Source organism: Marinitenerispora sediminis (assembly GCF_003336425.1).
GTDB classification, from domain to species: Bacteria; Actinomycetota; Actinomycetes; order Streptosporangiales; family Streptosporangiaceae; genus Marinitenerispora; species Marinitenerispora sediminis.
Genome location: NZ_QEIO01000022.1, coordinates 1 through 51,315, shown reverse-complemented (window position 1 = coordinate 51,315; position 51,315 = coordinate 1). Strand labels below are relative to the sequence as shown.

Annotated in this window: 41 protein-coding genes; 30 read left to right on the top strand and 11 right to left on the bottom strand. The window is 73.9% G+C overall.

Going from position 1 to position 51,315, the window contains the following annotated elements; translation table 11 throughout:
* Positions 1–273: 273 nt before the first annotated feature.
* On the bottom strand, positions 274–2,700 hold the full coding sequence (locus DEF28_RS06650; RefSeq protein ID WP_114396359.1) for a hypothetical protein: 2,427 nt from the start codon (positions 2,698–2,700) through the stop codon (positions 274–276).
* A gap of 279 nt (positions 2,701–2,979) precedes the next feature.
* On the opposite strand from DEF28_RS06650, the gene DEF28_RS27460 reads away from it, so the two are divergent.
* On the top strand, positions 2,980–3,129 hold the full coding sequence (locus DEF28_RS27460) for a hypothetical protein (RefSeq protein ID WP_158562769.1): 150 nt from the start codon (positions 2,980–2,982) through the stop codon (positions 3,127–3,129).
* Between the two features lie 22 nt (positions 3,130–3,151).
* Here the strand turns inward: DEF28_RS27460 and DEF28_RS06645 are convergent, their stop codons facing one another.
* The gene (locus DEF28_RS06645; protein WP_114396358.1) at positions 3,152–4,534 is read right to left on the bottom strand and encodes a 6-phospho-beta-glucosidase; all 1,383 of its coding nucleotides are present in this window, start codon (positions 4,532–4,534) and stop codon (positions 3,152–3,154) included.
* A 134-nt stretch (positions 4,535–4,668) separates the two neighbouring features.
* On the opposite strand from DEF28_RS06645, the gene DEF28_RS06640 reads away from it, so the two are divergent.
* On the top strand, positions 4,669–5,829 hold the full coding sequence (locus DEF28_RS06640; protein WP_114396357.1) for a carbohydrate kinase family protein: 1,161 nt from the start codon (positions 4,669–4,671) through the stop codon (positions 5,827–5,829).
* Positions 5,830–5,841: 12 nt separating this feature from the next.
* Here DEF28_RS06640 and DEF28_RS27980 read toward each other — a convergent pair whose 3' ends face one another.
* From DEF28_RS27980 to DEF28_RS06630, 3 genes are all read right to left on the bottom strand, one after another.
* Positions 5,842–5,994: a hypothetical protein gene (locus DEF28_RS27980; protein ID WP_181874207.1), complete on the bottom strand. Its 153-nt coding sequence runs from the start codon at positions 5,992–5,994 to the stop codon at positions 5,842–5,844.
* Between the two features lie 135 nt (positions 5,995–6,129).
* Positions 6,130–7,953 carry a BCCT family transporter gene (locus DEF28_RS06635; RefSeq protein ID WP_309485796.1) on the bottom strand — a complete coding sequence of 608 codons (1,824 nt, stop codon included), beginning with the start codon at positions 7,951–7,953 and terminating at the stop codon, positions 6,130–6,132.
* A gap of 641 nt (positions 7,954–8,594) precedes the next feature.
* The gene (locus DEF28_RS06630) at positions 8,595–9,443 is read right to left on the bottom strand and encodes an exonuclease domain-containing protein (RefSeq protein WP_114396356.1); all 849 of its coding nucleotides are present in this window, start codon (positions 9,441–9,443) and stop codon (positions 8,595–8,597) included.
* A 351-nt stretch (positions 9,444–9,794) separates the two neighbouring features.
* Here DEF28_RS06630 and DEF28_RS06625 point away from each other — a divergent pair, with 351 nt between their 5' ends.
* Together DEF28_RS06625 and DEF28_RS06620 are read left to right on the top strand one after the other, a co-directional pair.
* Positions 9,795–10,010: a hypothetical protein gene (locus tag DEF28_RS06625; protein ID WP_114396355.1), complete on the top strand. Its 216-nt coding sequence runs from the start codon at positions 9,795–9,797 to the stop codon at positions 10,008–10,010.
* Between the two features lie 167 nt (positions 10,011–10,177).
* Positions 10,178–10,585, top strand: coding sequence for a hypothetical protein (locus DEF28_RS06620; protein ID WP_114396354.1), 408 nt, complete (start codon positions 10,178–10,180; stop codon positions 10,583–10,585).
* Between the two features lie 28 nt (positions 10,586–10,613).
* On the opposite strand, the gene DEF28_RS06615 is transcribed toward DEF28_RS06620, so the two are convergent.
* The gene (locus tag DEF28_RS06615; RefSeq protein ID WP_233515131.1) at positions 10,614–11,174 is read right to left on the bottom strand and encodes a hypothetical protein; all 561 of its coding nucleotides are present in this window, start codon (positions 11,172–11,174) and stop codon (positions 10,614–10,616) included.
* A gap of 806 nt (positions 11,175–11,980) precedes the next feature.
* Here DEF28_RS06615 and DEF28_RS06610 point away from each other — a divergent pair.
* Both DEF28_RS06610 and DEF28_RS06605 read left to right on the top strand, forming a co-directional pair.
* Positions 11,981–12,643, top strand: a complete 663-nt coding sequence (locus tag DEF28_RS06610) for a hypothetical protein (RefSeq protein WP_114396353.1) — start codon at positions 11,981–11,983, stop codon at positions 12,641–12,643.
* Between the two features lie 432 nt (positions 12,644–13,075).
* Entirely contained in the window at positions 13,076–13,696 is a 621-nt protein-coding gene (locus tag DEF28_RS06605; protein WP_181874206.1) for an RNA polymerase sigma factor, read from the top strand.
* Positions 13,697–13,731: 35 nt separating this feature from the next.
* Here DEF28_RS06605 and DEF28_RS06600 read toward each other — a convergent pair whose 3' ends face one another.
* Both DEF28_RS06600 and DEF28_RS06595 read right to left on the bottom strand, forming a co-directional pair.
* Positions 13,732–15,342 (bottom strand): serine hydrolase domain-containing protein, encoded by a 1,611-nt coding sequence (locus DEF28_RS06600; protein WP_114396352.1) that lies wholly within the window; start codon positions 15,340–15,342, stop codon positions 13,732–13,734.
* Positions 15,343–15,560: 218 nt separating this feature from the next.
* Positions 15,561–16,079: an inorganic diphosphatase gene (locus tag DEF28_RS06595; RefSeq protein WP_114396351.1), complete on the bottom strand. Its 519-nt coding sequence runs from the start codon at positions 16,077–16,079 to the stop codon at positions 15,561–15,563.
* Between the two features lie 83 nt (positions 16,080–16,162).
* Here DEF28_RS06595 and dacB point away from each other — a divergent pair, with 83 nt between their 5' ends.
* Together dacB and DEF28_RS06585 are read left to right on the top strand one after the other, a co-directional pair.
* Complete coding sequence (gene dacB, locus DEF28_RS06590; protein ID WP_114396350.1) at positions 16,163–17,527, top strand: D-alanyl-D-alanine carboxypeptidase/D-alanyl-D-alanine endopeptidase; 1,365 nt, start codon at positions 16,163–16,165, stop codon at positions 17,525–17,527.
* 98 nt (positions 17,528–17,625) lie between these two features.
* On the top strand, positions 17,626–18,747 hold the full coding sequence (locus DEF28_RS06585; RefSeq protein ID WP_114396363.1) for a zinc-dependent metalloprotease: 1,122 nt from the start codon (positions 17,626–17,628) through the stop codon (positions 18,745–18,747).
* A gap of 37 nt (positions 18,748–18,784) precedes the next feature.
* Here DEF28_RS06585 and DEF28_RS06580 read toward each other — a convergent pair whose 3' ends face one another.
* On the bottom strand, positions 18,785–19,426 hold the full coding sequence (locus DEF28_RS06580; protein WP_114396349.1) for a DUF6221 family protein: 642 nt from the start codon (positions 19,424–19,426) through the stop codon (positions 18,785–18,787).
* A 168-nt stretch (positions 19,427–19,594) separates the two neighbouring features.
* Here DEF28_RS06580 and tilS point away from each other — a divergent pair, with 168 nt between their 5' ends.
* The 19 genes from tilS to DEF28_RS06485 all read left to right on the top strand — a co-directional run bounded on the left by tilS (position 19,595) and on the right by DEF28_RS06485 (position 42,526).
* Positions 19,595–20,566 (top strand): tRNA lysidine(34) synthetase TilS, encoded by a 972-nt coding sequence (gene tilS / locus DEF28_RS06575; protein ID WP_114396348.1) that lies wholly within the window; start codon positions 19,595–19,597, stop codon positions 20,564–20,566.
* 100 nt (positions 20,567–20,666) lie between these two features.
* A complete protein-coding gene (gene hpt, locus DEF28_RS06570; protein ID WP_114396347.1) occupies positions 20,667–21,221 on the top strand; it encodes a hypoxanthine phosphoribosyltransferase in 555 nt (184 codons plus the stop codon).
* 367 nt (positions 21,222–21,588) lie between these two features.
* Positions 21,589–23,658, top strand: a complete 2,070-nt coding sequence (gene ftsH / locus DEF28_RS06565; RefSeq protein WP_181874205.1) for an ATP-dependent zinc metalloprotease FtsH — start codon at positions 21,589–21,591, stop codon at positions 23,656–23,658.
* A complete protein-coding gene (folE, locus tag DEF28_RS06560) occupies positions 23,655–24,278 on the top strand; it encodes a GTP cyclohydrolase I FolE (protein ID WP_374058056.1) in 624 nt (207 codons plus the stop codon). The genes ftsH and folE overlap by 4 nt, the downstream gene beginning before the upstream one ends.
* A 147-nt stretch (positions 24,279–24,425) precedes the next feature.
* Complete coding sequence (gene folP, locus DEF28_RS06555) at positions 24,426–25,331, top strand: dihydropteroate synthase (protein WP_114396345.1); 906 nt, start codon at positions 24,426–24,428, stop codon at positions 25,329–25,331.
* Complete coding sequence (locus tag DEF28_RS06550; protein WP_114396344.1) at positions 25,328–25,765, top strand: nuclear transport factor 2 family protein; 438 nt, start codon at positions 25,328–25,330, stop codon at positions 25,763–25,765. Before folP ends, DEF28_RS06550 begins: the two co-directional genes overlap by 4 nt.
* 70 nt (positions 25,766–25,835) lie before the next feature.
* Positions 25,836–26,207: a dihydroneopterin aldolase gene (folB, locus tag DEF28_RS06545; protein ID WP_114396361.1), complete on the top strand. Its 372-nt coding sequence runs from the start codon at positions 25,836–25,838 to the stop codon at positions 26,205–26,207.
* The gene (gene folK / locus DEF28_RS06540) at positions 26,191–26,712 is read left to right on the top strand and encodes a 2-amino-4-hydroxy-6-hydroxymethyldihydropteridine diphosphokinase (RefSeq protein ID WP_114396343.1); all 522 of its coding nucleotides are present in this window, start codon (positions 26,191–26,193) and stop codon (positions 26,710–26,712) included. Before folB ends, folK begins: the two co-directional genes overlap by 17 nt.
* On the top strand, positions 26,713–27,210 hold the full coding sequence (locus DEF28_RS06535) for a DUF3180 domain-containing protein (protein WP_114396342.1): 498 nt from the start codon (positions 26,713–26,715) through the stop codon (positions 27,208–27,210).
* 279 nt (positions 27,211–27,489) lie between these two features.
* A complete protein-coding gene (locus DEF28_RS06530) occupies positions 27,490–27,981 on the top strand; it encodes a PH domain-containing protein (protein WP_114396341.1) in 492 nt (163 codons plus the stop codon).
* Positions 27,982–31,683: 3,702 nt separating this feature from the next.
* Positions 31,684–33,057 (top strand): PH domain-containing protein, encoded by a 1,374-nt coding sequence (locus DEF28_RS06525; protein ID WP_114433264.1) that lies wholly within the window; start codon positions 31,684–31,686, stop codon positions 33,055–33,057.
* Positions 33,058–33,564: 507 nt separating this feature from the next.
* Positions 33,565–33,828, top strand: coding sequence for a chaplin family protein (locus DEF28_RS06520; RefSeq protein ID WP_114396340.1), 264 nt, complete (start codon positions 33,565–33,567; stop codon positions 33,826–33,828).
* A gap of 248 nt (positions 33,829–34,076) precedes the next feature.
* Positions 34,077–34,970: a Rossmann-like and DUF2520 domain-containing protein gene (locus DEF28_RS06515; protein ID WP_114396339.1), complete on the top strand. Its 894-nt coding sequence runs from the start codon at positions 34,077–34,079 to the stop codon at positions 34,968–34,970.
* Between the two features lie 29 nt (positions 34,971–34,999).
* Positions 35,000–35,902, top strand: coding sequence for a pantoate--beta-alanine ligase (panC, locus tag DEF28_RS06510; protein ID WP_114396338.1), 903 nt, complete (start codon positions 35,000–35,002; stop codon positions 35,900–35,902).
* A 35-nt stretch (positions 35,903–35,937) separates the two neighbouring features.
* Positions 35,938–38,496 (top strand): L-aspartate oxidase, encoded by a 2,559-nt coding sequence (locus tag DEF28_RS06505; RefSeq protein WP_114396337.1) that lies wholly within the window; start codon positions 35,938–35,940, stop codon positions 38,494–38,496.
* 30 nt (positions 38,497–38,526) lie between these two features.
* A complete protein-coding gene (locus tag DEF28_RS06500; protein WP_114396336.1) occupies positions 38,527–39,309 on the top strand; it encodes a type III pantothenate kinase in 783 nt (260 codons plus the stop codon).
* Between the two features lie 134 nt (positions 39,310–39,443).
* Positions 39,444–40,940 carry a bifunctional lysylphosphatidylglycerol synthetase/lysine--tRNA ligase LysX gene (gene lysX / locus DEF28_RS06495; protein ID WP_181874204.1) on the top strand — a complete coding sequence of 499 codons (1,497 nt, stop codon included), beginning with the start codon at positions 39,444–39,446 and terminating at the stop codon, positions 40,938–40,940.
* A gap of 647 nt (positions 40,941–41,587) precedes the next feature.
* A complete protein-coding gene (locus DEF28_RS06490) occupies positions 41,588–41,893 on the top strand; it encodes a LuxR C-terminal-related transcriptional regulator (protein ID WP_114396334.1) in 306 nt (101 codons plus the stop codon).
* A 111-nt stretch (positions 41,894–42,004) separates the two neighbouring features.
* Entirely contained in the window at positions 42,005–42,526 is a 522-nt protein-coding gene (locus DEF28_RS06485; protein WP_114396333.1) for an amino-acid N-acetyltransferase, read from the top strand.
* Between the two features lie 16 nt (positions 42,527–42,542).
* Here the strand turns inward: DEF28_RS06485 and DEF28_RS06480 are convergent, their stop codons facing one another.
* Positions 42,543–45,833 carry a UvrD-helicase domain-containing protein gene (locus tag DEF28_RS06480; protein WP_114396332.1) on the bottom strand — a complete coding sequence of 1,097 codons (3,291 nt, stop codon included), beginning with the start codon at positions 45,831–45,833 and terminating at the stop codon, positions 42,543–42,545.
* 571 nt (positions 45,834–46,404) lie between these two features.
* On the opposite strand from DEF28_RS06480, the gene DEF28_RS06475 reads away from it, so the two are divergent.
* From DEF28_RS06475 to DEF28_RS06465, 3 genes are all read left to right on the top strand, one after another.
* A complete protein-coding gene (locus DEF28_RS06475; protein ID WP_114396331.1) occupies positions 46,405–46,680 on the top strand; it encodes a hypothetical protein in 276 nt (91 codons plus the stop codon).
* A gap of 219 nt (positions 46,681–46,899) precedes the next feature.
* Positions 46,900–47,235: a histone-like nucleoid-structuring protein Lsr2 gene (locus tag DEF28_RS06470; protein WP_114396330.1), complete on the top strand. Its 336-nt coding sequence runs from the start codon at positions 46,900–46,902 to the stop codon at positions 47,233–47,235.
* A 489-nt stretch (positions 47,236–47,724) separates the two neighbouring features.
* On the top strand, positions 47,725–50,232 hold the full coding sequence (locus tag DEF28_RS06465) for an ATP-dependent Clp protease ATP-binding subunit (RefSeq protein ID WP_114396329.1): 2,508 nt from the start codon (positions 47,725–47,727) through the stop codon (positions 50,230–50,232).
* Between the two features lie 76 nt (positions 50,233–50,308).
* Here DEF28_RS06465 and DEF28_RS06460 read toward each other — a convergent pair whose 3' ends face one another.
* Positions 50,309–51,184 (bottom strand): HhH-GPD family protein, encoded by an 876-nt coding sequence (locus tag DEF28_RS06460; RefSeq protein WP_114396328.1) that lies wholly within the window; start codon positions 51,182–51,184, stop codon positions 50,309–50,311.
* Positions 51,185–51,315 lie beyond the last annotated feature (131 nt).

The following is a 51,315-nucleotide window of genomic DNA, read 5'->3' as shown; positions in this document are numbered from 1 at the left end:
CTTCCGGCCCGTCCACCATGCCGGTGCCCTACCGCCGAGGTCGATTACCGCGCGGGTAAAGGCGCCCGGCTCCCGCCCCCGGCGGGCCCGGCGCCGACGTGGTGCCGGCGGCCGACCGTGCGCGTGCCGGTGGCGGCATGTGCGGCGTGCGGGTTTCCGCGGCGGGGTGGCGGGCGGGGGCGGCCCGCCGGAGGTGCCGCGGGTTTTCGCGGGGCCCGCGTCGCCGCGGGCGACCGGGTCGGCCGCCCGCGGCGTCTCCCGGCTTGCCGGCCGTCAGGCGGTGATCGCCGCGGCGGTGCGGAACAGCTCCGGGAGGGTGCCGGCGAACTCCGGGAACAGCCGGACCGCGACCGTCCAGGCCTCGGGGTCCGCGCCGAGGTGCGTGCGGGCCAGTCGGCGGGTCTCGGCGCCGAATCGCGCACGGAGGCGGGGACGGTCGTCGTTGCTGGTGGCCAGTTCGTTCAGGTACCCGAGGACGCGGCGCGGCTCCGGGCTGAGCTCCAGCACGTCCGCCGGTGTGATCAGGCCCTCGTCCAGGACCTTCGTGAGCCACCAGAGGCCGTGCTGGCCGCGGTAGTGGCGGGAGCCGGACGGCGGCGTGCGGAGCAGAGCCAGCTGCAGCGACCGCGGGCAGCCGGCCTCGTGCACGAGCTCCAGCAGCAGCGCCGACGGGAACGGGGCCGCGGTGTGGGCGCGCTCCAGCTCCGGCCAGGGCAGGGACCCGCCCTCGGACAGCAGCTTCTTCACCTGCTCCCCGGGCCGGGCGCCCTCGGCGAGCAGGGTGGCCGCCAGGCGTTCGGGCTGTTCCTCGGCTTCGAGGCGGCGGCGCAGCGTCGCCACGGGATCGGGGTCCTCCAGCGCCGCCGCGATCAGCCGCCGGGTCATGGCGGGGAAGCGCGGGTGCTCCGCGACATCGCGGACGGCCTCGGCGCCGTTGCGCTCACCCAGGGCGACGAGCAGCCGGAGCCGGCCGGCGAGCGTGTGCAGCCTGATCCGGTCGAGCAGGACGCGGGTCACACCGACGTCTCCCGACCCGATCCCCGCCGTCAACCAGTGCCGGTAGTGGCCGAGGTTGGTGCCGTCCAGTTCGCGCAGCAGCGGCTCGCCCACCGGCTCCCGCCCGCCGTCGCGGCGCTCGCCGGCGAGCATCCGGACGCGTTCGGCCTGTGGGATGGCGCAGTGCGCGAAGAGCGAGGCATTGACGTCTGGGTCGTCCAGGTCCAGCAGCCACGCGAGATCGCGTTCCGGCAGGGAGCTGGCGGCCGCGAAGGACGTCAGCGCCGGGGTGCCGTGCGCCGCGACCACCGCGTCGCGGACGCGTTCGGACGGCCGGCCGTAGACGAGCAGGTGCTGGACGGCGCGCGCGTCGAGGTGCGGGACCACCGCCAGCCGCGCCTCTTCCGAGGCGCACATGAGCAGGTCGAGGAACACCGCACGGGACTTCTCCGGCGGGGTGGCCGGAAAGGCCGCCTCCAGCGGGCGCGGCCAGCGGGTGCTGCGCCGCTTCGCCGTAGCCGCCTCGGAGACCAGCGCGGTGAACGGGCCGTCGAAGCGCGGCAGCCGCGCGTACAGGGTGAGCCACGCGCTCGGGTCCGCGCCGAGCGGGGCGAGGGCGTCCGCCACGGCCGTGCGGGTCGCCGCGTGGCCGTAGGGCAGCGCCGCCACGATGCGGTGGGCGGGCGCCACCTCGGCGAGCAGGCGCTCGGGCGACCACCAGCCCGAGGCGAGCGCCCGCTGGACGGGCTTCTCGAAGCCGAACCGGTCCGCGCGGGCGTCCTCACCGGAGAGGACCTCCATCGGCAGCCGGGCCGCCCGCTTGGCGGCCATCCGGGGAGCGCTGCGGAAGCCCGCCATCACGAATTCCTGCGGGCAGTCCGGCCACTCGCTGAGCGCGATGAACTGGGCGCCCTCGAACGGCCGCCGCTCGTGCTCCCGCCGGACGAGTTCCCAGTCCAGTGGGACGCAGGGGAGTCCGAGCCGCTGCGGGTTGCGCCGGACCCGCAGCAACGCGCCGACCGCCGCCACGTCGGTCCACTCGGCCCCGGGGCGCCGTGCGCGGAGGAAGGCGCCCGGATCCGGCGCCGCGGCCGCCGCGCGCAGGGTGTCCGCCAGGCCGGCGTGCGCCATCTCCGCGACCTGCTCCGCGAGGCGAGCGACCGCGTCGGCGCCGCCCCGGTCGGCGAGTACGGCGCACGCGTCCAGCAGCACGGGCAGGGGGAGGTCCGATCCGAGCTCCCGGACGGCGTGCGCGACGACTTCGGGGAACGGGCCGGCGAGGGCGGGGTGCAGGGTGTCCGCGTCCTTGGACCGCAGCAGGGCCGGGACCAGTCCGTCCTCGGTGTACCAGCCCGGGTCGCCGGGGTCGGCGGTGGCCAGTACGGCGGCGCGCAGCCCGGGGGCCACCTCGGCCCAGCGGTGGATGTTGTACAGGACGCGCCCGGCCTCGGGGTCGCCGAGCGCCGCGGCGTGCGCGTACAGGCGGCGGTCGAGCCCGCCGTCCCGTTCGGCGGGGGCGAGCACGGCCCGGACGAGGTCCGGCTGGGACTCGACGAGCGCCGCCGCCACCCGCTCCGGCAGCCCGTAGCGGCTGGCGACCGTGGTGGCGGCCTCCTCCGGCAGCCGTTTCAGCAGATCGGTTCCGACGGCGGGGTCCGCCAGGCGGAGGGCGGCGCGGAACACGGTAAAGCCGGTGGGGCGCACAGGGGGTCCTTCACTCGGGATACGGGGACGGGGACGGCTCCGAATCGTGCCACGCCGTACGGACGGTCGAGCGGCCGTCCCGCGCGGCCGCGAAGGCCGGGCCCCTCTTGGACGCGGTAGGGAGCCGTTCGGCCCCATCGCGTCGGCGATTCGCTGGAGAACGGTCCGCAGGGGCGGCCGGAACCTCACTCAACCCGCGGAGCGCGGTCGAACCGGCGTGCGGCGCGGACGGCGGCCGCTCCGCCCGCAGCGGCTCCGGGGGCGCCGTACCGGCCGGCCGTGTCGCCGGCCGCCGTGCAGCGGGTCCGGGAGCTCGCCGCGGTGGGACGGTACGCCGAGGCGGTCGAGACGGTGCGCGCCGAGACCGGACTGGACCCGTACGGCGCCGAGCGGCTGGTCGCCGACATCCGCGACGGGCGCTTCGCCTGAGAGACGGGGCGGCCCGGCGGGCTCACGGGCGGGGGAGTACCTCGCGCAGCTCCGGGAACGCCGCCAGGTAGCCGTCCAGCAGTGTCCGGGCGGTCGTGACCGAGTCGACCAGCGGGTGCAGGGCGAACGCGCGCAGCGCCGGTGTGCGCGAACCGCTCCGGACCGCCGCGAGCACCTCCCGCTCCACCGCCTTCACCGCCTGGACCAGCGCCGCCTGGTGGCCGGTCAGTGCTCCGACCGCCAGCGGGCGGGCGCCGCTGCCGTCGACCAGGCACGGCACCTCCACGACCGCGTCGTCGTCCAGACCGGCGATCGAGCCGCGGTTGCGCACGTTGACGATCAGCCGGGCGGGCTCGTCGCGCGCGACCGCCCGCATCACCGCGAGCGCCACCTGCTCGTAGCCGCCGCCGTCGAGGTCCTCCTCGGCGCGCTCGACCCCGCCGGCCGCCCGGCGGTTGTCGGCCATGTAGGTCTCCTCCCGCGCCAGGCGGGTGCGGTCCCACAGGTGGAAGGCGTCGGCGGGCCGCCCGGCCGCGTCGCGGTAGAACTCCCGCTGCTGGGCCGTGATCTGCTCGCCGCGGGTCGGGCCGCCGCCCGCCACCGTGTCGGTGATCGCGTCCCGGGCCTCCCGCGCCATGTAGTAGTAGTGCAGGTACTCGTTGGGCAGCGCCCCGAGCGCGCGCAGCCACGGCGCGCCGAACAGCCGCCCCTCCTCGAACGAGGCGAGCGCCGTGTCGTCCGCGAGCAGGTCGGGCAGCCGGTCCCGGCCGCCGGTGTGCAGCCCGCGCAGCCATCCCAGGTGGTTGAGGCCGGCGTAGTCGAAGCTCACCTCGCGCGGATCCAGCCCGAGCGCGCGCGCCGCCCGCCGCCCCAGACCCACGGGGGAGTCGCAGATGCCCACCACCCGGTCGCCGAGCACCGCCGACATCGCCTCGGTCACCAGGCCGGCCGGGTTGGTGAAGTTCACCACCCACGCCCCGGGTGCGCGCTCCGCCACCGTGCGCGCCACCCGCTCGACAACCGGGACCGTGCGCAGCCCGTAGCTGATGCCGCCCGCGCCCACCGTCTCCTGGCCGAGCACGCCGGCGGCGAGCGCGACCCGCTCATCGAGCACGCGTCCCGCCATGCCGCCGACGCGGATCGCGGAGAACACGATGTCGGCGCCGTCCAGCGCGGTGGCGAGGTCGGTCTCGGTGCGCACGGTCAGCTCCGGCTCGCCGTGGGCGGCGCGGTGCGCGTCGCGCTGGCGGTCCAGCACCGCGCCGATCGCCCGCAACCGCGCCGGGTCGCGGTCGAACAGCACGACCTCGGAGACCGGCGCGTCGCCGCGCACGGTGTCGGCCAGCAGCGCCCGGTGCACCAGTGGCACGCGGAAACCCCCGCCGCCGAGGATGATCAGCCGCACGTCGCGCTCCCCTTCCGCGGATCCGCCGGTCGGTCGTCCAGCGCGACCAACAGTAGTGTGCGAGACACCGCGTGCGAGCCCGCGTTTTGACTACTCTCACTCTTGTTCCATCTGAATCCGCGCAGGGAGCCGCCATGGCGAAGCAGGGGCGGGCGGCGGACGCCGCAGAGAACTCGAAGCCCGAGTACACCAAACTGGAGTCCACCCCGCTGGTCGGCGAGCCGCACGACGTGCTGGCCGGCGCGCGCGAGCCGGACAGCCCGGCCATCGATCTCGCGCTCAGCGGCACGGTGTTCTTCGACATCGTGCTGACCGGTCTGGCGGCGCCGCCCGCGAGCGGTACCGAGGTCGGCGCCGAGGGCATGGGCTCGTGCCCCGGCGGCGTGGCCAACCTCGCGGTGGCCGCCTCGCGGCTCGGCCTGCGCACCGCGGTCGCCGCGGCCTTCGGGGAGGACGTGTACGGCGACTTCTCCTGGGAGACGCTGTCCGGGCAGGAGACGGTGGACCTGTCGGCGTCGCGGCGGATCCCGAACTGGCACTCGCCGTTCACGGTGTCGCTGGCCTACCGCGGCGACCGCAGCATGGTCACCCACGAGCACCCCTCACCGGTCCCGCTGGAGCAGATGGCCCACGAGCTCCCGCAGGCCCGGGCCGTGTTCGTCAGCCTGAGCGCCGAGGACGGCGTCCCCGACTGGGCGCTGCGGCAGGCGGCCAACGGCGCGCGGATCTTCGCCGACGTGGGCTGGGACGACAGCCAGACGTGGTCCGGCTCGGTCCTGGAGCAGCTCCGGCACTGCCACGCCTTCGTGCCGAACGCCATCGAGGCCATGTCCTACACGCGGACCGGCAGCCCCGCCTCGGCGCTGGCCGCGCTCGCCGAGCACGTCCCGGTGGCGGTCGTGACCGACGGCCCGCGCGGTGCGCTGGCCGTCGACCAGACCACCGGCGAGTCCGCCGAGGTCGAGGGGCTGGTCCTGGACGCGGTGGACACCACGGGAGCCGGGGACGTGTTCGGGGCCTCGTTCATCGTCGGAACGCTGGCCGGCTGGCCGCTGGAGCAGCGGCTGCGCTTCGCCAACCTGTGCGCGGCGCTGTCCGTCCAGCACACCGGCGGCTCGCTGTCCGCTCCGGGCTGGGCCGACATCGCCGCGTGGTGGAGCCACCTGTACGTGCGCAACGGCGGGGGCGACCGGCAGCTCGCGAGCGACTACGCGTTCCTGTCCGACCTGGTCCCGCGCCCCTGGCTGCCCACGGACCAGCGCCGCGCCAGCGCGACCATCGGCCTGCGGCACTAGCCGCCGTCAGGCTCAGACCCCGCGCCGCCGCAGCCAGCCCCACGCGGCGGTGGCGAGGAAGAGCACCACGGCGATCACGAAGAGCCAGAACAGGCCCTTGACCGCCACGCCCACCACGGCGAGGACCACCCAGAGCAGGAGCAGGACGAGAATGAGCTGGAGCATGGCGACCTCCCCTTCGTCGTCTCCCCGGGCGCTACCCGCTCCGCCGCCGCTGTACCCGTCCGAGGCGTGAGACGCCGTCGGCCGGGCGGTGTCCCGCCCGGCCGACGGCGTACGGCTCCACCCCGTGCCGGGGGGCTATCCGGCGGACTTGCCAGTCCCGGAGGCGGGATCGGCGTCGCCGCCCCCGCGTTCGGTGACGGTGACGTTGACACCGCAGTCCTCGGCGGGCGAGATCTCGATCTGGAAGTCGCCGTCGTAGTCCTGGGCGCCGGCCACCACCGCGGCCGTCACCACCTCGTTGGCCTTGTGGGAGCGGACGATCAGCGGGTCGCGGCGCAGGTCCCGCACCAGGGCCACGCAGAGCAGGATCATGACGATCGTCCACGGCGCGGCCACCAGGATGGTGAGGTTCTGCAGGCCGTCGAGCGCGTTACCGTCCGTCCCGCCGACCATGAGCATGATCGCCGCGACCGCGGCGATGAGCACACCCCAGAACACCGTCATGAGCTTGCCCGGGTCGTTCGCGCCGCGCTGCGACAGCGTGCCCATGACGATGGAGGCGGAGTCCGCGCCGGTGATGAAGAAGACGGCGATCAGCACCGCCACCGCAACACTGACGACGGTCGCCCAGGGGAAGTTCTCCAGCAGGCTGAACAGCTGCGCCTCCTGGTTGGCCTCGCCGGCCAGGTCGACGCCCGAGGTCTGCAGGTCGATCGCGGTCCCCCCGAGGATCGCGAACCAGACCAGGCTGACCACCGACGGCACCAGGATGACGCCCGCCACGAACTGCCGGATGGTGCGGCCGCGGCTGATCTTGCCGATGAACAGGCCGACGAACGGCGTCCAGGAGATCCACCACGCCCAGTAGAAGACCGTCCAGCCCGACAGCCACTCGGCGGTGCCCGGACCGCCGGACGCCTCGCTGCGGGCGGCCATGGTGAAGAAGTCCTGGAGGTAGCCGCCCAGCATGTTCGGGATCATGTTGAGGATGTAGACGGTCGGCCCGACCACCAGCAGGAACAGCAGCAGCAGCGCGGCCATGCCCATGTTGGCGTTGGACAGCCACTGGATGCCCTTGTCGATCCCGGAGACGGCCGACAGCACGAAGCACAGGGCCAGCGCCGCGATGATGCCGATCAGCAGGCCGATGCCGATGGTGGCGACCCAGCCGAGCTGCTGGAACCCGCCGGCGATCTGCAGCGCGCCCAGGCCCAGGGAGCACGCGGAGCCGAACAGCGTCGCGAAGATGGCGAGCACGTCGATGAGCTTGCCGACCGGCCCGTTGGCGTGGCGCTCGCCGATGAGGGGGATGAACGCGGCGCTGATGAGCTGCCGCCGCCCGCGGCGGTACGTGCCGTAGGCGATCGCCAGGCCGACCACCGCGTAGATCGCCCACGGGTGCAGCGACCAGTGGAACATCGTGGTGGCCATGGCGGTGGTGGCGGTCTCCGCCGTGGTGCCGCCGGCGGTACCGGGCGGCGGCGTGACGAAGTGGGCCAGCGGTTCGCTCACCCCCCAGAACATCAGGCCGATGCCCATGCCGGTGGCGAACAGCATGGAGATCCAGGACAGCGTGTTGTACTGGGGCGGCTCGTCGTCGCGCCCGAGTGTGATACGGCCGTACTTGCTGAACGCCAGCCAGAGCGCGATGAGGACGAACGCGGAGGCGGAGAGCACGAAGCCCCAGCCCCCGTAGTGCATCAGGCCGGCGAGCAGCCGGTCGGCGATGGCGGCCAGGGAGTCCGGTGACACGGCTCCCCAGGCCACGAACGCGAGGGTCAGCGCGGCCGCGATCCCGAAGACGACCCAGTCGGTCCTCGGCGCGGTCGTGGAGGCGGTGATCTCGGGGGGTTCCCAGAGGAGGTCTTCGGTGGTGTAGGGCTCGGAGGGGACCGAGCCGCTGCTCTGCTCGTCCGCGGACCCCTCGGTCGCGCGGAGACTGTTGTGATCTATCGCCACGATGATCGGCGCTGCGTGGGCGCCGCCTCCTTCCAGGCCGACTTCTGTCAATGCCGCCCGCCGTGCTTCCCCGCGGCCGCGCGTGGGTGCAGCGTCCGTTGCGCGTGTACGGACAACGCGGTCCGTTGCGCGTACGGACGACGCGGTCCGTTGCGCGTACGGACGACGCGGTCCGCCGCGCGGGGGGCCGTGCGGCTCCGTCGCGTGTACGGATGGTGCGTCGTCCGCGGGGGTACGGAACACCGCGCCCGTCGCGGGGTGCGAAGGGCGCGGCGCCCCGCCCGGTCACAGGGGGCAGCGGACCGTCACGTGGACGGGGAGCACTGCCGGGCGGCGCCGGTGCTCAGAGCGGATCACGGGTCTGGGTGCGGCGCTCAGAACACACGCGGCGCTGTGTACCCCGTTAACGGCGATTCGAACAAAAAGTTGCGAAGTCGCAGGCCAGGCGGGCGCGCGGCGGCGCGGAAACGTGTTCCGCGGCACCGACGGGCGGACAAAACGGTCACCTCACGCTACCTGCATCCGTGCGGTGGATCGGTGGAGGGATGCTGGAGCGCGGCCCCGGAGCAGGTGGACGACAGCGTGGCGCCGGCGTCCGGAATCCGCGCCGGGCGGGGGTGGAGGCGCCGCGGGCGGGGGATTCAGACCGCGACGGCGGCCGGCCACGTGCCGTCGATCACCCTGCCGTGGCCCGGCCGGCGGCGGTCCAGCCACTCCTGGCGGCTGCGGGCGTATCCCGCCGCCCACTCGACCTGCCGCTCGTGCAGTGCCGGCAGCGCCAGTCCGGCCAGGTCGGGGTGGCGCGCGGCGATCTCCTGCGCCAGCGCGAGGCAGGCGGCCGCGTCGGCGACCGCGGTGTGCGCGTCGGTGAGGTCCACTCCGTAGTAGGCGCACATCGCGCCCAGGTTGCGCGGCCCCCGCCGGTAGGGGTCGATGCCGCGGTCGATCACGAGGGGGTCGATGATCGGCCGCGGGGCCGTCCCCAGGCGGTCGGTGAGCGACTTCATGTCCCGGCGGCGCAGCTCGTTGTCGAGGACCCCGAGGTCGAAGGGCGCGTTGAAGATCACCAGTCCGCGGTCGGCGAGCAGGTGGTCCACGAGCGCTCCGGCGATCTCCTCCAGGGCGTCCTCGGCCGGCACCCCCTCGGCGCGGGCCCGTTCGGTGGTGATGCCGTGGATCGCGACGGCGTCGGCCGGGATCTCCCGGTCGCCCGGGTCGACCAGCCAGGTGCGCGCGCCGCCGGCGGAGTCGACCAGCGCCGCGGACACGAGGAACGCCTCGCGGGGGTCGTTGGAGGAGGTCTCGCAGTCGTAGCCGGCGAGTCCCACCGTGTGCCACCCCAGGTGGTCGCCGCGCGGCGGGGGTGCGGGGCGGGGTTCGTGGTCGGAGCAGTAGGTCCGCCAGCGACCGTCCTCCTTGATGACGACGCCCGCCTCGGCCGCCACCTCGCCCCCGCAGGTGCGGCACGGCCCGGGATAACGGTTTCGCATGAACAGCCCCTGTCTTCTCGACGACCGTCATCGTAAGCGCGTTGTGTGACAGTGGCGGCGGGGCCGCGCCGGGCGAGGGCGTCCCGGTCGGGCCGGCGAGCGGCGTGCCGCGCGCGGGGCGGCGGCGTCCGCCGACGCTCTGCGCCGGGTGCCCGGGGCGCCGTCGCCGCACGTCGCGGGCGGTGCCAGCCGCCCCTCGCATCGGGGCTGGACCTCCCCTTCGGACATAGAGGGCCGCTGACAGGGGTACAGACGTGTAGCGCGCGAGCCAGCGCGTGACGGGCAGCACCGGACGCAGGACCGCGCACCCGCGGTCGTCGGCCGGACCGGAGCGGAGAGGAATCGGAGACCATGAGTCTGGACGAAGCAGCGCGCCAGCTGGAGGCCGCCATTCACGACGCGCGTGTGTCGTTCGACTGCATCGCCCTGGACGAGTTGGAACGGGCGCACACCAGCGTGATCACCGCGCGTGCCTCGGTGGACGCGGCGGAGAACGCCATCAGGGTCGCGCTGGAGAGCCGGGAGGACGCGCAGGAGCGCGGGGAGGCGGCACCGGATCGCCGCTGAGCCGCATGCCGGCGGGTCCGCGGCCGGGCGCGCGTGCCCGAGGTGAGCGGGCGGCGTCCCCGCCCGGCCGCGCGCACCGGCCGCCCTCCCGGAGGCCGCCCCATGATTGCCCAAAGGATCGCCCCCGGGTCTCGAACGCATGTTCTATGAGTCGGTATGCTGGCAGCATGTCCGACCAGCGGTTATCCCAGGATTGGCCGGCGAGCGTGCACCCGCCCGAGGCGGAGACCTTCGAGCAGACGGCCATCGTGTGGCTGTTCGACAACGTCCCCGCCGACTACCGGCTGCACGGCGTGCTGCGCCGGCACCCGGTCGCGCTGGCCCGCCTCGCCCGCCAGCACGTGGCCGCGTGCCTGGAGGGCGCCCGCCAGGGGTACCGCACCGCCCGGGTCGACCTGCGCGACTTCCTTCCGCCGCACGCTGTCGAGCAGGTGATGAACGCCTACCTGGCCGAGGGGCGGCGCATGGCGGCCACCCTGCGCTCGATCGAACTCGTCGACGACGCGCTGCGCGACACCGCGCTCCGGGCGGGCCGGGCCGAGGAGCGGGACGGCGCGTCGGCCGGGAGCGGCTGACCGCGGGCGCCTGCGGGCCGGTCCCTGGTCACCCGGTCACCCGGACCACGACGGCCGTGCGGGTGCCGGTGTTGACCAGCTGGTGCTCGCTGTTCGCGCCGAGCGCCCGGGCGCGGCCGCCGGCCAGCCGCCGCACGGCGAGCAGCGCCCCGTTCGGGGCGGTGGCCACCAGGTGCGCCCGGCCGTGCGCGAGGTAGAGCAGGTCCGCGCCCGGGCCCGCTGCCCGGCCTTCCGGGGCCGAGGCCAGCGACACGAACTCGTCGGGCTCCAGTGCGACCACCGTCACCCGCATGCGTCCGCTCGCCCCGCGGCGGACGGTGCGCGGCGCGAGCTGCCAGAACCCGTGCCGGCGCGGCCACAGGCTCGGCCGGGACAGCGCATGCGCGGCGCTTCGGGCCGCTGTCAGCAGCTGGCCCACGGTCGGCCGGGCCCGCCCGGCCAGATGGGCGTAGCCGGAGCGCTGCCCCGCCATCACGAGGTCGCCGATCTCGTCCAGCGCGGACGCCGCCGGCCGCGGCGGGGCTTCGGCGGTGTCGCGGGCGTGGACACGGGGCTGCGGGCGTGCGGGCGTGGAAATGTCAGAGGACACCGACGGAGATCCTTCGTGAAGGGCGGGCGCCGGCCCGAGGCGACGGGTTCGCGGCGGAAGACGGGATCGGCCGGTTCGAGGAGCGCGTGGACGGACGGCAGCGTCCACCCACGTCCACGAACGCGGTCTCGACCGGATGCCGCGGTGCGACGACGGCCCGGGCCCGGCGTCGTCCGTCACGGGGGACGGAGCATGCTGGGCCGGTCGCGGCTACGGACGACGGACGTCCGGCGCGGGAACGGGGCACACCGCGGCGCGTGGGCCCGGCACCGGGCGGACCGGTGGGGCGCTGGCTTCGGTCAGCGACAACACGAAGCGGGCGAACACGACACGCCGGCCACACGGCGGGCGGCCACGGAGGCCGTGCGAGCCATGAGCTGGACCAGGCGGGTGCGCGGGTGCATGCCCGTAAGAACACCAACCCGGGAATCCGATGTCAAGCCGTTCCCCGAGGTCGGCGTGTCGGCTCGGTCACGTCGGCCGGAGCGGTCCGGCGACGCGCCCGGGATCCCGCAGCGTGTCGGTTCCCTCCGGCCGGAACCCGCGATGTGCACCGCCCGATTTCCGGGGGAAAGACATTGCGATACCAGGGGTTTCGGTGATGGCATGGGGACCGGCGGAGGGCGCGCGCCTCGGGAGGGCGCCGAAACACGGCCGGTACCGTGGCGGAGTCGGCGGCCGGCCCGGGCCGTTGCGGCCGACCGCCGACCGGGCCGGGCGGGGGATTGCGGAGCGGGCCCTGGACGCCGGGGGCCGCGGGATGGCGCGCCGCCACCCGCCGCCGGCTGGGCGCTGGAGGTGACCACGTGGGGGATGGCGGGTCGATCCGCCCCGGACCGGCCGGGCGGTCCGGCGCTCTGCCCGACTCCGTCGCCGCTCGCTGGACGCGGGTCGCCGTGCGCGCGGCCATCGCCGTGGCCGCCGGGGTGATGGCGGCCGGCTTCCTGAACTGGCGCGCGGGCGCCCTGGTCACCGCGCTCGTGGGGCTCGGCTACCTGCTCCTGCACACCGGCCCGCGCGGCCGATCGCCGCACCGGCACGGCCGCTGGCTGCGTGTGCTCCGGCGGCACGGCTACCACCTGCTTCCCGACGGGACCACCCGGCATGTGGCCGTCGGACCCGGTGGTGTCTACCTGCTGGAGACCCGGTTCTGGCAGGACCCGCTGACCCTGGCCGACGCCGAGTGGCGGATCGGCGGCGTTCCGGCGAACCGGGTGGTCGACCGGCTGGTCCGCCGGGCCGCCCGGATCGCCGAGGCCCTCCGCTCCGCCGGGATGGCGGAGCAGGCGGTGGTCCCGGTCCTGATGGTGGCCGGCCGGCTGCCCGAGCCGGTGATGCGCTCCGGTGGCGCGGTGATCGCGGGGGTGGCGAGCGCGGTCGGCTACATCGCCACCCGGCCGCCGGTCGTCGAGCCGGGGGACGCGGCGGAGATCGCCGCGGCGCTGGAGCGGTCGGCCGCCCGCGGGTGAGGCGGCGGTACGCGGTCCGCAGACGGGGGCCGCGCGGCCAGCGCCGCGGCCACCGTCCGTCGCCGTGGCCGCCTCCCCGCCGACGGCCGCGGGGCAGGCGGCGGTCACCGGGCCGGCACGGACGGCGGCCGCCACGCGCTGCCCGGCGGCTCCAACGCGGCGTCCATCGCCAGGGGCGCCCCACGGACCGCGTTGCCGGCCGGCGTCGGCGGCGAACGTGCAGGTCGCCGTTGCGGTACGTCAGGAAACGCGGGTTCCAGTCGGCCGCATCCCGCCGCACGGCGCGTCGCGGAGCTCCGTGCCGTGGTGGCCGGGTAGGCGCTTTCCGTTCGGTCGGTATTGGCGATCCGCGCGGGAACGCCGGGACGCTGACGGGGATTTTTGGGGTAAAGCGATGGCTCTCGGCCCGGAGGAACCGTAGATTTTGTGATCATGACGGACCGGGATCTCGTCAGAGCACTCCGCTCCAGCCGCGTGCCGGCCGCCAGCTCCTGCGCGCAGCTCTACGACGCCTACGGGGCGGAGCTGTACCAGCGGTGCTGGCTCACGCTCCGTGACTGCGACGCCGCGCAGGCGGCGGTGCGGGACACGCTGATCGTGGCGCGGTCGCACGCCGACCAGCTCGTCGATCCCACCCGGCTGCGGGACTGGCTCTTGGCGATCGCGAGCGCCGAGTGCGAGCGGCACCGCGGCACCGTCGAGGCCGTGCGCGGACCAGGCGGCCGGCCGGCCGAGGACGCCGCCGACGCCGCCGACGCGGCGCACCCGCCGCCCGCGTCGCTGCGGCTGCGGGTGCTCAGCTGCGTCAGCTCGCCCGGTCTGGCGGGCTACCGGGCCCACGTGGCCGACCGGGCCGACCGGTTCGACCGGTACGGCTTCCCCGACCCGCGGGCCCGCACCCGGCACCGCCCCAGCTCCTACCTGCTGCCCGGCCTGCTGGTGACGGCCTGCGCGCTGCTCCTGCTGCTCCTCGTCCTCATGGAGTTCCTCGAGGTCGCGCCGGCCGCGCTGAGCGGATGGACCGCCGGAACCGGTACCTCGCGGGGCGGCTGACCCGGCGCCCGCGCGGTCGCCGGGTCAGCCGGCGCTCAGAAGTACGCCACGGAGAAGGACCAGACCATCAGCGCGGCCAGACCGGTGGAGCACATCGCGGACAGCGCGAAGAACGGCACCCGGATCCAGCGCACCCGGGCCCGCACCGCCGGGACGCGCGGCCAGTACCAGATCCCCACCGCGAGCGCGGCGACCACGAGCCCCAGGGCCAGCGCCCACACCGCGGTCGGGGTGTACACCCAGCTGCCCGTACGCAGCACGAGGAGCAGCACGGCGGTCGCGCCCAGCGGCATGGAGACGACGCGCAGCCGGTCGAGCGGCCGCTGCCCGACCAGCGTCCGGCGGCGCACCATCAGCGCCACCGCGAGCAGCGGCGGCAGCAGGGTCAGCGGGAGCGTGAGGGCCAGCGACATCGCCGGCGACGAGACCAGCCCGCCCTCCGCGACCGTGGGGACGTTCTCGGCGCCCATGAGCCGCGCGCCGATGAGGGAGACGTCCACCTGGAAGCTGTTGGACAGCGCGACCACCGCGCGGTCGTCCTGGACGGCGACGAACGCGGACGACCCGTAGGTGCCGCCGCTGTGCTGCACGAGCTCGACGCCGTCGCCGAACTCCGTCGTCATCCAGGCGAGGCCGAGCCGGGTCTCGGGCACGGGCCCCTCGTACGCCGGCCGCACGGCGGACATGCCCGGGGCGGTGCCGTCCATGACTCCGCGCGCGAGCCGGAGGAGGTCGGCCGACGTACTCCAGGTGCCGATGCCGGCGGGGGCGTAGGAGAGGGTGTGCCACGGTTCGACTCTGGCGCCCGCCTCCCAGTGCGGCAGCGCGGCGCCGGCCGGCGGCCCGTCGACGCCGGCGCCGATGATGACCGTGTCGGTCATCCCGAGGGGGTCCAGCACCCGCTCGCGTGCCAGTTCGGGGTAGGGGACCCCGGTCTCCCGGGCCAGCGCCTCGCCGAGCACCGCGAAACCGAAGTTCGAGTACCCCCACTGGCCGGGCGTCACCGGAACGGCGGCCGCGAGCGAGTCCTCCAGGGGCGGCTGCCACGCGTAGCCGTCGTTGAGGGTGAGGCTGCCCGAGACCGCGGCGGCCCACATCCCCTCCAGCGGCATGCGCGCCAGGCCCGAGTGGTGGCTGGCCAGCTCCTCCAGGGTGACGCCGGCGACGTCCGGGCTGGCGAAGTCGACGTCGGTGAAGATCTCGCCGAGGGTGCTGTCCAGCTCCACCTCGCCGTCCTCGGCGAGGTCGGCGAGCGTCATGGCGGTGACGACCTTGAACACCGACCCCGTCTCGAACGGGGTGTCGGCGGTGATCGGGGCGGTGCCGTCGGCGGTGCCGGCGGTGACCGCGGACGTCTCGTCGCCCTCGACGAGGGTCACGGCCAGCCCCTGGACCTGCGCCTCCCGGCCGCCCAGCGCCTCGGCCACCGCCTCCGCGAGCTCCGGGTCGCCCGACAGCTCGGCGGGGCCGGGTCCACCCACGGGCAGCAGGAGCTGGGCCGCCACCCCGGCGACCGCGCCGAGGGCGAGCGCGCCGCCCCACACCCGGCCCGGCGCGCGCGGCGGCCGCGACCGCGGGCCCGGCCCCGGCCTCGGATCGGTGTGCGGAGCGGTCGGCGGGAGGCCGGAGGTCTCGGGGGAGGTCATGCTCCCAGCGTGGCGGCGACCGCGGTGCCCCGGGCAGAGCGTGATGTCACCGCCCCGGCGTGCCGGATCACCGGATCCTCGGTGACATTTCCCCGCCGGGGGACATGACGGATGTCATCTCCGCGACCGCGCACCATCACGGCGCCGCCGAGGCAGCGCCGCGGTTCGCGGGACCGGCGTGGCGGGCGACGGCGTCCACACCGGTCCGGGGCCGCCGGCTAGTCGATCTTGATGTGCGTCGTGTCGCCGTGCGCACCGTGCTTCTGGGCGCGCTCGATCGAGGCCTTGATCTCCTGCTCGGCGTCGTGCCGGCCGACCCAGGTCGCGCCCTCGACGGACTTGCCGGGCTCCAGGTCCTTGTACACCGTGAAGAAGTGCTGGATCTCCAGGCGCTCGAACTCGTTCACGTGGTGAATGTCACGCAGGTGCTCCATGCGCGGGTCGGTCGACGGGACGCACAGCACCTTGTCGTCGCCGCCGGCCTCGTCGCGCATCCGGAACATGCCGATCGCGCGGCAGCGGATCAGGCAGCCGGGGAACGTAGAGTGCTTGAGCAGCACCAGCGCGTCCAGCGGGTCGCCGTCGTCGCCGAGCGTTCCTTCGATGAACCCGTAGTCGGCGGGGTAGCTCGTCGAGGTGAACAGCATCCGGTCCAGCCGGATCCGGCCGGTCTCGTGGTCCATCTCGTACTTGTTCCGCTCCCCCTTGGGGATCTCGACCGTAACGTCAAATTCCATGCTGTTTCTCGGCTTCCCTTACGACTAGTGTCGCTACGACGATTTCAGGATTTCGCGATGCCAGAGGAAGGCAGGTACCGGGGGTGCGGCACGATCGAGTCTGGGCTCTCCTCACCTTGGCCTCGCTCAACATATTCGTGCTCGTGGCCGGCGTGGTCGCCTGGGATGTGATCGCGTCCCGCCCTCCGGAGACCGTCGCCCACCCGGTCGCCCTCGCCCAGGAGGCTCCGGCACCGGCGGGGACGACCGCAAAGCCGGTCAATCCGGATCTGCTCGCGGACAAGCTCGATGATCGCATGTCGAACTCGGGGATCGACGACGGGCTCTCCGCCTTCGTCGTCGACGCTGAGACCGGGGATCCGCTGTTCGCCCGGGACGAAGGGGAGACGGCCGTACCCGCCTCCACCACCAAGGTGGTCACCGCCGTGGCCGCGCTGCAGGCGGTCGGCCCCGACGCGCGGATCCCGACCGACGTCGTCCAGGGCGCCGAACCCGGCCAGGTCATCCTGGTCGGCGGCGGCGACCCCACCCTCACCGAGGTCGTGCGCTCCGGTGAGTACCCGCGGCTGGCCACCCTGGAGGAACTGGCCGAGTCCACCGCCGGCGAGCTGCTCGCCGCCGGGATCGGTTCGGTGCGCCTGGGCTACGACGACTCCCGCTACAGCGGGCCGGACATGGCGCCCGGCTGGAAGCCGGGCTACGTGGACGAGGGCAGCGTCGCCACGGTGCACGCGCTGATGCTGGACGGCGGCCGGGTGTACCGCGAGGAGAACTACAGCGAGCGCGTGGGCGACCCGCCGCGTGCGGCGGCCGAGGCGTTCGCGCGGCAGCTGGAGGCCGCCGGGATCACGGTGGAGGGTGCGCCCGCGCCGGCCACCGCGGCCGCGGACGCCGCGCCGATCGCCACCGTCGAGTCGGCGCCCGTCTCCGCGCTGGTCGAGAAGATGATGCTGGAGAGCGACAACAACATCGCCGAGGCCCTCGCCCACCAGGTGGCCCGGGCCGAGGGCGGGGAGATGTCCTTCGCGGGCGGCGCGGCGGCCGTCATGAGCGTCATCTCGGACCTGGGTGTGCCCGACGTGCACGTCGAGGACGGCAGCGGGCTCTCGGTGAACAACCGGATCACCCCGAAGGCGCTCGTGGACCTGCTGCTGCTCGCCGCCGACGACGCGAACCCCGACCTGCACTACGTGGTGAGCGGCCTGCCCACGGCGCACTTCACCGGCACGCTCACCGACCGCTACACCGCCTACGAGGCGTCCGCCGCGGGCGCCGGCCTGATCCGGGCCAAGACCGGGACCCTGAACGGGGTCAGCACGCTCGCCGGGACGGCCTACGACGCCGACGGCCGGCTGCTGGTGTTCGCGTTCATGGCCAACAACCCGGCCGCCGAGGGGCGGATCCTGGACACCTTCGCCAGCGCGCTGGTGGAGTGCGGCTGCTCCTGAAGCCACCCGGCGTCCCTCGGGGGAACCCTGGGGAAACCCCGAATTCCCGGCCGAAACCGGTGTGGCCGGCGCCCAGCGGGTACGGTGAATTCGTGAGTCTGATCGACTGGGACGTAGCCGTCAACACCGGTGTCCGCCTCGTGCGGCCCGGTCCGCAGGTGGACCTGGCCGAAGCCCGGAAGGCCGTGGCGCAGCTGCGTGAGCTCTCCGTCACCGCGCAGAGCCATGTCCGCGACTTCACCGGCATGCACAGCCTGGAGCCGGCCGGCCCCGCGGTCATCGTCGACCGCCCCGGGTGGATCAAGGCCAACGTCGACGGCTTCCGCGTGGTGCTGGAGCCGCTGCTGGACCGCCTGGGCTCCGGCCGGCTGAGCGGTACCACCGCCGGGTCCATCACGACCGCCGTGGGGTCGCGGATCACCGGCGTCCAGCTCGGCGCCATCCTCGCCTACCTCGCCGGACGGGTCCTCGGCCAGTACGAGCTGTTCCTGCCGCCCGACCCGGACGGCCGCGGGCCCACCGGCCGGCTGACCCTGGTGGCGCCCAACATCGTGCACGCCGAGCGCGAGCTGAACGTCGACACCCGGGACTTCCGGATGTGGGTGTGCCTGCACGAGGAGACGCACCGCACCCAGTTCACCTCCACGCCCTGGCTGCGCGACTACGTGCAGGAGCAGATGCGGGAGTTCCTGCTCGCCTCCGACGTCGACGCCACGGTCTTCCTCGACCGGCTGCGCGCGGCCGGGGAGGCGGTCGCCGAGGCGGTCCGCGGCGGTGAGGCCAACCTGATCGACGCCTTCCAGACCCCGGTGCAGAGCGAGATCCTGGACCGCATCACGGCGGTCATGACGCTGGCCGAGGGGCACGGCGACTACGTGATGGACGCGGTCGGCCCCGAGGTGGTGCCCTCGGTCGCCGAGATCCGCCGCAAGTTCCAGCGGCGCCGCGAGGGCGGCAACCGGGTCGACAGGATCATCCGCCAGCTGCTCGGCCTCGACCTGAAGATGAAGCAGTACGAGGAGGGCGCGGCGTTCGTCCGCACCGTGGTGGACCAGGTCGGCATGGCCGACTTCAACCGGGTATGGGAGTCGCGCGAGACGCTGCCCACCATGCAGGAGGTCCGCAACCCGCAGGAGTGGATCGACCGGGTGGTGCGCGCCCCCGAACTCCCGAGGGCCGACTCCGACGACGTGCCGCCGCAGGCGCCGCCCGCCGAGTGACGGGCCGGCCCGCGCAGCGCGGTGCCCCGGTCGGGCGTCAGGGACGCCACTCCTCGCGGTAGTCGGGGTGGTCGGCATAGGGCGCCGCGAGGCAGCGCACCACGCGGTCCGCCCACTGCGCGCCCCTCTCGGCGATCACCGACATGACCGGGTCGGCCCGCAGCGAGGAGTCCTCACTCTCGCGCAGCAGGTCCACCGCGTGGTCCAGCATCCGGCGGCCGCTCTCGACCTCCGCGAGCGCGCGGCCCGGCGCGCGCCGGGCGATGTGCGCGGCCGCGCCGAACGTCACCGGGCCGGCGGCCAGGATCCAGTGCGGCGACCACCCCGAGTCCGCGCGGTGGGGGTACTCCTCGCGGCTGCGCAGGTGGAGCGGACCCTCCTCCGGGATCCTGGCGCGGACCCACTGCTCGCGTCCCCGGTACCGGGTCCAGTCCCGCCGCGGGGCCCTGCCGGGCGGATGGCCGGTCCGGCCCAGCGACCAGCTCTCGGGGTCCTCCAGCGGAAGCGGGGCCCCGGACGGCGCGACCCACTGCCAGCGCTCGCCGGGCAGCCGCGGCTCCATCTCCGGGAAGGCCGCCGGCCGGTACGCGTCGCTGACCGAGTGGGACGCGGCCCGTGCGACGTCCGCGTCCTCGTCCAGCCGCGCCCGGACGAACGCGGCGATCGCCATCGTGGTCATGGCGCCATCCTTCCCGAAGCGGCCGGCGGGCGGAACCGGCCGGCGCCGTCCCGGTCCGGGGCCGCGCGCCGGCGCCCGGGCGCCGCGACGGCGTAGGTTGGCCCCAGAGGCGCCGCCCCGGCGGCGCCTCTGGGGGCCGAGCGGACCACGACCAGCCAGGGGGAGCCGATGAGCGGTCCGGCACCGTCCGTCGCCGCCGTGCGGGTGGCGGTGCGCCGCGCGCTCGCGGGCACCGCGGCCGGCGACCTCGTCCTCGTCGCGTGCAGCGGCGGGGCGGACTCGCTCGCCCTCGCCGCGGCCGCCGCGTTCGTCGCGCCGCGCCTGGGCCTGCGCGCCGGCGCGGTCACCGTGGACCACGGCCTCCAGCCGGGATCGGCCGAGCGGGCCGCCGAGGTCGCCGGTGTGCTGCGCCGGCTCGCCCTGGACCCGGTCGACTCCGTCGCGGTGGCGGTGGGCACGGCCGGCGGACCCGAGGGCGCCGCCCGGGCCGCCCGCTACGCCGCGCTGGACTGGGTGGCCGACGAACGCGGCGCCGCCGCGGTGCTGCTCGGGCACACCCGCGACGACCAGGCCGAGACCGTGCTGCTCCGCCTGGCCCGCGGATCGGGAGCCCGCTCGCTGGCCGGCATGGCTCCGCGCGCCGGACGCTACCTGCGCCCGCTGCTCGACCTCGACCGGGCCACCGTGCACGCGGCGGCGGCCGAGATGGGGCTGAGCCCCTGGCAGGACCCGCACAACACCGACCCCGCCTACGCGCGCTCCCGGGTCCGCCATGACGCGCTGCCCGTCCTGGAGCGCGTGCTCGGCCCGGGGATCGCCGCGGCGCTCGCCCGCTCCGCCGGCCTGCTCCGCGACGACGCCGACGCGCTGGACGGCTGGGCGGACCAGGCCGCGGCGCAGGCCGGGCTCGCCCCCGGGGAACTCGACGTCGCGGTGCTCGCCGCCCTGCCGCGCGCCGTGCGCACCCGGGTGCTGCGCCGGGCCGCGCTCGCCGCCGGATGCCCGGCGGGTGCGCTGACCGCCGGCCACGTGGCCGAGCTCGACCGCCTCGTCAGCGACTGGCGCGGCCAGACGCACGTCGACCTGCCGGGCGGCCGGCGGGGCCGCCGGATGGGGGCGCGCGTGGTCCTGGGCGGCTGACTTCCGGCGGGCGCACGGCCGTCCCGCCGGGGGCGATTCATCCCCTTATCCTGGGGGACGTTCCGGCAACCGCCTAGCTGAGCAGCGAGGACACGTAAGCGTGGACGCGAAAGACATGGCCGACGGCCTGGAGAAGGTCCTGGTCACCGAAGAGCGGATCAAGGCCCGGCTCGAAGAGCTGGCAGCCGAGATCGACGCCGACTACGCCGGTAGGGACCTGCTGCTCGTCGGCGTCCTCAAGGGCGCGGTCATGGTCATGGCGGATCTGGCGCGGCGGCTGCACCACCCCTGCGAGATGGACTGGATGGCGGTCTCGTCGTACGGCGCCGGCACCACGTCCTCCGGTGTGGTCCGCATCCTCAAGGACCTGGACGCCGACATCAGCGGCCGCAACGTGCTCATCGTCGAGGACGTCATCGACTCCGGGCTGACCCTCTCGTGGCTGGTCGGCAACCTGCGCTCACGCGGGCCGGAGTCCGTGGAGATCTGCACCATGGTCCGCAAGCCGCTCGCGCTCGACATCGAGCTGGACGTCAAGTACGTCGGATTCGACCTGCCGAACGAGTTCATCGTCGGCTACGGTCTGGACTACGCGGAGAAGTACCGCAACCTGCCCTTCATCGGGACGCTGGCGCCGCACATGTACCAGCGCTGAGCCGCCGCCGTCCGCGACCGCCGGCCCGCCCCCGCCCCGGGGGACGGCCGTCCGCGTGAACGGGAACAATGGGGCCATCCGCGAGCGTTGCTGTCATGACGGACGCACCGTGGAGCGGGTGGCCCATCGGGTGAATGCGGTTGGCCACGGCTGGGGTGTACCGTCGGTTATCCCGGCATCATTGTAGGGAGCACATGTCCGATAGGTCCCGCTTCCGGCGGCCATAGGAGGCCCTCCGGTGGTAGGGCGATCGCCGGCGCGCCGCCCGCGCGCGGCGCCCCGCCCGCCGTCCGGGGTACGGCCCGTCTGTGGTTATCGGGGCAGGCCGCCTGGTCAGGAGGGACGGACCCAGCGGGGTTCCGTATAGATGAATCTGAAGCGTTTGTACCGTGGGCCATGGCTCTGGCTTCTGGCCATCGCCCTCATGATCATTGTTGTTACCCAATTCACGGGCTGGGGCTCCGGTGACGGCCATCAGAAGGTCGACACCTCGCGCGTCTTCGCCCTGATCCAGCAGGACCAGGTGCGCGATGCCCGGATCATCGACAAAGAGCAGCGCATCGAGCTGACCACGACGCAGGGTGACAGCTACGAAGCCTACTGGGTCGACGGTCAGGGGTACGAGCTCGCCCAGCAGCTCCAGGAGAAGCAGCAGGACGGCCACCTCGAAGCCTACGACGTCGAGGTTCCCCAGGACAGCGTGCTCGTGTCGCTGCTGTTCAGCTTCCTGCCGCTCATCATCATCATCGGCATCTTCCTGTTCATCATGAACCAGATGCAGGGCGGCGGCTCGCGGGTGATGAACTTCGGCAAGTCCAAGGCGAAGCTCATCACCAAGGACACCCCGAAGAGCACGTTCGCCGACGTCGCGGGCGCCGATGAGGCCATCGAGGAGCTGCAGGAGATCAAGGAGTTCCTGCAGAACCCGGCCAAGTTCCAGTCGATGGGGGCGAAGATCCCCAAGGGCGTGCTGCTCTACGGCCCGCCCGGCACCGGCAAGACGCTGCTGGCGCGCGCCGTCGCGGGCGAGGCCGGCGTGCCGTTCTACTCCATCTCCGGATCCGACTTCGTGGAGATGTTCGTCGGCGTCGGCGCCTCCCGGGTGCGCGACCTGTTCGAGCAGGCGAAGGCCAACGCCCCCGCCATCATCTTCATCGACGAGATCGACGCCGTGGGCCGGCACCGCGGCGCGGGGCTCGGCGGCGGCCACGACGAGCGCGAGCAGACGCTCAACCAGATGCTCGTCGAGATGGACGGCTTCGACGTCAAGGGCGGCGTCATCCTCATCGCCGCGACCAACCGGCCGGACATCCTCGACCCGGCGCTGCTGCGCCCGGGCCGCTTCGACCGCCAGATCGTCGTGGACCGCCCGGACCTGGAGGGCCGCAAGGGCATCCTGCGCGTGCACGCCAAGGGCAAGCCCATCGACCCCGGGGTCGACATGGACGTCATCGCCCGGCGGACGCCCGGCTTCACCGGCGCCGACCTCGCCAACGTCATCAACGAGGCCGCGCTGCTCACCGCCCGCGCGGGGGGCAACCAGATCGACATGCTCACGCTGGAGGAGGCCATCGACCGCGTCATGGCCGGCCCCGAGCGCAAGACCCGGGTCATGTCCGACGCCGAGAAGAAGATGATCGCCTACCACGAGGGCGGGCACGCGCTGGTGGCGCACGCGCTTCCCAACGCCGACCCCGTCCACAAGGTGACGATCCTGCCGCGCGGCCGGGCCCTGGGTTACACCATGACCCTGCCGATGGAGGACAAGTTCCTCTCCACGCGCTCGGAGATGATGGACCAGCTGGCGATGATGCTGGGCGGCCGCGCCGCCGAGGAGCTCGTGTTCCACGAGCCCACCACGGGCGCCGCCAACGACATCGAGAAGGCCACCTCCCTGGCCCGCAACATGGTCACCGAGTACGGCATGAGCGAGCGGCTGGGCGCCCGCAAGTTCGGCGACGGCAACACCGAGCCGTTCCTGGGCCGCGAGATGTCGCACAGCCGCGACTACTCCGAGGAGATCGCCTCCATCATCGACGAGGAGGTCCGCCGCCTCATCGAGTCCGCCCACGACGAGGCGTGGGAGGTCCTGGTGGAGTACCGCGAGGTGCTCGACAACCTGGTGCTGGGGCTCCTGGACAAGGAGACCCTCACCAAGGAGGAGGTCCTGGAGATCTTCGAGCCCATCGAGAAGCGGCCGTCCCGCGGCTCCTACAAGGGCTACGGGAAGCGCCAGCCGTCCTCCAAGCCCCCGGTCCAGACGCCGAAGGAGCTGGCGCTCCTCGGCCCGCAGGACGTCGAGGAGCTGGCGGGCGGCAACGGACGCTCGTCATGGCGGCCGGAATCGGCGGAGGACCGCACCGAGGGCGAGGCCCCGGGCCGGACCGGAGGCACCGACGCCTCCGGGGACGGTCCCGAACCCGAGGACAGAGGTTGACCGAGTACACCGAGGTGACCGGCGGGTTCCCGGGGGCGGAGCCCGCCGCCGGGACCGTCGATCACCTCCGGATCGAGAAGGCCGTGCGGGAGATCCTGATCGCCATCGGCGAGGACCCCGACCGCGACGGGCTCCGGGACACCCCGGCCCGGGTCGCCCGCGCCTACGCCGAGCAGTTCGCCGGGCTCAACCAGCGGCCCGAGGACGTCCTGACCACGGTGTTCGACGCCGGCCACGACGAGATCGTGCTGGTCAAGGACATCGAGCTCTACTCCACCTGCGAGCACCACCTCGTCCCCTTCTACGGGGTCGCGCACGTGGGCTACATCCCCAACTCCGACGGGCGGATCACCGGCCTGTCCAAGCTGGCCCGGCTGGTCGACGTCTTCGCCCGCCGGCCGCAGGTCCAGGAGCGGCTGACCACCCAGGTGGCCGACGCCGTGATGGACCTGCTGGAGCCGCGCGGCGTCATCGTCGTGATCGAGGCGGAGCACCTGTGCATGACGATGCGCGGCGTGCGCAAGCCCGGCGCGAAGACCGTGACCTCGGCGGTCCGCGGTGACTTCCGCAACCGCGACCGCACCCGGGCGGAGGCGATGAGCCTCATCCTGGGGCGGTGAGAGCGGCGCGACCGCCGCGGTGAGCGGACTTCGGCGCCCGGCCTCCGACGCGGAGGCCGGGCGCCGCCGCGTTCCGGGACGCCGGCGCGGTGGTCCGGCCCGGCCAGGGGGTGCTGCTCGGACGCGGGAAACCATAGGGTGGCGAATATGGCGTCGATGATGAAGCTTCCCGGACTGCCCGATCCCGGGCGGTGCCTGGTGATGGGGGTCGTCAACGTCACCCCGGACTCGTTCTCCGACGGTGGCCGTTGGTTCGACCCCGCGCGTGCGATCGAGCACGGGCTGCGCATGGCCGACGAGGGAGCCGACATCGTCGATGTCGGCGGTGAGTCCACCCGGCCCGGCGCGCAGCGTGTGTCCCTGGACGAGGAACTGCGCCGGGTGGGGCCGGTGGTGCGTGAGCTCGCCCGCCAGGGCGTGGCGGTGAGTGTCGACACGATGCGGGCCGAGGTGGCCGACTACGCGGTCGAGGCCGGGGCCCGCCTGGTCAACGACGTCAGCGGCGGCCTGGCCGACCCCGCCATGGCGCGGCTGGTGGCCAAGAGCGGTGTCGCCTACGTGTTGATGCACTGGCGTGGGCATAGTCATGACATGCAAAGACGCGCGGAGTACACCGATGTCGTCCAAGAGGTCCACGACGAGCTGCGGCGCCGCATGGCCGCGATGGTCGACGAGGGCGCCGACCCGAACCGGATCGTGCTCGACCCCGGTCTCGGGTTCGCCAAGCGCCCGGACGTCGGCCACAACTGGGCGCTGCTCGCCCACCTCGACCGGTTCCACGACCTGGGCCGCCCGATCCTGGTCGGGGGCTCCCGCAAGCGCTTCCTCGGCCGGCTGCTCAGCGACGCCGAGGGGGCGCCGCGCGACTTCACCGGGTGCGACGACGCCACGGTGGCGCTGACGGCGCTGGCGGCCGAGCGCGGGGCGTGGTGCGTACGGGTGCACGACGTCCGGCCCAACGCCGACGCCGTCCGGGTCGCCGCCGCGTGGCGCAGCGGCGGCGCCGTGCTGGACGAGGGCCGGGCCGACCCGATCGGCCGGAGCCGTCCGTGAAGTCGCGGCACGAGATCATGGAGCGCGTGGCCGAGGCCAACGCGGAGTTCTACCAGGCGATCGAGAACGGCGACATCGACCAGATGCGCCGGGTCTGGGCCGAGGAGGACCAGGCGCCCGACCTCGTGTGCGTGAACCCGGGCTGGCCGCTGCTGCGCGGGCGGGCGGAGATCCTGCGCGCGTGGTCGCTGGTCATGGCCAACGTCCCCTACATCCAGTACGTGCTGACCGAGACCCACATCGGCGTGAGCGGGGACGTCGCCATGGTCACCTGCGAGGAGAACGTGCTGACGGCCGAGGACGACAGCCCGGGGTTCGTGGCCGGGGGGCAGGTGGTCACCACCAACCTGTTCGTCCGCACGGAGGGCGGCTGGCGGCTGTGGTCGCACCACGCGTCGCCGGTCATGCTGGACGAGGACGGGAGCGAGGACTGAGGTGCCGGAGCACCCGCCGAGGCCGGCAGGAACACCGCAGGAGGACGCCGCGGCCCGACCGCCGCGGCCGCTGGACCGGATCGCCGTGCGCGGCCTGCGTGCCCGTGGGCATCATGGGGTATTTGACCATGAACGCCGCGATGGGCAGGATTTCGTGATCGACGTTGTCCTGGCCGTGGACACCCGCGCGGCCGCCCGTACCGACGACCTCACGCAGACCGTGCACTACGGGGAGATCAGCGACCGCCTGGTGGACGTGGTCCGCGGGGAGCCGCTGAACCTCATCGAGACGCTGGCCGAGCGGTTGGCGGCGGTTTGCCTGGCCGAGCCGCGGGTGGCGGAGGTGGAGGTGACCGTGCACAAACCCCAGGCCCCCATCCCGCACCCGTTCGACGACGTGACCGTCACGATCCAACGGAGACGACATGAACAGCTGGGATGACGCCCGCAGGGTCGTCCTCTCGCTCGGCAGCAACCTCGGTCAGCGAATGGACAACCTCCAGGGCGCGCTCGACGTCCTCTTCGACGCCCGCGGCCTGCGCTTCGTCGCCGCGTCCCCGGTGTACGAGACCGCCCCGGTGGGCGGCCCGGAGCAGGGCGCCTACCTCAACGCCATCGTGCTGGCCGACACCCTCCTCGGTCCGCGGACCCTCCTGGAGCGCGCGCAGAGCGTCGAAGAGGCCTTCGACCGAGTCCGGGACATCCACTGGGGGCCGAGGACGCTCGACGTGGACATCATCACCTACGGTGACGAGACCAGCGACGACCCCACGCTCACCCTGCCCCACCCCCGCGCGCACGAGCGCGCCTTCGTGCTGCGCCCCTGGGCCGACGTCGACCCCGAGGCGCGCCTCACCGGGCGCGGACCGGTGCTGGAACTGCTGCGGGCGGTGCGCGGCCAGGAAGTGCGCCGCCGGGACGACCTCGTGCTGCAGGTGCCTGACTAGATGGGCCAGGAACACCAGGACGACCCCCAGGGCCGGCTGCACCCCACCGGGTGGCGGCTGCCGCTGGGCCTCATCGTGGTCAGCGGCATGGTCGGCTTCCTCGTGGTGCGCCAGTTCTACGGCGCGCTTCCCGTGCTGCCGTGGACGGCCATCCCCACCCTGTCGCTGCTCGGAATCGGCGAGATCGTCACGGCGGTCCACATCCGGCGGCGGATCCGGCGGGTGCCGGGCACCGAACCCGTCGAACCCATCAGCGTGGCCCGGCTGGTCGCCCTCGCCAAGGCGAGCGCGGTCTTCGGATCACTGGTGATCGGCCTGTTCGGCGGCATGGCGCTGGCCCTCGTCGACCGCCTGAGCATGGCGGCACCCCGCGCCGACGCCGCCACGGCGGCGGGGACGGGACTCGCCGCGGTCCTGCTCCTGGCCGCCGCGCTGCTGCTGGAGAACGCCTGCCGCGTCCCCACGGACAAGGACCGCGACCGGCACGCGCCGGAGTGACCGGACCCGGCATCCGCCGGCGGCCCGCGCGCGGCGCCGGGGGCCGGTGTCCGGCCAGGCCGCGCGGGGGTGCGGAGCGTCGCCGTCCGGAATCCGGACGGCCGCCGGGCCGGCGACGCGACGGCCCGCCGTGTCGCTCCGCGCTCCGGAGCGCCTTCGGGATGATTGACTGGAATCGTGGAGTTTGCCACCTCGAACGAGTCGCACCAGGACCACGGGCCTGAGAACGGGGCCGGGACGGGGACCGATCCGGTCCCCCCGGAGCCGCCCGCCTCTGCGGTGGAGGCGGCCTTCGCCGCGCCGCCGGGCAGCTCATGGCAGCGGGTGTCGCCGGCCCTGACCCTGTACAACCGGCTGGTCATCACCGGGGCGCTGCTGCCGACTGCGGTCGTCGCGGGCGCCTTCGTCGGCATCTGGTCCGGGGTGCTCTGGGCCGTGGCCGCGGTCGTCCCGCTGGTGGCCGCCGGGGTCGCGGGATGGCTCCTGGCGCCGCGTGCGCGCGGTTCCTGGGGATACGCCGAAGGACGCACCGATTTCTACCTCACCTGCGGGGTCGTCATCCGGCAGCTGGTGGTCGTCCCCTACGGGCGCATGCAGCTGGTGGACGTCACCGCCAACCTGCTGGAGCAGGCGCTGGGGATCGCGACCGTCCGGCTGCGGACGGCGGCGACCACCGCCGACGCGCGGATCCCCGGTCTGCCCCTCGACGAGGCCACCCGGCTGCGCGACCGCCTGGCGGCCCGCAGCGAGACGTTCTCCACGGGACTGTGACGCGTGAGCGAACCGAACGAGAGCCCATCCACCCCGGGAACACCGTGGGACCCCGCGCGTCCGGCGCCGCCGGCCGGCCGGCCCGCGCGGCGGGCCGCGGAGGACACCGCGCCCGGCCAGCGGTCGCCGTCGGGCAGCGGCGGCTGGTTCGGCTGGCGCCGCCGCGCGGCACGGGCCGACGCCGAGCCCGCCGCGGAGGGGCGGCCGGACGCGACCGGGAAGGCAGCAGCCGAGCCCGGTGACAAGGACGCCGACCGCGCCGCCCACCGCGCTGACCACCCCGGCACCGAGGCGCCCGGCAGCCCGGACGGCGGGGGCACCGCCGCCCGGTCCGCCGCCGAGCGGCCCGCCGCCGAAGGGCTTGCCGCAGGCGGCCGGACGCCGACCGAGGGCCCGGACGAGGACGACTGGATCTTCGACGCCCCGGACACGGCTGCGCGGTCCCATGGGGTCTCGCTGCTGCGCGAGGTCACCGCGCCGACCGACCCGTACCGGGCCGAGGAGGTCGCGCCGCCGCCGATCGCGGGCTGGAGCTTCGCCGAGCTGCGCACGGCCGCCGCCGGCCCCGGGGCGGAGGGCGACGGACCCCGAGCGGAGCCGTCCGGAGCCGCGGCGGCCGGCGGCGACCCGGAGTCGGGGGACTCCGGCGCGACGCCGCAGGCCGACACCGGCGGCCCGGCCGCCCCGGCGGAGCCGCACGGTACTCCGCCGCCGGCTGCGGAACCCGCGGCCCCCGGCGCGACGCCGGAGGACCCGGAGGAGACCGAGCGGCCGGAGACCTCGTGCCCCGCCGGCGGGTCCGAAGTCCCGCCGGCCGGGCACGCTCCGGACGCCGGGAACCGGGACGGTGGCGCCCTCGGTCCCGACCCGGGCGGCACGCCGGCGCCGGGGCTGAGCGAGTCCGGCGGACCCGCCGCCCCCCGGGGCCCGGAGAGCAGCGGCCGCCCCGGTGGCACGCCCGTGGAAGCCGCCCCGGCGGCCGAGGCCCCGCACGAGCGGGCGGACACGGGTCCGGCGGCGCGAACCGGGGCGGAATGGGCAGCGGCGGACCCGTCCGCCGCGGACGTGCCGTCCGGCGTTGTCTGGAGCGCGGACCGGGACGCGGCTGAAGAGGGGGAAACGGGCGGGACCGCAGACACAGGCGCCCCGGACCGGGGCGGACGCCCGGCGGCTGGGTCCGCCGAGCCGCCGCCGACCGCGCGCCGCCCGTCCCGGGAGGACGCGGCCGGCAGCGCCGACGGCGACCTGCGGCTCGGCGCGTCCCCGGCCGGGGAGGCGGGCGAGAACGACCGGGCGGCCGCGGACTCCTCCCGCCGCCCGGGGCGCGAGCCCGTAGCCGGGCCGCCGGTGCTCCCCGAAGGCGGACGCCCGGTGGCCGGCGGCGAGGCGTCCGCGCCGACGCAAGGTAGGCAGGCTGCGGCGCCCCACGGCGCCGGGGAGGCACGGCCCGGGGCCGTTCCGGAGACGGGCGCCGCCGAAGCCGGTGGCGAGCGGGCACCCGCGCCGCCGGACGGGGAGTCCGTGCCGGAGCCGCCCGGGGACCCGGGCGGCTCCGGTGCCGCGGTGGCGCGGGAGGATGCGGCGGAGGCGGAGCGGAGGACCGCGGCTGCGGACGGTCTGGACGAGGACGGTCCCGGTGCTGCCGCGCTGGACAGCGGTGGCCGCGGGGCGGAGGCCGAGGGCGGGTCCGTGCCGCCGCGTGGCGGGGTGCCTTCGGAGGGCGGCCTCGGAGCGGAGGAGCCCGCGGTGCGGCCGTCGGCGGCCGAGGGGCCGCAGGCCGTGGACCGGGAAACGGGCCCTGCCGCGGCGGCCGGGGGCAGGGCGGCGGTACACAGGCAGTCGGGGCGTGCGGCGGCGGACGGTCCCGGTGCTGCCGCACCGAAGAGCGGCCGCGGCCGGGTGGAGCCCGACAGCGCGTCTGGGGCTGCGGCGGACGCGGAGCAGGCGGCTGCGGCGGCAGGCGGTCAGCCGTCGGGCGCGGTGCCGCGTGTGGATGAGGACGGTCCCGGTGCTGCCGCGCTGGACAGCGGTGGCCGCGGGGCGGAGGCTGACGGCGCGTCTGGTGCCGCGGTGGCGCGGGAGGATGCGGCGGACGCGGAGCAGGCGGCTGCGGCGGCAGGCGGTCGGCCGCCGGGCGCGGTGCCGCGTGTGGATGAGGACGGTCCCGGTGCTGCCGAGCTGGACAGCGGTCGCCGCGGGGCGAAGGCCGACGACGGGTCCGTGCCGCCGCCTGGCGAGGTGCCTTCGGAGAGGGGCCTCGGCGGGGAGGAGCCTGCCGAGGAAGCGACGGTGGTACGCGGCCAGTCGGGGCGTGCGGCGGCGGACGGTCCCCGTGAGGAGGGCTGGTCGGCCGCCTCGGTGGCCGGGACCGGCGACCCGGGTGGCTCGGCCGGGACGCCCCGGGGGCGGTCCGGTGAGGGTGCGCCGCCGTCCGGAGGGGACACGGAACCGGAGGCGCACGGGCGCTCGCAGGAACGCCCGGGCGGCCTTGCCGGCGACGAGGCCGGGGGAGCCGCCGAGGGGGCCGCTCCGAGCGAACGCGCCGACGGGCGGCGGCCCGTGTTCGCGCCGCCCGAGCCGGGGATCCCGTGGCGGGGGCGGGACGCCGACGGCGGTGGGGACGCGGCCCGGCCTCCGGTGGCGGAGCCGCGGTACGCGGCCGGCGCCGGACCGCGCGGGCGCGGGGCCGCCTGGACGTTGGAGACGCCCGCCGCCCACGGGGACGGCGCGGGGCATCCGCCCGGCGGCGATCCGGGGACGCCGGTGGCGGAAGGACGCACCGACCACGCGGCCGGACCGGCATCCGGGGCCGCCGGGGGCGGCGCCCGCCGTCCGCGGGCCGGCACGCCCTGGCCGGTGACGCCGCTGTGGCCCTACCTCGACCCCGACGAGGACCCGGCCGCCCACCAGCAGGCGCGGCGCGCGGAGGGGACCGAGGAGGCGCCGGCCGACCGCTCCAGGCCGCGTTTCGCGCCCGCCGACGCGGCGCGGCCGCCGCACGCGCCGCCGCCATCGGCGCACCCCGTGGCCGCCGAGCCGCCGCTGCCGCCCGCCCCGCCCGGCGGGCCGGAGATGACGGCCGGCCACCCGTCCATGCGGCCGGGGACGGCGGCCGGGGCGCCTCCCGGCCGCCGAGGGGCCATGCCGCCCGGCGGTGTGCCGGCCGACCCGGCCCGGACCGCGGGTCCGTGGGCGCGCCCGCCGGCCCCGCCGTCCGGAGGTGCGCCGCAGGCCACCGGCGCGTACGCAGCTCCCGATCCCGGCCGGCGGGCCTCCCGCCCCCCGGCGATGCCGGTCTACCGCACGCCGCCCGAGGCCCAGGAGCCCTCCGGCGCCGCACCCGGCCGACCGCAGGCAGCCCCGGAGGCCTCCGGGGCCTTCCCCGCCGAGGTCCCGGGCGCTGCCGGGCCCGCGGGCCCGGCAGCGCCCGGGACCGGGCCCGCGTCCGGCGCGGACCCCGCGGGCCCGCAGCCGCCGTCCGCTCCGCCGGCCCCGCCGGCGCCGGCTCCCGCCGCGCATCCGCCGCACGCCCCCGCGGCGCCTGTCCGCGGCTCCTACGGACCTCCGGCGCCCGGCCACGGTCGGCCGCCGTACGGACCCGCGGTCCCCGGCCACGGGCAGCCGACGTATCCGGGGCCGGCGGCCACGGGGGCGTTCGGCCACCCGCCGCACCCTGGCGCGCACCACACGCAGCCCGGCAGCGTGCGGTTCCTGCCGCCCGCCGCGGCGGGGCCGCACGCTCCCGGCTGGCCGCCGGGCGCGACGGCCGCGCGCGCGGCACGGCCGGTCCGGCCCGAGCCCGACGTCACCACGGGGCTGCACCGGCCGCACTGGCTGACCGTCCCGCTGCAGGCGGCGGTCGTGGCGCTGGTCTTCCTGGCGATGCCGGGTGTGGTGCTGCTGAACTTCGGCGGGCTGTGGGTCCTATTCCTCACGCTGTCGGTCGGGTTCGCCGCCGGCGCCTACGCCCTGCTGTCATGGTGGAACACCACCTTCGGACTGCACGGCGACCACCTCGTCGTGCACACCGGCCTGGTCCGCCGGCAGTCCCGGGAGATCCCGCTGAGCCGGCTGCAGGCGGTGGACGTGGTGCGCCCGCTGCTGATACAGGTGCTGGGGCTCGCGGAGCTGCGCGTCGAACTGGCCGGGGGCGACCAGAGCGAGATCCGGCTGCGCTACCTCGGCCGGCGCTCCGCCGACCGGCTGCGGGCCAGCCTGCTCGCGCACGCGGCGGGGCTGTCCGGCCGGACGCCCGAGGCCCCGGAGTGGCCGTTCTACCGGCTCAGGTTCGGCCTGCTGCTGGGGGCGCTGGCGTTCCGGATCCCGGTGCTGGCGGCCTTCGTGCTGTTCCTGCTGCTGACAGTGGCCGGCTTCGCCTTCGTCGAGGCCGGCGTGCTCGGCGGTATGGTTCCGCTGCTCCTCGGCCTGATGCGCGGCTTCCTCGGGCCGCTGCTGCGCTACACCGACTTCTACGCCTCCCTCTCGCCGGACGGCCTCCGGCTGCGCTACGGGGTCTTCCAGGCCCGTATGCAGACGGTGCCGCCCGGCCGGGTGCAGGCGGTGCGGATCGTCGAGCCGCTGCTGTGGCGCTCGCTCGGGGTGGTCCGGGTGGAGGCCAACGTGGCGGGATACGTTGGGGAGCGCCAGATGGACTCCTCCACCCTGCTGCCGGTGGTGCCGCGCCGGCTCGCGTTCGCGCTGGTGGACGAGCTCTTCCCGGGGACGGACGCCGCCCGGGTGGCCCTGCATCCGGCCCGGCGCGGGCTGTCGCGCAACGACGCGCTGGGGGTGGACGACAGCGTGGTGGTGACCCGGAGCGGGCTGTTCTGCAGCGTCATCGACATCGTGCCGCACGCCCGCACGCAGACGGTACGGCTGGCCGCCGGGCCGATCGCCCGGCGCCGCGGTGTCGCGGCGGTCGAGGTGGACACGCCGCCCGGGCCGGTGCGGGCCCGTGCCGCCGGCCGCGACCTCGCGGAGGCGCGGCGGGTGGTGGACGGCCTCGTGGAGCGCGGTCACCAGAGCCGGTCCTCGACCGCGGGGCCGGAGCGGTGGGCGACCAGGAGCGCACCGTAGGACCCAGCGGGTGCCGGGCCCGGGAACCCGCCGGCCGCGGGCGGCCCGGACCGGTCGGCCGCGCCGCGCTCCGGCGCCGCGCGCCCGTTGCCGTGAGTCCCGCCTGTGGATGGCACGCTGGCGGTGAGCGGCCGTTCCGGAGCGCCGAAACCTCCCGCACGGCGGGGACCCCGGTCGCCGCTATCCACCGATGCGTCCGCAGCCGGGGAGGAAACGCGCGTGTCGCCCGGGACCGGGTGACTCGCGGTGCACTGCGAACAGTGTGACGTGTGCCACCTGATGGGGTCTGTGGGAGAGAGTGTTCGCACCGGCAAGTCGGACATGGAGGGTCACTCTGGGCTGTTATGTGACTGCGTAGAGTCAAACTCTTTCGTAAAATCGCCCCCAAGAGCCGTTGATGTGTGGCTGAATGGGTATCGAACACGGCGCGTGTTCGCAGCGCCACAGAACGTCAACAGGGTGATCGGACGGTGTATGCCTGTCCGGTCGCCCGAGAGGGGAAACGCAGTGCTGAAGAAGACCTTCGCCGCCAGCGCCATCGTCGCCGCCGCCTCCGGTGTCATCCTCGCGGGTACGCCCGCGTTCGCCGACGACTGGAACACCTCCGGCAACGGCAGCATCCTCGGCGGCAACCAGGTCGGCGTCGACGTCGACGTGCCGATCAACGTCTGCGGCAACGCCATCGCGGTCCTCGGCAACGCGGGCGCCAACTGCGAGGACTCCAACGCGATCGCGGCCGAGGTCGACGACAACCACGTCTGGAAGTGGTAGCGGGCAGCTCGGCGTCCGGCTGAGGTAGCCCCGTCGGCGCCGTCCCCCACCGGGGGGCGGCGCCGACGCCGTGTTTCGGCCACCCACGTGACCGGGCGGCCGACCGGCCTTCCGGCGCCGCCGCGTCCCCCGGGTGCGCCGGCCGCCGCGCCGGGGGAGGATCGACCAGAGGCCGGAGTCGCGCCGACGGCCGCCGAGTAGGCTGGGCGCACGACGTCCGGTACCCGACGTGGACTGGAACGAGGAACATGGATCTGGCGGAAGCTACTCGACAGCGGCCCGCCCGCCTCGCGGTGGGCGTCATCGGCCCCGGCCGGGTCGGATCGGTACTCGGAGCCGCCCTGGAGCGGGCCGGGCACACCGTGGTCGCCGCCTCGGCGGTCTCCGAGGCATCCCGTGCCCGGGTCGCCGAGCGGCTGCCCAACGCGCGGGTCCGGGAGCCGGCCGGCGTGGTGGCCGCCGCGGACCTCGTCCTGCTGACCGTCCCCGACGACGCCCTGCGGCCGCTCGTGCACGGGCTCGTCGAGACCGGGACCGACGTGCGCGGCAAGCTGCTGGTGCACGCGAGCGGCCGCCACGGCTACCGCGTGCTGGACCCGGCCACCTCCGCCGGGGCGCTGCCGCTCGCCCTCCACCCCGTCATGGCCTTCACCGGCCGCTCCGAGGACGCCAACCGGCTGTCCGCCTGCTCGTTCGGCGTGTCGGCTCCGGATCCGCTGCGGCCCATCGCCGAGGCCCTGGTGGTGGAGATGGGCGCCGAGCCGGTCTGGATCGAGGAGGACCGCCGGGCGCTGTACCACGCCGCGCTGTCCGGCGGGGCGAACCACCTGGTGACCCTGGTGGCCGAGAGCGCGGCCCTGCTCGGCGCCGCCGGAGTGGACGATCCGGCCCGCGTGCTCGGCCCGCTGCTCAGCGCCTCCCTGGACAACGCCCTCCGGTTCGGCATCGACGGGCTGAGCGGCCCGGTGCTGCGCGGTGACGCCGGCACCGTGGCGGAGCACATCGCCGAACTGCGCGACCACGCGCCCGAGAGCGTCGCGAGCTACGTGGCGCTGGCCCGGCTCACCGCCGACCGCGCGCTCGCCGCCGGGCTGCTCCGGCCGCAGGACGCGGAACGGCTCCTGGACGTCCTCCAGGCCTGACCCCACCCCGACCGCCATCGGAGGCAGGTATGAGCGAACCGACCACATCCGACCCCGCCCCGGCCCCCGGTGCCGCGGGCGCGGGCCCCCTCGTCGTGCGCACCGCCGAGGAGCTCGCCCGCGCGCGGGCCGCCCTGGGAACCCGCCGCACCGCCCTGGTGCCGACGATGGGCGCCCTGCACAGCGGGCACCGCAGGCTGGTCGCCACCGCCCGTGAGCACGCGGACGCCGTCGTCGTCAGCATCTTCGTCAACCCGCTGCAGTTCGGCCCGAACGAGGACTTCGACCGCTACCCGCGGCCGCTGGAGGCCGACCTCGCGGTCTGCGCCGAGGCCGGTGTGGACGTGGTGTTCGCCCCCACCGTCGAGGTGATGTACCCGGGACCGCAGATCGTCACGGTGCGCCCGGGCGCGATGGGGGAGGTGCTGGAGGGGGAGTTCCGGCCCGGATTCTTCGAGGGCGTGCTCACCGTCGTCAGCAAGCTGTTCAACCTCGTCCGGCCGGACGTCGCGGTGTTCGGGCAGAAGGACGCCCAGCAGCTCGCGGTGGTGCGCCGGATGGTGCGCGACCTGTGCATGCCGGTCCACGTCGTGGGGGCGGCCACGGTCCGCGACCCCGACGGGCTGGCCACGTCCAGCCGCAACGTCTACCTCAGCGCCGAGGAGCGCCGCAGCGCGCTCGCGCTGTCCCGGGCGCTGCTGGCGGGGGCGGACGCGGCGGTCACCGGCGCGGTCGGCATCCTCAGCGCCGCCCGCGAGGTGCTGGACGAGGCCGCGACCGCCGACCCGCCGGTGGCGGTCGACTACCTCTCGCTGGTGAACCCGGTGACGTTCACCGAGGTCTCCGGGGACTTCCGGGGCGACGCGGTGCTTGTGGTGGCCGCCTGGGTGGGCGAGACCAGGCTGATTGATAACGTGCCGCTCACGTTGTAAATCGCCACAATCCACCGAAAAAGGGAGAACGCGCGGTGAGTCAGAGCACTTCGGCATTACCCCGGCGGCTGACCGCTCCCGATCCCGGGTGGACGATCGAGACCGACGTCGTCATCGTCGGCTCTGGGATCGCCGGACTCAGCACCGCGCTCCGGTACGTCGAGTCCGGCGCGCGCGGCCGGGTGGTGCTCGTCACGAAGGACGTGCTGTCCAGCGGGTCCACCAGGTGGGCGCAGGGCGGGATCGCCGCCGCGGTCGACCCCGCCGACACCCCCGTCGCGCACATGGTCGACACCGTGCTGGCCGGAGCCGGCCTGTGCGACCCGCACGCCGTGCGGGGGCTGGTCACCGAGGGGCCGGACGCGCTGCGCTGGCTGGTCGGCGTCGGGACCGCGTTCGACCGCACCCCCGAGGGCGGACTGGCGCTGACCCGGGAGGGCGGCCACCGCGCCTCCCGGATCGCGCACGCCGGCGGGGACGCCACCGGCGCCGAGATCGAGCGCGCGCTGATCGCCGCCGTCCGCGCCGAACCCCGCATCGAGGTCATCGAGCACGCGCTGACGCTCGACGCGCTCCTGGGCACCGAGGACGACCAGACCGTCGTGCGCGGCGTGACGCTGCACGTCATGGGCGAGGGCCAGCGCGACGGCGTCGGGGCGGTGCGGGCCGGAGCCGTCGTGCTCGCCACCGGCGGGCTCGGCCAGGTGTTCGCCGCCACCACCAACCCGGCCGTGTCCACGGGCGACGGCCTCGCGCTCGCGCTGCGCGCCGGCGCCGAGGTGCAGGACCTGGAGTTCGTGCAGTTCCACCCGACCGTGCTGTGGCTCGGGGCGCAGGCGCGCGGCCAGCAGCCCCTCATCTCCGAGGCGGTGCGCGGCGAGGGCGCCTTCCTCGTCGACGCCGCCGGCGAGCGCTTCATGGCCGGCGAGCACGAGCTGGCCGACCTCGCCCCCCGCGACGTGGTGGCCAACACGATCGCCCGCACCATGGCGCGCACCGGCACCGACCACGTCCACCTCGACGCCCGCCACTTCGGCGCCGCCATGTGGCAGCGCCGCTTCCCCACCATCCTCGCCAGCTGCCGCGCGCACGGCATCGATCCGGTCACCGACCTGATCCCGGTCGCCCCGGCGGCGCACTACGCCTCCGGCGGGGTCCGTACCGGGCCGGACGGCCGGACCAGCCTGCGCGGGCTGTACGCCGTGGGCGAGGTCGCGTGCACGGGTGTGCACGGCGCCAACCGGCTGGCCTCCAACTCGCTGCTGGAGGCGGTCGTCTACGGCCACCGGATCGCCGACGCCCTCGCCGCCTCGGACGCCGCGGCTCCCGCGCGCCCCGCCTCGGTCGGCGCATCGGCCGAGCGTCCCGCGGGACTGGCGCATCCGGCGGCCGTGCCCGAGCTGCGTGCCGCGATGTCCCGCCACGTCGGAGTGCTCCGCGACGCCGCGGGCCTGGCCGCGGCCCGGGACCTGCTGGCCGGACTCACGGCGGCCGGTCCCGGGGAACCCGGGGTCGAGGCGTGGGAGGCCACCAACCTGCTGACGGTCGCGCGGGCGCTGGTGGCGGCGGCCGAGGAGCGGGAGGAGAGCCGCGGCGCGCACCGCCGCGCCGACTTCCCCGAGCCCGACCCGCTGTTCCGGCACCCGATCCTCGTGCGGCTGCGCGACGGCGAGGTGCGGACCGCCCGCAGCGCCATCGACCGCTCCCCGTACGCCGAGCTGGAGGCGGAGCTGCGCGGTGTCGGCGGCGAGCCCCGGCAGCACGTCGCCCTGGTCCGCCGGGCCCTGGAGGAGGACCTGTTCGGCGCCGACCCGGTGGACGTGACCACCGCGGCCACCATCCCGGCGACGCAGACCAGCACCGCCGACGTCGTGGCGCGGCGGCCGGGCGTGGTCGCCGGTCTCGCCCTCGCCGAACTGGTGTTCTGGGAGGTGGCCGAGGGCGTCGTGGCCACCGAGCGGCGGGTGCGCGACGGCGACCGGGTCGAGCCGGGCGACGTGCTCATGACGGTGACCGGGCGGACCCGGGACCTGCTCACCGCCGAGCGCACAGCGCTGAACCTGCTGACCCACCTCTCCGGGATCGCCACGCACACCCGCCGGTGGGTCGACGCGGTCGCCGGGACCGCCGCCCGGATCCGGGACAGCCGCAAGACGCATCCGGGGCTGCGGACCCTGGAGAAGTACGCGGTCCGGTGCGGCGGCGGGGTGAACCACCGGACCGGGCTCAGCGACGCGGCCCTGATCAAGGACAACCACGTGGTCGCGGCCGGCGGGGTCGCCGAGGCGGTGCGCCTGGTGCGGCGCGCCTACCCGGGCCTGCCGCTGGAGGTGGAGGTCGACCGGATCGACCAGATCGAACCGGCCCTGAAGGCGGGTGCGGAGGAGCTGCTCCTCGACAACTTCGACGTCGCGGGGCTGCGGGAGGCGGTGCGGCTGGTAGCCGGGCGGGCCAGGCTGGAATCCAGCGGCGGACTGACTCTTTCCGTCGCCGCCGACGTGGCGGCCACCGGTGTGGACTATCTTGCCGTTGGCGCCCTGACCCATTCCAGTCCCGCCCTGGACATCGCGCTCGATCTGCGGGACACGACCTGACCGACCGCCCCGACATGGATAAGGCACCAGATGCTGCTCGCGCTCGACGTCGGCAACTCCCACACAGTGTTCGGCATCTTCCAGGGGGACGAGCTGCGGGAGCAGTGGCGGGTCGCCACGGAGTCCCGCCGGACCGCCGACGAGTGGGCCGTGGTGCTGCAGGGGCTGCTGAGCGGTAGCGACCTGCTCGGCCACCGCGACATCGACGGCATCGCGATGTGCTGCACGGTCCCCAACGTCCAGCACGAGATGCGGGTGATGTTCCGCCGGCACTTCCGCGAAGTGCCGGCGGTGATCGTGGAACCGGGCGTGAAGACCGGCGTGCCGATCCGGATGGACAACCCCAAGGAGGTCGGCAGCGACCGCATCGTCAACGCTCTGGCCGCCGTGCAGCTGTACGGCGGCCCGTGCGTGGTCGTGGACTTCGGGACCGCCACCACCTTCGACGCGGTCAGCCGCAGGGGCGAGTACGTGGGCGGCGCCATCGCGCCGGGGATCGACATCTCCGTCGAGGCGCTCTCCCGCCGCGGCGCGCAGCTGCACATGGTCGAGATCTTCCGCCCCCGGTCCATCATCGCCAAGAACACCACGGAGGCGCTGCGCTCGGGCATCGTCTACGGTTTCGCGGGCCAGGTCGACGGGATCGTGGACCGCATGGCGCAGGAGCTCACCGACAACGTGGACGAGGTCACCGTGGTCGCCACCGGCGGCCTCGCTCCGACGGTCATCGACGAGTGCGAGACCGTGGACGTGCACGAGCCGTCGCTGACGCTGGTCGGGCTGCGGATGGTCTTCGAGCGCAACGTCGGATGAGCGGCGCCGCCCGGCGGTCCGCCGCCGGACCGGCGGGCGGCGTTCGGGCGGCATTCGGGCGGCGTTGCCATGGTGTGACCGCCCTTCCGGAATGGAATGCGCGGCAGGTGGGTACCGCAGATAGGATCGGGCGCGTGAGTGACGTGCTGGACGATGCCTACGACGACCTGCCGGAGCAGATGCGGGTCCGCCGCGAGAAGCTGGACCGCCTGCGGGAGGGCGGGGTGGACCCCTACCCCGTCAACTTCCCCCGGACGACCCTCATCTCGGCGGTCCGTGCCGAACACGGCGACCTCGGCCCGGACGAGAGCACCGGCAAGCGCGTCGGGATCACCGGCCGGGTCATGCTCTACCGCACCGGCGGCAAACTGTGCTTCGCCACCATCCGCGACGTCTCGGGCGACCTCCAGGTGATGCTCTCGCTGGACAAGCTCGGCGCGGAGTCGCTGGCGGCCTGGAAGAGCGACATCGATCTGGGCGACCACGTCGGGGTCGAGGGCGAGGTCATCACCTCGCGCCGCGGCGAGCTGTCCATCATGGTGGAGGCGTGGCGGCTGACCGCCAAGTGCCTGCGCCCGCTGCCGGAGAAGCACAAGGGCCTCACCGACCCCGAGGCGCGGGTCCGGCAGCGCTACGTCGACCTGATCGTGAACCCGGACGCGCGCGACATGGTGCGCCGGCGTGCCGTCGCGGTGCGCGCGCTGCGGGACGGTCTGCAGGAGCGCGGCTTCGTCGAGGTCGAGACCCCGATGCTGCAGCAGGTGCACGGCGGAGCCACCGCGCGGCCGTTCACCACGCACATCAACGCCTACGACCTCGACCTCTACCTGCGCATCGCTCCGGAGCTCTACCTCAAGCGCCTCGTGGTCGGCGGCATCGAGCGGGTCTTCGAGATCAACCGCAACTTCCGCAACGAGGGCGCGGACTCCACGCACAACCCCGAGTTCACGATGCTGGAGTTCTACCAGGCCTACGCCGACTACAACACGGCGGCCGACGTCACCCGCGAGCTGATCCAGGAGGCGGCGCGCGCCGTGTTCGGCGACACCGTGGTCCGGCGGGACGGCGAGGAGTACGACCTGGGCGGCGAGTGGCCGCAGGTCACCCTCTACGGTGCGGTCTCCGCGGCGCTGGGTGAGGAGGTCACCCCGCGCACACCGGTCGAGGACCTCCGCAAGCTGGCCGACGCGCGCGAGGTCGAGTGGAACCCGGCGTGGGGGCCGGGCAAGCTGGTCGAGCACCTCTTCGAGGAGTTGGTCGAGCACACCCTCATCCAGCCGACGTTCGTGCGCGACTTCCCGCTGGAGACCAGCCCGCTGACCCGGCAGCACCGCGAGGACCCGCTGCTCACCGAGAAGTGGGACCTCATCGGCTTCGGCATGGAGATGGGGACCGGGTACTCCGAGCTCGTCGACCCGGTGGAGCAGCGCCGGCGGCTGACCGAGCAGTCCCTGCTCGCGGCGGGCGGCGACCCCGAGGCCATGCAGCTGGACGAGGATTTCCTGCGGGCGCTCGAATACGCCATGCCGCCGTCCGGTGGCGTGGGAATGGGCATTGACCGGCTTCTGATGGCGTTCACCGGAAAGAACATCCGCGAAACCATTCTGTTCCCGCTCGTGAAGCCCAGCTAATGCGCTCCCGGCCGCCCTCTCCCAGCTGGGAGGGGGCGGTCCAAGATCATCCAAATTGTGGCTGAGGCCACGTTTCAGTGCTGGCCGACCGCGGCCAATGTCGAATCTCCTGGCCAATGGCACTGTCCGGAACGCCAGTTTGAGAATACTGTTTGAATCGCGGTGACCTGCCGGCCGGGCGCCGCCACGTAGATTATCTACGCAGGTCAGCGGACCTGTGAAGGGTTCTGCCACCTGCGCGTTGTAACAGAAAACGATCGTTCGACTACTTTCTGTCAATGAATGGACCTTGACGCTGCGTGCCCGTCCGCTTAGCGTTTCGAAGCGAGCGGAGAATTCCGCATGTTTGCCGCAGAGGATCTATATGACGGTGAGTGAGGATGGCTGAGAACGGCTCCGTCGGTTTCGTCCATCCTTTGCCGAGTGCGCCCCCGTGCGATCTGTCCGTCCCAGGTCGCTGTCACTGGGGCGCCGAATCCCTGTCGAGCCTTGATTCACGTTTCCGTGCCAGGGAAACGCGAGTCGTCGGCCTGGGGTTCGGCCCCCCGCCCCGGCGCGTTCGCCATGAGGCCCCCACCTCCACTCGCCCGAGGTCCCCGCGGCGACGAGTCGATGTTCCGCACTCACCACGGATGAGGGAGGACGGAGTGGAACAGGCCACACTCGTACGTCACGCGGTCAAGGAGCCCACGGTCTCGCCGATGCGGGAGGCCCTGGTCGCCGTCCCCGCGCCGACCCGGGAGCCCCTGCCGGTCATCGGTCCGGACCTGACCGAGGACGAGATCCAGCTGCTGGCGGAGGTCGCCACCGGCGTCACCACCGACGTCGCGGCCCGCCGGCTCGAACTCAGCGCCCGGACGCTTCGGCGCAGGCTGCGTTCGATCTGCGACCGTCTCGGCGTCAACACGCCGATCGAAGCGGTGGTGTGGGCGGCCCGGCGCCAGCTGATCTGATCCGGCCGCGCGGCAGCCGACAGGGCGTACCGGTCCGGCCCCCTCCGGGAGGGAACCAGGGGACGACCGGCACGCCCGCGGCAATTCACGGCGGGGTAGTCTAGGTCGGCTATGTCCGTCACGCAGGTCAGCGTCCGCCGAGCGCGGACACGCGACGTCGCTCACATCCGCCGACTCATCGACACCTTCAGCGGGGAGCGGCGCGTGCTCTCCAAGAGCACGGTGAACCTCTACGAGGACGTCCAGGAGTTCTGGGTCGCCGAGGCCGACGACGGGGGCCAGCCCGCCGTCGTCGGCTGCGGCGCCCTGCACGTCCTGTGGGAGGACCTCGCCGAGGTCCGCACCGTCGCGGTGGACCCGGCCCTCCAGGGGCAGGGTGTCGGGCACCGCCTGGTCGCCGAGCTGCTCGCCACCGCCCGCGACCTCGGTGTCCGGCGGGTCTTCTGCCTCACCTTCGAGACCGCGTTCTTCGGCCGGCACGGGTTCCAGCCGATCCAGGGCACCCCGGTGTCCCAGCGGGTCTACGAGGAGCTGCTGCGCTCCTACGACGAGGGCGTCGCGGAGTTCCTCGGCCTGGAGCGGGTGAAGCCCAACACGCTGGGCAACACCCGGATGCTGCTCCACCTGGACTGAGGGCCGCGGCGCCCCGTCACAGCAGCCGCAGCTGGCGGTCCCTCGGACGCCTGCGCGCCGCCGACTCCTCGTCGACGGGCATGGTCAGGCCCGCGTCGATCGCGGCCAGGAAGGGCGAGGGCCGCATCTCCTCCTCGGTGCCGCGCCGGGTCCGCCGCCGCGCCCGCGACAGGTAGAGGCGGTGCTGGGCGCGGGTCACGCCCACGAAGAACAGCCGCCGCTCCTCGTCCTCGTCGTCGCGCCGCGCACCGGGGAAGTCGTCGCGCCGCGCACCGGGGAAGCGGAACGGCAGCAACCCGTCCTCGCACCCCAGCAGGAACACCACCGGGTACTCCAGTCCCTTGGCCGCGTGCAGCGTGAGGAGGGCCACCCGGTCCGCCCGCGGATCCAGGGCGTCCACCTCGGCGCCCAGCGCCAGCGCCGAGAGGAACTCCGGCAGGTCCGCGCCGCACCGGGCCGCCAGCGGGAGCACGAGTTCGCCGGCGCCGCGCAGGTCGGTGACCAGCTCCGGGTCGCCGGCGTGCCGTTCGGCGAGCAGCGCGACCGCCGCGCGGACCCGCTCCGCGACCGGCCCCTCGGGGTGGTGCGCCAGCTCGTCGGCCACCAGCCGCACCCCCGGGCGGTTCAGCAGCCGGTCGTGTGAGCGCTTCTGGAACGGCACCCCGGCGGTGTTGAACGCGCTGACGACCGCCGCGCTCTGCGCGTCCGTGCGGTAGAGGACGCAGATGTCGCCGAAGGAGAGGCCGTCGTGCGCCTCACCGCTGGCCCGTCCGCTGTCGAGCGAGTGCCACGAGGTGCCGCCGAGCAGCCGGTCGATCGCGCGGGCCACGAACGAGGCCTCGGCCCGCTCGTCGGCGGCCGCGTGCACCCCGATCCGCGGCGGGTCGGTGAAGTCGCCCACCGCGCGCAGCGCCCGGCCGGGCACCAGCGAACTCGGTGCGATGGCCTGGACGGCGGCCGACACGATCGTGGCGTTCGAGCGGTAGTTGCGGGTCAGCCGCACCGTCTCGGCCGCGGGGAAGTCCTCGGTGAAGCGGAGGAAGAACCCGACATCGGCGCCGCGGAAGCCGTAGATCGCCTGGTCGGGGTCGCCGATCGCGGTGATATTGCCGTCCGCGGCCGTGAGCAGCCGCAGCAGGGTGTACTGCGTCTCGTCGACGTCCTGGTACTCGTCCACGCTGATCCACGGCCACCGCTCACGGTAGCCGCGCGCGAGGTCGGGGTCGGCGCCGAGCAGCCGGACGGGCAGCGCCAGCAGGTCGCCGAAGTCGACCAGGTCATGGTCGCGCAGCCGCTTCTCGAAGTCGCGGAGCGCGGTGTCCTCGGCCGCCGCGGCCCCGGCGTCGCGCCGGGCCAGCAGCCGGCGCGCCTCGGAGTCGGAGCCCGCCACCTCCAGGGCGATCTCCGCGCGGCGGGCCTCGTCGGCGATCCGGAAGTGCTCGGTCAGCCCCACCCGCCCGTGCTGCTCCCGGAGGATGCGCGCGCCGAGGCCGTGGAAGGTGGTGACCGTCATCCGCCCGGCGCGCTCGCCCAGCAGCGCACTCAGCCGCTCCGACAGCTCCTCGGCGGCCCGCCGGGTGAACGTGATGGCGAGGCAGTCCTCGGGGGGAACGCCGCGCTCGGCGACGAGGTGGGCGATGCGGTGCGTCACGGTGCGGGTCTTGCCGGTGCCCGGCCCGGCGACGATGAGCAGCGGGCCGCCCGGGCGCTCCGCCGCCGCCCGCTGGTCGGGGTCGAGGCCGTCCAGCAGGCCCTGGGGGCGCCGCAGGTCGCCGCCGTCCGGAGCGGACGGGAAGAGCGTCGGGTCCGCGGTGCCGCCCTCGGCCGGCTCGGCGGGGGCGCGGCCGTCCGCGCCGCCGGCGGGCCCGGGCTCCGGGACGGGGTCGAAGAGGCCGGGGGCCGCGGTGCCCTCCCCGGCGGACGCGCCGTCGGCGTCGCCCGCGGAACGCCGCCGGCCGGTGCCCGGAGGCGTGCCGGGGGCGGGCCGCGCCGAACCGCGGGTCCGGGGCGCGGGCGCGCTTTCCGGGTGGTCGAAGAGGGTGAGCCCTCGTCCGGAGGACAGCTCGCCGGGCTCGAACATCCGGATGGTGCCGTATTCGCCGTCGTACCCGGCTTCGCGGATCACGGCGCCCCGGCGCAGCCGCGAGATCGCCTCGCCGAGCCGTTCGCCGCCGATTCTCGTCACCTCGTCCAGCGGAGTGGTGGCGAGGATGTCGAGTTCCGAACCCAGGGCGGCGACGACGCGAGCGACCTCGCCCTGGACGCGCTTGCTCTTGGGCCCGACTCTGAGGATCTCCCCGACGATTTCCGGCAGCGGCACCAGATTGGTGAAATCGGCGGCGCCCGGAACACGGTAGCCCTCCGCCCGGTCCGCGAGTTCGTGCACGCGGTGGAAAACGCCGACGGTCAGCGGCCTACCGCACACCGGGCAGCGGCCGCCGTGCTCCCGGGTCGTCTCCGGCTCGAATCGGACGTCGCACTTGCGGTGCCCGTCGAGGTGGTATTTGCCCTCCTCCGGGAAGAACTCTACCGATCCCCGGAATCCCTCGCCGGTCTCCAGCGCCCGCCGGATCGCGTAGTAGTCCAGGTCGGTGTCGAAGCGGGTCGCCTCGCGGGCCAGCATGGGCGGTGAGTGGGCGTCGGAATTGCTGACGAGGGTGTAGGAATCCAGCGACGACACCATCCAGTTCATCGCCGGATCGCTGGACAGGCCCGTCTCGACCGCGAAGACGTGGCCGGCGAGGTCGGCGTAGCAGTCGGCGATGGCGTCGAAGCCGGATTTCGACCCCAGCGCCGAGAACCACGGCGTCCACACGTGGGCCGGGACCAGATAGGAGCCCGGGTCGCTGGCGAGCGTGATCTCCAGCAGGTCGCGTGAATCCAGCCCGAGGATGGGCCGGCCGTCCGAGGCGAGATTCCCGATCTTCGCCAAATCAGCGGTGATGGCTTCGGCCGCCGCCATCGTGGGAGCGTACAGCAAATGGTGCACCTTTCGGGTGCGCTCCGCCCGCTTGTAGATGGTGGAGATCTCCACGGAGAGCATGAACCGCGGAAGTTTCCGACAGATCGGGGGCAGCGTCCGCGCGATCCGGGCCTCGATATCCGGCCGCAGGCGGAACAGGCCCGGCTCGGCGGGAACCAGAAGGTCCCGCAGCTCCTCGCGCCACGCGGGGTGAGTGAAATCACCCGTGCCCACCACCGAGATGCCCTTGCGGGCCGCCCACCAGGCGAGATGCTCCAGGTCGCAATCCTTGCTGCAAGCCCGTGAGTACTTGGAGTGAATATGTAGATCAGCGTGGAAGACCACGACGAGGACCCTCCCAATGCCCACAGTGACGGGCTTGTCGGCACTTGCGCCGCGCTTACGCGGGGGTGCTTGACTCTTCACCGTTACGATGCCACGATCCCACAACTCCCAGCCCGCTTAGCCGCTAATGCCCGCAAGGTGCGCCGATCCGGTATAGGGGCCGGCAATCTGTGCGCGTCGACCAAGAAGTCGAGGGATCTTTGTTCAGCCCGGACGTAGCGCCGGCGGCCCGGATCCAGTTCGATATTCTCGCACCGCCGTGACGTGCGGCGCCGTCGCGTTTGCGGCCCACGAGGTCCGCAGCCGCCGTTTTCGCCGGCGTGGCGCCCCGTTTAAGGTCGGACCGCCCGCCTGTGAGTCGCGCGGATCCCTTATGGGGCAGGCCATAGCGTGATGGCGCTAAAGCTTGCCCCGGGTGGCGGTCGGGAACACGATCCGGTGGTGTCTATGATGGCGGAGATGCGTTATACGGGCTGGTGCCGGACCCTACGGAGCGTGAGCGTAAGCTGATCTGGTCCCTGACCGGGGTAATTACTGGATAAAGTCACAACAAGGAAGGGGTTTGCGTTCGATGTGGGACGTTTTGTCGGCGCTGATCCCCCCAGCTGTTGTCGCGACGGCCTTCTGCACGTTCATCTACAAGCTGCTCCGCAAGGAGATGGCTCCGAGAACGTCGGACGGGCGGCTGGTCAGCGAAGCTGACACCGCGTCGAGTAGCAGTGCCACCGGAGCCGAATCGGCGACCGCGGCGCACGCCGACGACGTTACGGCGGACGGCGGGGCAAAGACCGCGCCGGGTACTTCCTCCGAAGTCCCCGGCGACGGGGCGGGCTCGGGCGGCCGCTAACCGGCCGCGTTAGGGAATGGGGCACGCCCTCCTCGGCTTATCGGCCGCCGGCCCGCGTCGCGCGGGCCGGCGGGCCCTGTATGGCCGCATCTTTTCGACGCTCCCGGAGTGGGGATAGCAGAGACGATTTTTGCCGCGCCGAGAATTGTCTTTCCCGTTCTCCGAGGTATAGCTTTATATTCAGGTGCTAGCGCACTGCTCTGCGAAAGGTCTGTATCCATGGCACAAAAGGTTCAGGTGCTTCTCGTCGATGACCTCGACGGTGGCGAGGCGGAGGAGACGGTCTCGTTCGCGGTCGACGGCGCCACCTACGAGATCGACCTCAGTGAGAAGAACGCGTCCAAGCTGCGCGACGCGCTCGCGCCCTACGTCGACGCCGCCCGCAAGGCGCCGGCGAAGGGCGGCCGCGGCGGTCGCCGCCAGCAGCGCAACGCGCCCAGCCGCGAGCGCAGCGCGGAGATCCGCGCGTGGGCCAAGGCGGCCGGCAAGCAGGTGAACGAGCGGGGCCGCATCCCGGCCTCCATCGTCGCCGAGTACGAGGCCGCGCAGCGCTAGTCGCCGCCGGCCCCGCGGGCGCTTCCGGGCCGACCCGGACGGCTCCCCCCGTCTCCCTCCCGCGGTCCGCGAGGACGCGGCCGCGGGCGTCCGCGGCGGGCGGCGGGGACACGCGGCGGCCACCGGGTCCCCGGTGGCCGGGCGGGCGTGTTCGCTTAGAGCAAATCGCACCACGAACAGGCAACCACGGCCCGTGTCCCCTCCTCACCGGGGGCGCGGGCCGTTCGCTTGCGGCGTACTTGGAACACCGAAGGCCCGATTGGTAGTTGGATGAGGGTGAACGCCCTATCGTCGGGGAAAGTCTCTTGCACAGCTTGTGGGAAGACGGGCTGTGTGGGATGTGTTTGTCGGGTCGGCCGAACGCGGACGGCTTGGTGGACGGGTGCGGGAGCGCCTCCGGGGAGACTTTCTCCTCTGGGGCCGATATGCGGAAAAGTGAGGGTCGGAACTTCCGTCCCTGCCTGACCGCTCTGTGAGGAGCGACGAGACATGTTCGAGAGGTTTACCGACCGCGCACGGCGCGTGGTGGTCCTGGCCCAGGAAGAGGCCAGGATGCTCAACCACAACTACATCGGTACGGAGCACATCCTGCTCGGCCTCATCCACGAGGGCGAGGGCGTCGCTGCGAAGGCACTGGAGAGCCTGGGCATCAGCCTCGAAGCGGTCCGGCAGCAGGTGGAGGAGATCATCGGCCAGGGCCAGCAGGCCCCCTCCGGCCACATCCCCTTCACCCCGCGCGCGAAGAAGGTCCTCGAGCTGTCCCTGCGCGAGGCGCTGCAGCTGGGCCACAACTACATCGGTACGGAGCACATCCTGCTCGGCCTCATCCGCGAGGGCGAGGGGGTGGCCGCCCAGGTGCTGGTGAAGCTGGGCGCCGACCTCAACCGCGTGCGCCAGCAGGTCATCCAGCTGCTGCACGGCTACCAGGGCAAGGAGCCCCAGGCCACCGGCGCGTCCTCGGAGTCGACGCCGTCCACCTCCCTGGTGCTCGACCAGTTCGGCCGCAACCTGACCCAGGCCGCGCGGGAGAGCAAGCTCGACCCGGTCATCGGCCGGGACAAGGAGATCGAGCGCGTCATGCAGGTGCTGTCGCGCCGGACCAAGAACAACCCCGTGCTGATCGGTGAGCCGGGCGTCGGCAAGACCGCCGTGGTGGAGGGGCTGGCCCAGAAGATCGTCAAGGGGGAGATCCCCGAGACGCTCAAGGACAAGCAGCTCTACACCCTGGACCTCGGCGCACTGGTCGCGGGCAGCCGCTACCGCGGTGACTTCGAGGAGCGCCTGAAGAAGGTCCTCAAGGAGATCCGCACCCGCGGCGACATCATCCTGTTCATCGACGAGCTGCACACGCTGGTCGGCGCGGGCGCGGCCGAGGGCGCGATCGACGCGGCCTCGATCCTCAAGCCGATGCTGGCCCGCGGTGAGCTGCAGACCATCGGCGCCACCACGCTGGACGAGTACCGCAAGTACCTGGAGAAGGACGCCGCGCTGGAGCGCCGGTTCCAGCCGATCCAGGTGGACGAGCCGACCATCTCGCACACCATCGAGATCCTGAAGGGCCTGCGGGACCGCTACGAGGCGCACCACCGCGTGTCCATCACCGACAGCGCGCTCGTGGCCGCCGCGCAGCTGGCCGACCGCTACATCAGCGACCGCTTCCTGCCGGACAAGGCCATCGACCTCATCGACGAGGCCGGCTCCCGCATGCGGATCCGCCGCATGACCGCGCCGCCCGACCTGCGCGAGTACGACGAGAAGATCGCGCAGGTGCGCCGCGACAAGGAGTCCGCGATCGACGCGCAGGACTTCGAGAAGGCCGCGTCGCTGCGCGACGACGAGAAGCAGCTGCTCGCCAAGAAGGCCCAGCGCGAGAAGGAGTGGAAGGCCGGCGACATGGACGTCGTCGCCGAGGTCAACGAGGAGCTCATCGCCGAGGTCCTCGCCACGGCCACCGGCATCCCGGTCTTCAAGCTCACCGAGGAGGAGAGCTCCCGGCTGCTGCGCATGGAGGACGAGCTGCACAAGCGGGTCATCGGCCAGGAGGACGCCATCAAGGCGCTCTCCCAGGCGATCCGGCGCACCCGCGCCGGCCTGAAGGACCCCAAGCGCCCCGGCGGGTCGTTCATCTTCGCCGGACCCTCCGGCGTCGGCAAGACGGAGCTGTCCAAGACGCTGGCGGAGTTCCTGTTCGGCGATGAGGAGGCGCTGATCCAGCTCGACATGAGCGAGTTCATGGAGAAGCACACCGTCTCGCGGCTGTTCGGCTCCCCGCCCGGCTACGTCGGGTACGAGGAGGGCGGCCAGCTCACCGAGAAGGTGCGGCGCAAGCCGTTCTCCGTGGTCCTCTTCGACGAGATCGAGAAGGCGCACAACGACATCTTCAACTCGCTGCTGCAGGTTCTGGAGGAGGGGCGGCTCACCGACGCACAGGGCCGCAACGTCGACTTCAAGAACACCGTCATCATCATGACGACGAACCTCGGCACGCGTGACATCTCGCGCGGCGTGGCCATGGGCTTCGCCAAGGAGGACGACGCCAAGACCAACTACGACCGGATGAAGGCGAAGGTCGGCGAGGAGCTCAAGCAGCACTTCCGGCCGGAGTTCCTCAACCGGGTGGACGACATCATCGTCTTCCACCAGCTCACCCAGGACCAGATCATCAACATCGTGGACCTGATGGTGGACCGGCTGGACGAGCGGCTCAAGGACCGCGACATGGGTCTGGAGCTGCGTCCGGCGGCCAAGCAGGTGCTCGCCGAGCGCGGGTACGACCCCGTGCTGGGCGCGCGGCCGCTGCGCCGGACGATCCAGCGCGAGATCGAGGACCAGCTGTCGGAGAAGATCCTGTACGGCGACCTCAAGGCCGGGCAGATCGTCATCGTCGACGTCGAGGGCGAGGGGACGGACGCGAAGTTCACCTTCCGCGGCGTGCCCAAGCCGGAGTCGGTTCCGGACAGCCCGCAGGTGGAGACCACGGCGAGCAAGAGCGAGTAGCCCCGGTGAGGGCGAGGGGGCGGCCGACGGCCGCCCCCTTTCGCGTGCCCGGTCCGCGCTGCCCGGCGGCGCCGGATCACCCCGGGAGGGCGTACCGGCCGTCGTCCAGCGGATCCACCAGGCCGTCGGCCACCAGGGCGTCCAGCGCGCGCTCGCGCTGGACGGGCTCGTCCCACACGGCGTCCAGGGCCGCCTTGGCCACCGGTACGGGGGAGTCGCGCAGCACCGCGAGCAGGCGGCCGCGCACCTGGCGGTCCGTGCCCGCGTAAGTCTGGCCGCGCCGGGGCGGACCGTCGTGGGCCGGCCGGCCCGCCCGGTGCCAGGCGCAGGCGTTGGTGACCGGGCAGTCCACGCAGCGCGGCGACCGCGCGGTGCACACCAGGGCGCCGAGCTCCATGACGGCCACCCCCCACCGGGCCGCCACCGCCGCGGACTCCGGCAGCAGCGACTCGGCCAGCCGCACCTCGGCCTTCGTCTGGGTCTTGGGCGGGTACTCGGTGCCGGTGACGACCCGGGCGAGCACCCGGCGCACGTTGGTGTCCAGGATCGCGTGCCGCTGCCCGAAGGCGAAGCTCGCCACGGCCGCCGCCGTGTAGGGGCCGACACCGGGCAGCGCCAGCAGGTCGGCGTGCGAGTCGGGCACCTTCCCGCCGTGCCGGTTCACGATGGTCCGGGCGCAGGCGTGCAGGTTGAGGGCCCGGCGCGGGTAGCCCAGCCGGTTCCACATCCGCACGGCCTCCCCGGACGGCTCCGCGGCGAGGTCGGCGGGGGTCGGCCAGCGCCGCAGCCACGCCTCCCAGGCGGGCAGCACCCGGACGACCGGCGTCTGCTGGAGCATGATCTCGCTCACGAGGACACCCCAGGCAGTGGCGTCCGACCGGCGCCACGGCAGGTCGCGGGCATTGGCCTCGTACCATGCCAGAACCGCTGTGCTGTAAGGGTTTTCGTTCATTCCCAATCGGTGTCCGTCGGCGGGTTGAGTAGGTGCGTATGGGGAAAGCCGCGATACTACGCCCATGGCTGCAAGCACCGGACGCCCCGGACCCGTGAGTCCCGAAACGTACTGGAAAAGGCGTGTCTTCG

Excerpts from the sequence above, each read along its gene's own strand:
- DEF28_RS06605 (WP_181874206.1), top strand. The coding sequence starts at position 13,076 with ATGACGGACCGGGATCTCGTCAGAGCACTCCGCTCCAGCCGCGTGCCG.
- folK (WP_114396343.1), top strand. The coding sequence starts at position 26,191 with ATGAACAGCTGGGATGACGCCCGCAGGGTCGTCCTCTCGCTCGGCAGC.
- DEF28_RS06475 (WP_114396331.1), top strand. The coding sequence starts at position 46,405 with ATGTGGGACGTTTTGTCGGCGCTGATCCCCCCAGCTGTTGTCGCGACG.
- DEF28_RS06625 (WP_114396355.1), top strand. The coding sequence starts at position 9,795 with ATGAGTCTGGACGAAGCAGCGCGCCAGCTGGAGGCCGCCATTCACGAC.
- DEF28_RS06640 (WP_114396357.1), top strand. The coding sequence starts at position 4,669 with ATGGCGAAGCAGGGGCGGGCGGCGGACGCCGCAGAGAACTCGAAGCCC.
- ftsH (WP_181874205.1), top strand. The coding sequence starts at position 21,589 with ATGAATCTGAAGCGTTTGTACCGTGGGCCATGGCTCTGGCTTCTGGCC.
- DEF28_RS06580 (WP_114396349.1), bottom strand. The coding sequence starts at position 19,426 with ATGACCACGATGGCGATCGCCGCGTTCGTCCGGGCGCGGCTGGACGAG.
- DEF28_RS06470 (WP_114396330.1), top strand. The coding sequence starts at position 46,900 with ATGGCACAAAAGGTTCAGGTGCTTCTCGTCGATGACCTCGACGGTGGC.
- DEF28_RS06460 (WP_114396328.1), bottom strand. The coding sequence starts at position 51,184 with ATGAACGAAAACCCTTACAGCACAGCGGTTCTGGCATGGTACGAGGCC.
- DEF28_RS06535 (WP_114396342.1), top strand. The coding sequence starts at position 26,713 with ATGGGCCAGGAACACCAGGACGACCCCCAGGGCCGGCTGCACCCCACC.
- DEF28_RS06600 (WP_114396352.1), bottom strand. The coding sequence starts at position 15,342 with ATGACCTCCCCCGAGACCTCCGGCCTCCCGCCGACCGCTCCGCACACC.
- DEF28_RS06595 (WP_114396351.1), bottom strand. The coding sequence starts at position 16,079 with ATGGAATTTGACGTTACGGTCGAGATCCCCAAGGGGGAGCGGAACAAG.
- DEF28_RS06515 (WP_114396339.1), top strand. The coding sequence starts at position 34,077 with ATGGATCTGGCGGAAGCTACTCGACAGCGGCCCGCCCGCCTCGCGGTG.
- panC (WP_114396338.1), top strand. The coding sequence starts at position 35,000 with ATGAGCGAACCGACCACATCCGACCCCGCCCCGGCCCCCGGTGCCGCG.
- tilS (WP_114396348.1), top strand. The coding sequence starts at position 19,595 with ATGAGCGGTCCGGCACCGTCCGTCGCCGCCGTGCGGGTGGCGGTGCGC.
- folP (WP_114396345.1), top strand. The coding sequence starts at position 24,426 with ATGGCGTCGATGATGAAGCTTCCCGGACTGCCCGATCCCGGGCGGTGC.
- DEF28_RS06485 (WP_114396333.1), top strand. The coding sequence starts at position 42,005 with ATGTCCGTCACGCAGGTCAGCGTCCGCCGAGCGCGGACACGCGACGTC.
- DEF28_RS27980 (WP_181874207.1), bottom strand. The coding sequence starts at position 5,994 with ATGCTCCAGCTCATTCTCGTCCTGCTCCTGCTCTGGGTGGTCCTCGCC.
- DEF28_RS06630 (WP_114396356.1), bottom strand. The coding sequence starts at position 9,443 with ATGCGAAACCGTTATCCCGGGCCGTGCCGCACCTGCGGGGGCGAGGTG.
- DEF28_RS06620 (WP_114396354.1), top strand. The coding sequence starts at position 10,178 with ATGTCCGACCAGCGGTTATCCCAGGATTGGCCGGCGAGCGTGCACCCG.
- DEF28_RS06465 (WP_114396329.1), top strand. The coding sequence starts at position 47,725 with ATGTTCGAGAGGTTTACCGACCGCGCACGGCGCGTGGTGGTCCTGGCC.
- DEF28_RS06500 (WP_114396336.1), top strand. The coding sequence starts at position 38,527 with ATGCTGCTCGCGCTCGACGTCGGCAACTCCCACACAGTGTTCGGCATC.